Source organism: Actinoplanes sp. NPDC049316 (assembly GCF_040677315.1).
GTDB lineage: Bacteria > Actinomycetota > Actinomycetes > Mycobacteriales > Micromonosporaceae > Actinoplanes.
The window spans coordinates 57,672-113,925 of the sequence record NZ_JBFAQM010000026.1 but is presented as its reverse complement, the minus strand read 5'-3'; the positions used below and the strand labels follow the sequence as shown (position 1 = coordinate 113,925).

At 71.7% G+C, this 56,254-nt stretch carries 57 protein-coding genes (2 of these 57 only partly in view); 39 read left to right on the top strand and 18 right to left on the bottom strand.

Annotation, left to right across the window (positions count from 1 at the left end; genetic code table 11):
• The 3 genes from AB0K03_RS30905 to AB0K03_RS30895 all read right to left on the bottom strand — a co-directional run.
• A protein-coding gene (locus AB0K03_RS30905) for an alkaline phosphatase D family protein (RefSeq protein WP_364692010.1) crosses the window boundary here: on the bottom strand, positions 1-610 show its 5' end (the start). It extends 1,067 nt beyond the left edge of the window; 610 of the gene's 1,677 nt are visible here — the first part of the coding sequence; its start codon is at positions 608-610; the stop codon falls past the left edge of the window.
• A 313-nt stretch (positions 611-923) separates the two neighbouring features.
• Positions 924-1,181 carry a hypothetical protein gene (locus AB0K03_RS30900; RefSeq protein WP_364692007.1) on the bottom strand — a complete coding sequence of 86 codons (258 nt, stop codon included), beginning with the start codon at positions 1,179-1,181 and terminating at the stop codon, positions 924-926.
• Positions 1,182-1,214: 33 nt separating this feature from the next.
• Positions 1,215-2,141 carry an NAD(P)/FAD-dependent oxidoreductase gene (locus AB0K03_RS30895; protein WP_364692004.1) on the bottom strand — a complete coding sequence of 309 codons (927 nt, stop codon included), beginning with the start codon at positions 2,139-2,141 and terminating at the stop codon, positions 1,215-1,217.
• Positions 2,142-2,217: 76 nt separating this feature from the next.
• On the opposite strand from AB0K03_RS30895, the gene AB0K03_RS30890 reads away from it, so the two are divergent.
• The 8 genes from AB0K03_RS30890 (at position 2,218) to AB0K03_RS30855 (ending at position 12,972) form a co-directional block, all read left to right on the top strand.
• Positions 2,218-2,826, top strand: coding sequence for an XRE family transcriptional regulator (locus AB0K03_RS30890; RefSeq protein ID WP_364692001.1), 609 nt, complete (start codon positions 2,218-2,220; stop codon positions 2,824-2,826).
• Positions 2,827-2,905: 79 nt separating this feature from the next.
• The gene (gene ftsY, locus AB0K03_RS30885; RefSeq protein WP_364691998.1) at positions 2,906-4,081 is read left to right on the top strand and encodes a signal recognition particle-docking protein FtsY; all 1,176 of its coding nucleotides are present in this window, start codon (positions 2,906-2,908) and stop codon (positions 4,079-4,081) included.
• Positions 4,082-4,132: 51 nt separating this feature from the next.
• Positions 4,133-4,930, top strand: coding sequence for an aminoglycoside phosphotransferase family protein (locus tag AB0K03_RS30880; protein ID WP_364691995.1), 798 nt, complete (start codon positions 4,133-4,135; stop codon positions 4,928-4,930).
• A 247-nt stretch (positions 4,931-5,177) separates the two neighbouring features.
• On the top strand, positions 5,178-6,533 hold the full coding sequence (locus AB0K03_RS30875; RefSeq protein ID WP_364691992.1) for an ammonium transporter: 1,356 nt from the start codon (positions 5,178-5,180) through the stop codon (positions 6,531-6,533).
• 25 nt (positions 6,534-6,558) lie between these two features.
• Positions 6,559-6,897: a P-II family nitrogen regulator gene (locus AB0K03_RS30870; protein ID WP_170148593.1), complete on the top strand. Its 339-nt coding sequence runs from the start codon at positions 6,559-6,561 to the stop codon at positions 6,895-6,897.
• 22 nt (positions 6,898-6,919) lie between these two features.
• Positions 6,920-9,175: a [protein-PII] uridylyltransferase gene (locus tag AB0K03_RS30865; protein ID WP_364691989.1), complete on the top strand. Its 2,256-nt coding sequence runs from the start codon at positions 6,920-6,922 to the stop codon at positions 9,173-9,175.
• A 77-nt stretch (positions 9,176-9,252) separates the two neighbouring features.
• On the top strand, positions 9,253-11,766 hold the full coding sequence (locus AB0K03_RS30860) for a glycosyltransferase (protein ID WP_364691986.1): 2,514 nt from the start codon (positions 9,253-9,255) through the stop codon (positions 11,764-11,766).
• Positions 11,767-11,934: 168 nt separating this feature from the next.
• Positions 11,935-12,972, top strand: coding sequence for a class I SAM-dependent methyltransferase (locus AB0K03_RS30855; RefSeq protein ID WP_364691983.1), 1,038 nt, complete (start codon positions 11,935-11,937; stop codon positions 12,970-12,972).
• A 70-nt stretch (positions 12,973-13,042) separates the two neighbouring features.
• Here the strand turns inward: AB0K03_RS30855 and AB0K03_RS30850 are convergent, their stop codons facing one another.
• From AB0K03_RS30850 to AB0K03_RS30835, 4 genes are all read right to left on the bottom strand, one after another.
• On the bottom strand, positions 13,043-13,534 hold the full coding sequence (locus AB0K03_RS30850; RefSeq protein ID WP_364691980.1) for a CAP domain-containing protein: 492 nt from the start codon (positions 13,532-13,534) through the stop codon (positions 13,043-13,045).
• 235 nt (positions 13,535-13,769) lie between these two features.
• The gene (locus AB0K03_RS30845) at positions 13,770-15,851 is read right to left on the bottom strand and encodes an acyltransferase family protein (RefSeq protein WP_364692065.1); all 2,082 of its coding nucleotides are present in this window, start codon (positions 15,849-15,851) and stop codon (positions 13,770-13,772) included.
• 5 nt (positions 15,852-15,856) lie between these two features.
• A complete protein-coding gene (locus AB0K03_RS30840; protein ID WP_364691977.1) occupies positions 15,857-17,104 on the bottom strand; it encodes a nucleotide sugar dehydrogenase in 1,248 nt (415 codons plus the stop codon).
• Positions 17,105-17,130: 26 nt separating this feature from the next.
• Positions 17,131-18,942, bottom strand: a complete 1,812-nt coding sequence (locus tag AB0K03_RS30835; RefSeq protein ID WP_364691974.1) for a stealth family protein — start codon at positions 18,940-18,942, stop codon at positions 17,131-17,133.
• Between the two features lie 272 nt (positions 18,943-19,214).
• Here AB0K03_RS30835 and AB0K03_RS30830 point away from each other — a divergent pair, with 272 nt between their 5' ends.
• The 4 genes from AB0K03_RS30830 to AB0K03_RS30815 all read left to right on the top strand — a co-directional run bounded on the left by AB0K03_RS30830 (position 19,215) and on the right by AB0K03_RS30815 (position 22,705).
• Positions 19,215-19,454 carry a hypothetical protein gene (locus AB0K03_RS30830; protein WP_364691972.1) on the top strand — a complete coding sequence of 80 codons (240 nt, stop codon included), beginning with the start codon at positions 19,215-19,217 and terminating at the stop codon, positions 19,452-19,454.
• A 64-nt stretch (positions 19,455-19,518) separates the two neighbouring features.
• Positions 19,519-21,078 (top strand): signal recognition particle protein, encoded by a 1,560-nt coding sequence (gene ffh, locus AB0K03_RS30825; protein WP_364691970.1) that lies wholly within the window; start codon positions 19,519-19,521, stop codon positions 21,076-21,078.
• Positions 21,079-21,139: 61 nt separating this feature from the next.
• Entirely contained in the window at positions 21,140-21,604 is a 465-nt protein-coding gene (locus AB0K03_RS30820; protein ID WP_364691967.1) for a Uma2 family endonuclease, read from the top strand.
• A 24-nt stretch (positions 21,605-21,628) separates the two neighbouring features.
• Complete coding sequence (locus tag AB0K03_RS30815) at positions 21,629-22,705, top strand: amidohydrolase family protein (RefSeq protein ID WP_364691964.1); 1,077 nt, start codon at positions 21,629-21,631, stop codon at positions 22,703-22,705.
• On the opposite strand, the gene AB0K03_RS30810 is transcribed toward AB0K03_RS30815, so the two are convergent.
• On the bottom strand, positions 22,702-22,845 hold the full coding sequence (locus tag AB0K03_RS30810) for a hypothetical protein (protein ID WP_364691961.1): 144 nt from the start codon (positions 22,843-22,845) through the stop codon (positions 22,702-22,704). The genes AB0K03_RS30815 and AB0K03_RS30810 overlap by 4 nt on opposite strands.
• A gap of 35 nt (positions 22,846-22,880) precedes the next feature.
• Positions 22,881-23,375 (bottom strand): SigE family RNA polymerase sigma factor, encoded by a 495-nt coding sequence (locus AB0K03_RS30805; RefSeq protein ID WP_364691958.1) that lies wholly within the window; start codon positions 23,373-23,375, stop codon positions 22,881-22,883.
• Positions 23,376-23,450: 75 nt separating this feature from the next.
• On the opposite strand from AB0K03_RS30805, the gene proS reads away from it, so the two are divergent.
• From proS to AB0K03_RS30735, 14 genes are all read left to right on the top strand, one after another.
• Entirely contained in the window at positions 23,451-24,857 is a 1,407-nt protein-coding gene (gene proS / locus AB0K03_RS30800; RefSeq protein WP_364691956.1) for a proline--tRNA ligase, read from the top strand.
• Positions 24,854-25,507: a DUF402 domain-containing protein gene (locus tag AB0K03_RS30795; protein ID WP_364692062.1), complete on the top strand. Its 654-nt coding sequence runs from the start codon at positions 24,854-24,856 to the stop codon at positions 25,505-25,507. The genes proS and AB0K03_RS30795 overlap by 4 nt, the downstream gene beginning before the upstream one ends.
• Before the next feature lie 43 nt (positions 25,508-25,550).
• Positions 25,551-26,165, top strand: coding sequence for a hypothetical protein (locus AB0K03_RS30790; protein WP_364691953.1), 615 nt, complete (start codon positions 25,551-25,553; stop codon positions 26,163-26,165).
• 178 nt (positions 26,166-26,343) lie between these two features.
• Positions 26,344-26,859 (top strand): 30S ribosomal protein S16, encoded by a 516-nt coding sequence (gene rpsP, locus AB0K03_RS30785; protein WP_364691950.1) that lies wholly within the window; start codon positions 26,344-26,346, stop codon positions 26,857-26,859.
• Complete coding sequence (locus AB0K03_RS30780; RefSeq protein WP_014447131.1) at positions 26,837-27,094, top strand: RNA-binding protein; 258 nt, start codon at positions 26,837-26,839, stop codon at positions 27,092-27,094. The genes rpsP and AB0K03_RS30780 overlap by 23 nt, the downstream gene beginning before the upstream one ends.
• Positions 27,095-27,112: 18 nt before the next feature.
• On the top strand, positions 27,113-27,673 hold the full coding sequence (gene rimM / locus AB0K03_RS30775; RefSeq protein ID WP_364692059.1) for a ribosome maturation factor RimM: 561 nt from the start codon (positions 27,113-27,115) through the stop codon (positions 27,671-27,673).
• Positions 27,674-27,687: 14 nt separating this feature from the next.
• Positions 27,688-28,452, top strand: a complete 765-nt coding sequence (gene trmD / locus AB0K03_RS30770; protein ID WP_364691948.1) for a tRNA (guanosine(37)-N1)-methyltransferase TrmD — start codon at positions 27,688-27,690, stop codon at positions 28,450-28,452.
• A gap of 139 nt (positions 28,453-28,591) precedes the next feature.
• Positions 28,592-28,951: a 50S ribosomal protein L19 gene (rplS, locus tag AB0K03_RS30765; RefSeq protein ID WP_364691946.1), complete on the top strand. Its 360-nt coding sequence runs from the start codon at positions 28,592-28,594 to the stop codon at positions 28,949-28,951.
• Between the two features lie 226 nt (positions 28,952-29,177).
• Positions 29,178-30,062: a signal peptidase I gene (gene lepB / locus AB0K03_RS30760; RefSeq protein ID WP_364691943.1), complete on the top strand. Its 885-nt coding sequence runs from the start codon at positions 29,178-29,180 to the stop codon at positions 30,060-30,062.
• Positions 30,059-30,709 (top strand): signal peptidase I, encoded by a 651-nt coding sequence (gene lepB / locus AB0K03_RS30755; protein ID WP_364691940.1) that lies wholly within the window; start codon positions 30,059-30,061, stop codon positions 30,707-30,709. Before lepB (AB0K03_RS30760) ends, lepB (AB0K03_RS30755) begins: the two co-directional genes overlap by 4 nt.
• A gap of 115 nt (positions 30,710-30,824) precedes the next feature.
• On the top strand, positions 30,825-31,298 hold the full coding sequence (locus AB0K03_RS30750) for an NUDIX domain-containing protein (RefSeq protein WP_364691937.1): 474 nt from the start codon (positions 30,825-30,827) through the stop codon (positions 31,296-31,298).
• Positions 31,298-32,296: a ribonuclease HII gene (locus AB0K03_RS30745; protein ID WP_364691935.1), complete on the top strand. Its 999-nt coding sequence runs from the start codon at positions 31,298-31,300 to the stop codon at positions 32,294-32,296. The genes AB0K03_RS30750 and AB0K03_RS30745 overlap by 1 nt, the downstream gene beginning before the upstream one ends.
• A complete protein-coding gene (locus tag AB0K03_RS30740; RefSeq protein WP_364691932.1) occupies positions 32,293-32,616 on the top strand; it encodes a DUF2469 domain-containing protein in 324 nt (107 codons plus the stop codon). The genes AB0K03_RS30745 and AB0K03_RS30740 overlap by 4 nt, the downstream gene beginning before the upstream one ends.
• 141 nt (positions 32,617-32,757) lie before the next feature.
• Positions 32,758-33,204 carry a M23 family metallopeptidase gene (locus AB0K03_RS30735; RefSeq protein WP_364691929.1) on the top strand — a complete coding sequence of 149 codons (447 nt, stop codon included), beginning with the start codon at positions 32,758-32,760 and terminating at the stop codon, positions 33,202-33,204.
• Positions 33,205-33,275: 71 nt separating this feature from the next.
• Here the strand turns inward: AB0K03_RS30735 and AB0K03_RS30730 are convergent, their stop codons facing one another.
• Both AB0K03_RS30730 and AB0K03_RS30725 read right to left on the bottom strand, forming a co-directional pair.
• The gene (locus AB0K03_RS30730) at positions 33,276-34,460 is read right to left on the bottom strand and encodes an aminotransferase class V-fold PLP-dependent enzyme (RefSeq protein WP_364691926.1); all 1,185 of its coding nucleotides are present in this window, start codon (positions 34,458-34,460) and stop codon (positions 33,276-33,278) included.
• Positions 34,461-34,670: 210 nt separating this feature from the next.
• Positions 34,671-35,588 carry a tyrosine recombinase XerC gene (locus tag AB0K03_RS30725; RefSeq protein WP_364691924.1) on the bottom strand — a complete coding sequence of 306 codons (918 nt, stop codon included), beginning with the start codon at positions 35,586-35,588 and terminating at the stop codon, positions 34,671-34,673.
• Positions 35,589-35,790: 202 nt separating this feature from the next.
• Between AB0K03_RS30725 and AB0K03_RS30720 the strand changes: the two genes are divergently transcribed.
• Both AB0K03_RS30720 and AB0K03_RS30715 read left to right on the top strand, forming a co-directional pair.
• Positions 35,791-36,381: a DUF6636 domain-containing protein gene (locus AB0K03_RS30720; RefSeq protein ID WP_364691921.1), complete on the top strand. Its 591-nt coding sequence runs from the start codon at positions 35,791-35,793 to the stop codon at positions 36,379-36,381.
• Positions 36,382-36,430: 49 nt separating this feature from the next.
• The gene (locus AB0K03_RS30715) at positions 36,431-36,886 is read left to right on the top strand and encodes a pyridoxamine 5'-phosphate oxidase family protein (RefSeq protein ID WP_364691918.1); all 456 of its coding nucleotides are present in this window, start codon (positions 36,431-36,433) and stop codon (positions 36,884-36,886) included.
• 496 nt (positions 36,887-37,382) lie between these two features.
• Here the strand turns inward: AB0K03_RS30715 and AB0K03_RS30710 are convergent, their stop codons facing one another.
• Positions 37,383-37,787, bottom strand: a complete 405-nt coding sequence (locus AB0K03_RS30710) for a winged helix-turn-helix domain-containing protein (protein WP_364691915.1) — start codon at positions 37,785-37,787, stop codon at positions 37,383-37,385.
• Between the two features lie 782 nt (positions 37,788-38,569).
• Positions 38,570-38,875, bottom strand: coding sequence for a hypothetical protein (locus AB0K03_RS30705; RefSeq protein WP_364691912.1), 306 nt, complete (start codon positions 38,873-38,875; stop codon positions 38,570-38,572).
• 1,899 nt (positions 38,876-40,774) lie between these two features.
• Here AB0K03_RS30705 and AB0K03_RS30700 point away from each other — a divergent pair.
• Positions 40,775-40,960, top strand: coding sequence for a DNA-binding protein (locus tag AB0K03_RS30700; protein WP_364692056.1), 186 nt, complete (start codon positions 40,775-40,777; stop codon positions 40,958-40,960).
• Between the two features lie 146 nt (positions 40,961-41,106).
• On the opposite strand, the gene AB0K03_RS30695 is transcribed toward AB0K03_RS30700, so the two are convergent.
• Genes AB0K03_RS30695 through AB0K03_RS30685 form a run of 3 tightly spaced genes read right to left on the bottom strand, consistent with a single transcriptional unit; the run spans position 41,107 to position 44,197 of the window.
• Positions 41,107-42,321, bottom strand: a complete 1,215-nt coding sequence (locus tag AB0K03_RS30695) for a DNA-processing protein DprA (protein ID WP_364691909.1) — start codon at positions 42,319-42,321, stop codon at positions 41,107-41,109.
• Complete coding sequence (locus AB0K03_RS30690; protein WP_364691906.1) at positions 42,299-43,837, bottom strand: YifB family Mg chelatase-like AAA ATPase; 1,539 nt, start codon at positions 43,835-43,837, stop codon at positions 42,299-42,301. The genes AB0K03_RS30695 and AB0K03_RS30690 overlap by 23 nt, the downstream gene beginning before the upstream one ends.
• Complete coding sequence (locus tag AB0K03_RS30685) at positions 43,838-44,197, bottom strand: YraN family protein (RefSeq protein ID WP_364691903.1); 360 nt, start codon at positions 44,195-44,197, stop codon at positions 43,838-43,840.
• Between the two features lie 145 nt (positions 44,198-44,342).
• Between AB0K03_RS30685 and AB0K03_RS30680 the strand changes: the two genes are divergently transcribed.
• The 8 genes from AB0K03_RS30680 (at position 44,343) to AB0K03_RS30645 (ending at position 52,507) form a co-directional block, all read left to right on the top strand.
• Positions 44,343-45,134 carry a hypothetical protein gene (locus AB0K03_RS30680; protein WP_364691900.1) on the top strand — a complete coding sequence of 264 codons (792 nt, stop codon included), beginning with the start codon at positions 44,343-44,345 and terminating at the stop codon, positions 45,132-45,134.
• Between the two features lie 537 nt (positions 45,135-45,671).
• Positions 45,672-46,526 (top strand): 30S ribosomal protein S2, encoded by an 855-nt coding sequence (gene rpsB, locus AB0K03_RS30675; RefSeq protein WP_364691897.1) that lies wholly within the window; start codon positions 45,672-45,674, stop codon positions 46,524-46,526.
• Between the two features lie 80 nt (positions 46,527-46,606).
• Entirely contained in the window at positions 46,607-47,437 is an 831-nt protein-coding gene (gene tsf / locus AB0K03_RS30670; protein WP_364691894.1) for a translation elongation factor Ts, read from the top strand.
• Positions 47,438-47,548: 111 nt separating this feature from the next.
• The gene (gene pyrH, locus AB0K03_RS30665; protein ID WP_364692053.1) at positions 47,549-48,304 is read left to right on the top strand and encodes a UMP kinase; all 756 of its coding nucleotides are present in this window, start codon (positions 47,549-47,551) and stop codon (positions 48,302-48,304) included.
• A gap of 56 nt (positions 48,305-48,360) precedes the next feature.
• On the top strand, positions 48,361-48,918 hold the full coding sequence (gene frr, locus AB0K03_RS30660; protein ID WP_364691891.1) for a ribosome recycling factor: 558 nt from the start codon (positions 48,361-48,363) through the stop codon (positions 48,916-48,918).
• Positions 48,918-50,177 carry a phosphatidate cytidylyltransferase gene (locus AB0K03_RS30655; protein WP_364691888.1) on the top strand — a complete coding sequence of 420 codons (1,260 nt, stop codon included), beginning with the start codon at positions 48,918-48,920 and terminating at the stop codon, positions 50,175-50,177. The genes frr and AB0K03_RS30655 overlap by 1 nt, the downstream gene beginning before the upstream one ends.
• A gap of 34 nt (positions 50,178-50,211) precedes the next feature.
• Positions 50,212-51,390 (top strand): 23S rRNA (adenine(2503)-C(2))-methyltransferase RlmN, encoded by a 1,179-nt coding sequence (rlmN, locus tag AB0K03_RS30650; protein ID WP_364691885.1) that lies wholly within the window; start codon positions 50,212-50,214, stop codon positions 51,388-51,390.
• 40 nt (positions 51,391-51,430) lie between these two features.
• Positions 51,431-52,507 carry a DivIVA domain-containing protein gene (locus AB0K03_RS30645; RefSeq protein ID WP_364691883.1) on the top strand — a complete coding sequence of 359 codons (1,077 nt, stop codon included), beginning with the start codon at positions 51,431-51,433 and terminating at the stop codon, positions 52,505-52,507.
• Positions 52,508-52,666: 159 nt separating this feature from the next.
• On the opposite strand, the gene AB0K03_RS30640 is transcribed toward AB0K03_RS30645, so the two are convergent.
• The gene (locus tag AB0K03_RS30640; RefSeq protein WP_364691880.1) at positions 52,667-52,894 is read right to left on the bottom strand and encodes a DUF2631 domain-containing protein; all 228 of its coding nucleotides are present in this window, start codon (positions 52,892-52,894) and stop codon (positions 52,667-52,669) included.
• A gap of 129 nt (positions 52,895-53,023) precedes the next feature.
• Here AB0K03_RS30640 and AB0K03_RS30635 point away from each other — a divergent pair, with 129 nt between their 5' ends.
• Complete coding sequence (locus AB0K03_RS30635; protein WP_364691877.1) at positions 53,024-54,574, top strand: Rieske 2Fe-2S domain-containing protein; 1,551 nt, start codon at positions 53,024-53,026, stop codon at positions 54,572-54,574.
• 239 nt (positions 54,575-54,813) lie between these two features.
• On the top strand, positions 54,814-55,593 hold the full coding sequence (locus AB0K03_RS30630; protein ID WP_364691874.1) for an inositol monophosphatase family protein: 780 nt from the start codon (positions 54,814-54,816) through the stop codon (positions 55,591-55,593).
• Positions 55,594-55,669: 76 nt separating this feature from the next.
• Here AB0K03_RS30630 and AB0K03_RS30625 read toward each other — a convergent pair whose 3' ends face one another.
• Positions 55,670-56,254 carry the end of an NAD(P)/FAD-dependent oxidoreductase gene (locus AB0K03_RS30625; protein WP_364691871.1) on the bottom strand. It continues 1,047 nt past the right edge of the window, so only the last 585 of its 1,632 coding nucleotides appear in the window; its start codon lies off the right edge, out of view — the gene reads right to left on this strand; it ends in the stop codon at positions 55,670-55,672.

The window sequence follows — 56,254 nt, the reverse complement described above, 5'->3', positions numbered from 1 at the left end:
GCCATCTGATCTCGGGGTCGCGCCACGACTCGAGGTAGAGCTTCGTGTACTCGTCGAAGGAGACGACCTCGCGCGCCGGGCCCTCGTGGCCCGCCTCGCGGCGGCGGCGCAGGAAGCGCCGCACCTTCGCCGACGTCTTGTCGGCGTAGACCTGATCGCCCAGGAGCACGATCAGGTCCGGGCGCCGGTCCGGGTCGTGCGGGTCGGCCATCAACCGCCGGGCGTACGCGTCCAGCGCGTCGGGCGGCAGGCGGCGGCCGGTGGCGTGCGGGGTGGCCTCGCGGCACGAGCCGAAGATCATGCTGACCGGGGCGGCGTCGCCGGCCGGGCGGGTCACGATCACGCTGGGCGGGTACGGCGAGTCGGCCTGCGGCCACACCTGCCGGTCGTCGAGGCGCACGCTGTACTCGGACGCGGCGCCGCGGGGCAGACCCTCGACCACCACGATCGCGTAGTGGTGCCCGTACGCGCAAAAGGTGGACGCGGAGCCGGAACCCCCGCCGGCGGCCTCGACCCGCACCCGGGCGGGGCTGGTCGTCTCGACCCAGATCGTTGCCTTGTCGCCCACGACGCGCCGCAGCACCGGGCCGATGAGCAGGTGTGCGCTCACCGCGGCGCCGTGGGGATAAGCATGTTTCCATCCTCCCCAGCCGTTCGGCTTTCCGCCAGGGCGCTATCTGGTACCGGCAGGTGACGCCGCGTGGCCGAACGGATGACCCGACGGCAGATCGTGGCCCGCTTCGGACCGGTTGAAGCCCTTGACGATGAGGTAGACGCCGAACGAGAGCTCCCAGATGAACTCCGGGATCGTGGCGAGGCCCTGCAGGGCTGACCCGCGGTCACCTCACCGACGACCGCGTCGGCCGTCCCCTGCCGGCGCATGAGCAGGAAGGCGCAGCTCTCCTTCGTGAAGTGGATGCGGTTCAGCGGTTGGCGATGGAGGCCAGGAGCCGGACGCGAAGCCGGTGCAGCTGCGGCATGAGCCCGTAGATGACGATGGGTACGGCGATGGTGGCGAGCACGAGGGTGCGCAACACGGGCGTGAGGGTGCTGAGCCAGTCGCCGAGGACGAGGTTCAGAACCGTCAGGGTCGGGAAGACCGCGAGCCAGATCATCACGGCGAGTTGATGCTTGGTGGGAGGGCCTGCCAGGGCCGGCTGGGCGGGGTCGGGGCGAGTCATGGTCTGTCTCCTTCGGTTGCGGTGCGTGGCGAGTCAGGAAGTGCGGCCGTACGAGTCGACGGCGATGCGGACGTCCTCGTCGACGAGATCGGCGTTGAGCGCGATGGCGGCCGCGGAGCCGGCGCCCGCGGCGGTGATGACCTGGGCGCGAGGGTCGACGACGTTGCCGGCCGCCCAGACGCCGGGGACGCTGGTGCGGCCCGTCGGGTCGGTGGTGACCCATCCGTGCTCGTCGGTGTCGCAGCCGAGACCGGTCAGCAGCCGGCTGTTCGGAACGAACCTCGGTGGGACGAACAGCGCGTCGCGCGGCACGACACATCCGTCGCCCAGCTGCACGCCGCGCAGCCGGTCGTCGTCGACGACGAGGTGCTTGACGGTGCCTTCGACGATGCCGATGGCACGGGCGGTGAGCTGGGTGCGCTCGGCCGCGGTCAGAGTGCCGGGCGGGGTGAAGTAGACGAGGTCGTGGGTCCACTCGCGCACGATCTGGGCGTACCGGACGGCCCCGGGGCCGCCGCCGAGCACGCCGAGCCGGCGGTCGCGAACCTCGTGGCCGTGGCAGTACGGGCAGTGCAGAACGTCGCGGGCCCAGCGCTCCCGCAGGCCCGGGATGTCGGGCAGCTCGTCGCGCAGCCCGGTCGTGACCAGCAGGCGCCGCGCCGAGACGCGCTGCCCCTCCGCCAGCCGTACGCGGAAGCCGGTGCTGCCGGCTGCCAGGCCGCGGACCGTGCTGTCGACGATCTCACCGCCGTAGTGCCGGACCTCCTTGCGGCCCGCCGCCAGCAGCTCGCCCGGCGGGAGGCCGTCGCGCGACAGGTAGCCGTGCATGTGGTTGGCGGCTGCGTTGCGCGGGGCGCCGGCGTCCAGCACCAGCACCTTGCGGCGGGCCCGGGAGAGGACCAGCGCTGCAGACAGGCCGGCGGCGCCTGCGCCGATGATTGCTACGTCGTACTGGCTCATGGGGAAGAGCCTGCTAGCGTCACGATTGCCGGCCAACGAACGTTGCCGTTACCGGGAATTGCGAGCGTGATCAGCCGTGGACGTCCCTCCGACCGGCGCTGCGGATCCTCCCGGTGTCGCGGCAGCGCTCGAGCACGTCGCGGAGCGGTTGAAACGTGTACGTACGCAGCGGCGGATGACCCTCACCGGGGTGGCGGCGGCGACCGGCATCTCCAAGAGCACCCTGTCGCGCCTGGAGAACGGGCAGCGGCGTCCCACCCTGGAACTGCTGCTCGCCCTGTCGCAGACGTACCGGGTGCCGCTGGACGACCTCGTGGGTGCTCCCGAGGTCGGCGACCCGCGGGTACGCCTCAAGCCCGGCCGGGTGAAAGGCCGTACGGTGATCCCGTTGACCCGGCAGCCCGACGGCATGCAGGCGTGGAAGATCGTCATCCCGGTCAGCAAGGTGGTCCCGGAGCCCCGCGCTCATGACGGGTACGAGTGGATCTACGTCCTGTCCGGCCGGATGCGGCTCGTCTTGGGTGATCAGGACTGGATTCTGAGCGCCGGCGAGGTGGCCGAGTTCGACACCCTGGTGCCGCATTGGTTCGGCAGCACCGGCCGGGAGCCCGCTGAGATCCTGAGCATCTTCGGCCGCCCCGGCGAACGGATGAGCGTGCGGACCAGGGGAGAGCCGGCCGGGTGAGAGCGCCCGCACCGGGCGTGGCGGGGGACACGGGCGGGTGGCACCACGCCCGCCGGGCACATCTGTCAGGATTTCGTACATGGAATACGTGGTCGCCTCCCTGATCCTGCTGGCGGTGCTGATCGTCGGGGCCGTGGGCCTCGTCGTGCCGCGCCTGCGCCGGCGTGAGCTCCCGCCGCGGGGGGAGAGCGGGGCGGGCACCACCACGCTCGAGCGGCCGCCCGCCGTGCCCTCCACCGACACGCTGCCGCCGCTCATCGAGCGCCCCGCCGAGCCCTCGGTCGTCGAGGAGCCGGTGGTCGAGGCGCCGGTTCTCGAGAAGCCGGAGCCCACGGCGGGCCGGCTGGTGCGGCTGCGGGCGCGGCTCAGCCGGTCGCAGAACATCTTCGGCAGGAGCCTGCTCAGCGTGCTCTCGCGCGACCACCTCGACGAGGACGCGTGGGAGGAGATCGAGGACAGCCTGATCACCGCCGACGTCGGCGTCGAGGCCACCCAGGTCATCGTCGAGCGGCTGCGCGAGCGGGTGCGGGTGCTGGGCACGCGTACGGTCGCCGAGGTGCGTCAGCAGCTGGCCGAGGAGCTGACCGCCGCGCTCGAGCCGGAGATGGACCGCAGCCTGCGTACGGCGCCGCACGACGGGCGGCCCGCGGTCGTGCTCGTCGTCGGCGTCAACGGTGCGGGCAAGACCACCACCTGCGGCAAGATCGGGCGGGTGCTGATCGCGGACGGGCGTACGGTGCTGTTCGGCGCCGCCGACACCTTCCGGGCCGCCGCCGCCGAGCAGCTGGCGACGTGGGGTGAGCGGGTCGGCGCGGAGACCGTGCGCGGTCCCGAGGGCGGTGACCCGGCGAGTGTGGCGTTCGACGCCGTGAAGCGGGGCATCGACACCGGCATCGACACGGTGCTCGTGGACACCGCCGGCCGGTTGCAGAACAAGGTCGGCCTGATGGACGAGCTGGGCAAGGTCAAGCGGGTCGTGGAGAAGCACGGGCCGGTCGACGAGACGCTGCTCATCCTGGACGCCACCACCGGCCAGAACGGTCTGGAGCAGGCGCGGGTGTTCACCGAGGTGGTGGACGTCACCGGCGTCGTGCTGACCAAGCTGGACGGCACGGCGAAGGGCGGCATCGTCATCGCCGTGCAGCGCAAGCTGGGCATTCCCGTGAAGCTCGTGGGTCTCGGCGAGGGACCCGACGATCTCGCGCCGTTCGAGCCCGCCGCCTTCGTCGAGGCGTTGCTTGGCGCCGACGCGTAGTCTCGGGGACGGCAGGCCTGTGCATCAGCGCATTTCTCGGGGAGGTCGTGGGTGACGCAAGAGCCCGTCCGCGAGATCCCCCTGCACGGCGGCAACGTCAGCACGGTCTCGCGGGTCGGCGACACCGTGCGCCGCAACGCCGGCCCATGGACGCCGGCCGTGCATTCGCTGCTCAACCACCTGCAGCGGGTCGGCTTCACCGGGTCGCCGCATGCCCTCGGCATGGACGAGCGCGGCCGGGAGGTGCTGTCGTACCTCGACGGCGAGTGCGGTGAGTATCCGCTCGCGCCGCACTGGACGACCGAGGAGGCGCTGGTCACGGTCGCCACGATGCTGCGGATGTTCCACGACGCGCAGTACGGCTTCCAGCCCCCGCCGAACGCGGTGTGGCGCAGCTTCGGCCCGCCGCCGCCGGACACCGAGGTAATCTGCCACCACGACGCCGCCCCGCACAACGTGGTGTGGCGTCCCGACGGCACCCTCGCGCTCATCGACTTCGACCTGGCCTCGCCGGGGGCGCGCATCTACGACGTGGCGTACGCGGCGTGGACGTGGGTGCCGCTGTTCAGCGACCGCGACTCGTACACGCTGGGGTGGAAGCGCCCCAACCGGCCGCGGCGGCTGCGGCTGTTCGCGGACGCGTACGGTCTGATCCCGCGCGACCGGCACCGCCTGGTCCGGACCATCCGCAAGCGCATCGTGGACCACGTCGAGGGCATCCGGCGGATGGCCGCCGCGGGCGATCCCGCGTTCGTGCGGATCGTGCACAAGGGCCACCTGCGCCGGCCGATGCGCGACCTGCGGCTGCTGGACTACGAGCGCCACACCCTCGAGTACGCGCTCAGGTAACACTCCTCTCGGGCCTTCTGCCCCTGTTCACCCGGATTTCGCCGTGGGGCTGTGAGAGTTTCTTCACACGTACGAAACAACCGGTCACGCGCCGGAAACCGCGCGTAGACCGTGCGCGAAACAGCCGACCGGAAGGCTTCCCGCCACACCGGTCCTACGGCGCGACGCTGCCCGGAAGGCCGACTCGTCCCGCACCCGGCACTGCCGCGGCGCGGGCATGGAGGACACCTAACCGAGAGGAGGCAGCGTGGAGATCAACACCGGCAATACCGCCTGGTTGCTCCTGTCGTCTGCGCTCGTTCTGCTCATGACACCGGGTCTGGCGCTGTTCTACGGTGGCCTCAACCGGTCCAAAGGCACGCTCAACATGATGATGATGAGCTTCTCGTGCATCGGGCTCATCTCCGTTCTGTGGGTTCTCTACGGATTCACCCTCGCATTCGGCAGCAACAGCTCCGACGGGGTCAACAAGTTCCTCGGCAGCTTCACCCAGTACTGGGGGACCGGCACCAGCTGGATCCCCGAGATGTGGGGTGAGACCGGCATCCCCACGTACGTCTTCATGGTCTTCCAGATGATGTTCGCCGTCATCACGGTCGCCCTGATCAGCGGTTCGCTCTCCGACCGGCTCAAGTTCGGCGGCTGGGTCCTCTTCGCCCTCGGCTGGTTCACCCTGGTCTACGTGCCGGTCGCGCACTGGGTCTGGGGCGGCGGCTGGATCGGCGCCGACCTCGGCGCGCTGGACTTCGCCGGTGGCACGGCCGTGCACATCAACGCCGGCGCCGCGGCGCTCGGTGTGGCGCTCGTCCTCGGCAAGCGCATCGGCTGGCCGCGGGAGAACATGCGCCCGCACAACGTCCCGTTCGTCGCGCTGGGCGCCGGCCTGCTGTGGTTCGGCTGGTTCGGCTTCAACGCCGGCTCGGAGCTCACGGTGGACGGCACCACGGCCGTGGCGTTCGTGAACACCCAGGTCGCGACCGCCGCCGCGCTCGTGGGCTGGTGCGTCGTCGAGTGGCTGCGTGACGGCAAGCCGACGCTGGTCGGCGCCTCGTCCGGTGCGGTCGCCGGCCTGGTGGCCATCACCCCCGCCTGCGGCTTCATCGCGCCGCTGCCGGCCGTCCTGCTCGGCCTCGTCGCCGGCGTGCTGTGCGCCCTGGCCGTGGGCCTGAAGTACCGGTTCGGCTACGACGACTCGCTCGACGTGGTCGGCGTCCACTTCGTCGGCGGCTGGATCGGCTCGCTGGGCATCGGCTTCTTCGCCACCACCCAGGTCAACGCGCTCGCCGAGCGGGAGAGCCTGTTCTACGGCGGCGGGCTGGACCAGCTGTGGCGCCAGTTCGTGGGCAGCGCGGCCGTCACGGTGTACTCGTTCCTGATCGCCGCGGCGCTGGCGCTGATCCTCAAGGCCGCGAAGGCTCTGCGGGTCGACGCCGACGCCGAGGTGGGCGGTATCGACATCTCCGACCACGGCGAGACGGCGTACGACCTCACCCCGGCCGGCGGCTCCGGCGGCGGCAGCGCGTTCGCGATGGCCGGCCTGACCAACTCCAAGTCCATCGACGCTGACGGCAAGGCCGACGTCAGCCAGAAGGTCGCCGGTTAAGTTCTCTGACATGGAGGGACTGAGCATGAAGCTGGTGACCGCGGTCATCAAGCCGTACCAGCTCGACGCGGTGAAGGAGGCCTTGCACGCCCTGGGCGTCGCCGGCCTCACCGTGAGCGAGGTGCAGGGCTACGGACGGCAGAAGGGCCACACGGAGGTGTACCGGGGCGCCGAGTACACGGTGGAGTTCCTGCCCAAGATCAAAGTGGAGGTCGTCACGGACGAGATCGACGTCGAGAAGGTCGTCGACGCGGTCGTCACCTCGGCCCGGACCGGCAAGATCGGCGACGGCAAGGTGTGGGTCACGTCGGTCGACGACGTGGTCCGGGTCCGTACCGGCGAGCGCGGGCTCGACGCGCTCTGATCTTCGGACCCGAGTGAACTACATGGTGAGTGAGCCGTCGGCGGCACCGCGTGTGCCTTCCGGCGGCTCACCCGCCGATCAGCGGACGCACATCGGCGCTGCCGCCCGGGCCGGCCGGGCGGCAGCGCTCGACGCGTGGCTGGCCCGGATGTTCCCCAGTCATCTGCCCGGGGTGAGCCTGATCGCCGTGGGCGGGCTGGGCCGGCGGGACTGCGCGCCGTACAGCGACCTTGATCTGGTGCTGCTGCACAACGGCACGGCCGGTATCGACCGGATCGCCTCTGCGCTCTGGTATCCGATCTGGGACGCCCGGCTGGGCCTCGACCACTCGGTGCGGACGCTGCCCGAGGCGCTGTCGGTGGCCCACGACGACGTGAAGGTGGCGCTGGGGCTGCTCGACGCCCGGCACATCGCCGGCGACGCCGCCCTGTCGGCCGAGCTGATCGCCGCGACCGGGGACCAGTGGCGGCGCACCGCCGTACGTCTTCTCCCGCAGTTGAAGGAGATCACCGCGACGCGGTGGGCGACCCACGGCGAGCTCGCGTTCCTGCTGGAGGGCGATCTCAAGGAGGCCGCCGGCGGGCTGCGCGACATGACGATCCTGCGCGGCATCGGCCGGGCCGGGGTTGCCGACACGTTGCGCCCGGCAGTGCGCGCGGCCGACCTGCGCCTGCTGGACACGCGCGACGCCCTGCACCTGGCCGTGGGGCGCCGGGTCGACCGGCTCGTCGCGCAGGAGCGCGGCGCGGTAGCGGAGCTGCTGGAGCTCGACGACGGTGACACATTGCTGCGCCGGGTGGCCGGGGACGCGCGCACGATCGCGCACGCGCTCGACGACGCCTGGCGGGCCGCCGACCGGCTGCGTAGCGGGCGCCGGCGGGGCGTGGCCCCGGGCCGGCCGGTCCGCCGCCCGGTGGCGCGGGACGTGGTCGAGCAGGACGGCGAGCTGGTGCTGGCCCGGACGGCGATCGGGCCCGTCCCGGATCCCACCCTGTCGCTGCGGGTGGCCGCGGCGGCAGCGACCGTACGGCTGCCCATCGCGCGGGCCACCTGTGAATGGCTCGCCGCCTTCTGCCCGCCGCTGCCGACCCCGTGGCCGCCCGCCGCGCGGGCCGCCCTGGTCTCGCTGCTGGGTTCCGGCCCGGGTCTGCTGCCGGCGTGGGAGACGTGTGACCGGTACGGGCTGATCGACGCCTGGCTGCCGGAGTGGGCCCGGATGCGCAGCCTCCCGCAGCATCACCCGGTGCACCGGTTCACGCTGGACCGGCACCTGGTGCAGGCGGCGTACGAGGCCAGCGCGTACGCCCGCGACGTGGAGCGCCCCGACCTGCTGCTGATCGGCGCGTTCCTGCACGACGTGGGCAAGGGGCTGCCCGGCGACCACAGCACCGTGGGCGCCCCCATCGCCGCCGGCATCGCGACCCGGGTCGGCCTGCCGCCCGCCGACGTGGCGACCGTGGAGAAGCTCGTCCGGCTGCACCTGCTGCTGCCCGACGTCGCGACCCGGCGCGACCTGAGCGACCCGGTGACGATCTCCACGGTGGCCGAGGCGGTCGGGGACACCGCGACGCTGGACCTGCTGCACGCGCTGGCCCGTGCCGACTCGCACGCCACCGGCCCGGCCGCCTGGTCGGACTGGAAGGGCCGGCTGATCGCCGAGCTGGTCCGCAGGGTGCACACCGCGCTGGACACGGGCGCGCTGCCGGCGCCCCCCGAGCCCGATCCCGAGTTGCTCGAGGGCGATCTGCCCGCCGTCCATCTGGACGGCGACCGGGTCGCGGTGGCCGCCGCGGACCGCCGCGGCCTGCTCGGCAGCGTGGCCGCCTGCCTGGCCCTGCACCGCCTCGACGTGGTCGCCGCGGACGCGTCCTCGGTGGGCGGACGCGCCATCGTGGAGTTCACGACCCAGCCCCGGTACGGCTCCCCGGCCGACCCGGTGGCGCTCGCCGCGGACCTGCGCCGGGTGGCGGTCGGGGATGTGTCGGTGACGCAGCGGCTGCGCGCTCGGGCCAAGTCCGACCGTGGCGGCGCTGCCCCGCGCGTCGTCTGGCTGCGCGAGGCCGCCACCGACGCGGTCGTGCTGGAGTTGCGCGCCCCCGACTCCTCGGGACTGCTGTTCCGGGTCGCGGCGGCGCTCGACGAGGCCGGCGCAGAGGTGCGCGCCGCGCGGATCTCCACGCTGGGCGGTGACGTGGTGGACGCGTTCTACCTCGTCGGCGCCTGGGCCGACGAGGCGGAACGGACCCGAGTCGAGGCCGCGGTTCTGGCCGTGGTCTGAAAACGTCGTCACCTCAGGCGCGTCGACGGCGTTGCCCTCTATGTCATTGAGGGCGTAACGAAGAGGTCTGTTGCCGCATGGGGGATCCAGCCGGTCTGCTCGACGACTACCTGAGGGTCGCCCGGTACCACGTACAGCGGGCCGTGCCGCCCGTGGCGATCCGGCTGCGCTCGATCGAGATGCGGCAGCTGCTGGCGTACACGGCGCTGCGCGACACCGGGACCACGTACGACCAGCTGCTGACGGCCGCACGCAGCGGCGACGTGGCGTGGCTGCGACGGATCCGCGCCCAGGTGCGCCCGTCCGTGATCGCCGGGCTGGCCCAGACGATCGCGTTGCAGGACATGCTTCCCGGCGACCGCGACGACGCCTTGGCGCTGTACGAGCTGGTCCGCACCGCGCTCGGCGCGAGGGCCGTACCCGGCGCTCATCAGGGCCTGCACGCCCAGCTGACCCTCACGTGGCGGGGCGCTGCGGCGGCGCGCGAGTTGCTGGCGGCGTACCCGGACATCAGCGCGGCCATCCGCACGGACCTGACCATCGACGTCGCGAATCCGTTCGCCGGCGACGCCGGCCTGCCCGTGGCGCCGTGGCTCGCCGCGTTCCAGCGGCTGTTGCCGAAGCCCTTCCCGGCGCTGGAACCCGCGAACGGGCTGCCGCCGTTCGACCGGTTGACGGCCGCCGCCGGGGCCGTGCCCGTCGAGGAGCCGCAGCGGGTCTCGGTGATCGTCACCGCGTTCCACCCCGACGAGGGGCTGATCACCGCGGTCCGGTCGATCCTGGCCCAGTCCTGGCGCAACGTCGAAGTGATCATCGTGGACGACGCCTCGCCGCCGGAGTACGACGAAGTGCTGCAGCGAGCCGTCGCGCTCGGCCCGCGCGTGCGGCTGGTGAAGCAGCCGTACAACCAGGGTACGTACGCCGGCCGCAACGCCGGGCTCGACGCCGCCGAGGGCGAGTTCGTAGCGTTCCAGGACTCCGACGACTGGTCCCACCCGCGCCGCCTGGAGCTGCAGGTGCGCCCGATGCTGGCAGAGGCCCGCTTCGTCGCCACCACCAGCGACGGCCTGGCGGTCACCGAGCAGCTCGTGCTCACCCGCCCGGCGGTACGGCGGGGCCGCTTCAACCCGTCGTCGCTGATGTTCCGGCGCCAGGCGGTGATGGAACGCCTCGGCTACTTCGACAAGGTTCGCAAAGCGGCGGACTCCGAGTACATCGGCCGGATGCGCGCGGTCTTCGGCGAACGGGCGGTGCACCACATCGAGTCCGAGCCACTCGCGCTGATCCGGCTGTCCCAGGGCTCGCTGTCGCGGTCGGAGATCCGGGCGTACTGGATGCATCCGGCGCGGGTCGCGTACTCCTCGGCGTACCAGCTGTGGCACAGCCGCATCGCGGCGCGGGCGGCGAAGCCGTACCTGCCGCGGGAGGGCGGCGAGCGGCCGTTCGCCGCACCCGACCACCTCCGGTACGCCCGCGGCGAGGCCCCGCCCCGGCCCGAGTTCGACGTGGTGATGGCCGGCGACTGGCGATTCCTGCAGGGCCCGCAGGTGTCCGCCATCGAGGAGATGCAGGCGCTCGCCGACCGGGGGCTGCGTGTCGCCGTGCTGCACCTCGAATCGGTACGGCCGTTCGCGCGGCGCCGGCACGCGCTCTGCGGCCCGATCCAAAAGATGATCAATACCGGGCGGATCGGTCAGGTGCTGCCCGGCGACGTCAACGAGGCCGCGCTGCTGATCGTGCGGCACGCCGCGGTCCTGCAGTTCGCGCCCGGCGACGAGTGCCTGCTGCGCCCCCGCCAGGTGCTCGTCGTCGCCGACCAGGCCCCGGTACGCCGCGACGGCCTCGACCATCGCTACGAGCCGCCGGTGGTGACGCGTACCGCCGAGCGGATGTTCGAGGCGCCGGTGCTGTGGTGCCCGCAGGATCCCGAGGTACGGGCGGCGCTGCGCGCGTACGAGCCGGGGATCGAGCCGGCGCCGTGGGACATGCCGACGGTCGTGGGCACCGAGAAGTGGGCGGCGGTCCGCGACGGCGCCACCCGGGACCGGCCCGTGGTCGGCACCGATCTCTGCGACCAGGGGGTGTGGCCGCGCGACGCCCGGGAATCGCTGTCCGTGTACGACGACCTGACCCGGGTGGACGTGCGGCTGCGGTTGCCGGACTGGCCGCGTACGGAGGTCGGGCTGGGCGGGCCCCGCGCACATCTGGTCTACGAGGCCGGGGACCTGAACCTGCGGACGTTCCTGCACCAGCTCGACTTCTACCTGCACTTCCCGCACCCGGAGGCGGTGGAGACCTTCTCCCGGCCGGCCCTGGAGGCGGCCGCGCAGGGCTGCGTCGTGGTGACCCCGGAACGGCACGCGGCCGTCTTCGGCGACGCGGCCGTCTACTGTGCACCCGCCGAGGTGGCCGGGCTCGTCAAGCGCTACACCGCGGACCGGGTGCTCTTCGCCGAGCAGAGCCGCCGCGCCCGGGCCGTCGTGGCCAAGGCCCACCATGCCCAGGCGTACGTGGACCGCATCGCCGGCCTGGTGCACGCGCCGCGCACGGTCGCGCCTATCCAGAGGCTGCCCGAACCTCAGCCGGCATGACCGACCGCACCGAGCCTCGCCCGGCCGGCGGCCGGCGACGGCCGTGACGGCGAGGGCCAGGAGGGCATGCCCTTCAGGCACGGCGTAGTGCGGACAGGGCGTAACGGGCGGCAGCCGCCGCCGTTAGGGAACGTGTCGAAGACGGCGAACAACGGAGGTTCTGCGCAGATGAGTGGCCTGACCAGCGTCGGCGGCCGGCTGGCGGTCCGGCTGCGGAGCCTGACCCGCCCGCAGGCGGTTGTCCTCATGGTGGTGCTGGCGGTCGTCGCCGGCATCTGGGCCGCGGCCGGCACCGGGCATCAGGGCCTCGCCACATCGCTCGTCGCCGTGCTGCTGCTGGGCGTGCTGCTCGGCATCCTGCACCTGTCGCGGTGGATGGGCGGGCTGTACCGGGCCAACCAGGCCGCGAACCGCGACCTGCGCGTGGTCGTCGAGCAGATGCAGCGCCGCGTCGTCGGCGCCGTGGAGAAGGAACGGCTCGCCGCCGGTGACCGGCACCAGGAGCTGACCCGCAGCCTCACCCGCGGGCTGCGGCAGAACGGCCACGGCACGGACCTGCTGCTGCGGGCGCAGAGCCGGGAGATCGAGGCCATGTTCCAGCTGTTCGGCGAGTTCACGCCGCGCGCGCCGATGCCCTCGTCGGGTGACTTCGCGCTCAACCCGACGGAGCTGCTCGAGCTGCTGCACATCGTGCGGCTGCGCCGCCCGCAGCTGGTGGTCGAGCTGGGCAGCGGCACCTCGACGGTGTGGCTGGCGTACGCGCTGGAGAAGTCCGGCGGCCGGCTGGTGTCGCTCGACCACGACGCCGAGTACGCCGCGCGTACCCGTGATCAGCTGGCGGCGCACGGCCTCACCGGCGTGGCCGAGGTGCGCACCGCGCCGCTGAGCGACCTGGTCGTGGACGGCAAGAACTACCGCTGGTACGACGTGGAGAAGCTCGCCGACCTGCGCGGCATCGACCTGCTGCTGATCGACGGCCCGCCGGCGGCCACCGGGCCGGACGCGCGGTACCCGGCGATGCACGCGCTGGCGAGCCGGCTCGCGTCGGTGGCCACGGTGGTGCTCGACGACGCGAACCGCCCCGACGAGCAGGACGCCGTACGCCGCTGGACCGAGACCGTCACCGGCCTCACCGCCGAGCCGCAGCGGCTGGGGCGGCACGCCGTGATGTCGTACTCGCGCAGCGGGGCTGCCGTACCCGCCTGACACACGAAAGACGACCGGCCGGCATGCGGGGGCATGCCGGCCGGTCGCCTTTTTCGGGGGAGGGAAAGGCTTAGCGGGAGCCGAAGTCCTGGGTGTAGTAGGGGGTGCCGTTGGCGGAGTAGACGACGCCGACGGCGAACGTCTTGGCGCCGCAGTCGAGCAGGTTGCGGCGGTGACCCGGCGAACGCATCCACGCGTTGACGACCTCGGCGGCGCTGCGGTAGCCCCACGCGATGTTCTCGCTGCGCGCGGCGGTGTAGCCGGCGGCCCGGGCCCGGGTGATGAACGTGGACCGGCGGGAGCCGGTGTGGCTGAACACGCCCGTGGTGGCCATGTACTTGCTGTGGCCGCGGGCGGCCCAGAGCAGATCGGCGTTCACCCGCAACGCCCGGCAGCCGGCCTTCACGCGCTGCTGGTTCGACAACTTGACGACCTGCGTCTGCAGCGTGGAGGTGGAGACCACGGCGGCGTCGGCCGGAGCCGCGACGGTGATCAGGCCGGCGACGGCCGCGGCGGGGATCAGCGCGAGGGTGGCGAGGCGACGGACCAGGGTCTTCGGCACGGGACAGCCTTTCGGAGAACTCCGCCCCGGCGCTTGTTCGCCAGGTACGCCATTCCCTTCGGAAGTCCTGCGGGGTGCGCTGATGCCCTTTCAGGTGCCTTGGAGTGAGGGGTGAGTTGCTGCCCGGGTGCCTGCCGCGCTCCGGTCACGACAGTGGTCGCCGTACGGTTGCCGTACGGGTGCGAAGAGGCCCGGCGGATGACCGCCGGGCCTCTTCACGCGGGGTTCCCGAGCGTCAGGACGACGCCAGCGCCGCTCCGAACTGCGGGGCCAGGAGCCGGCTGTACGCGGTGGTGACGTGGTGCTGGTCCCGGTAGACCAGGATGTCGCCGACGATCGGCGGGCACGTCGTCGCGGTGCAGAACCACGGCACCGGGTCGATGACCGTCGCGCCCTCCGCCCGGGCCGCCGCGGCGATGAGCTTGCGCCGGGCCGGCTCGGCCAGCGCGCCCTCCCGGCTGCGCCCGCACTCCGCCGGGTGGTCCAGGTGCGCCGACAGGCATTCCGGCGTGGGCCCGTTCTGCCACGGGGTGTCGCTGATGAAGTAGACGTCCGTGCCGGGCGCCGACAGCGCGCGGATCGACCGCTTCCACGCGGCGACCCAGGCGTCGTCCTGCGAGCCGGTCACGCCGAGCAGCTCGTTGTTCGGGTACGTCGAGCCGAGCACCACCTTCGCCGGGTGCAGGGAACGGACGTAGTCCCACGCGTCGTGGCGCCACTGCACGCACTCGGTGAACTGCCGCTTGAGCTGCGGCAGGTAGATCATGCCGTCCGCCGCCGTGCACGCGCTCTTGGTCACCACGACCAGCTTCCAGTGCCGCTGCAGCGAGGCCGCCTCGAGCGCCGGGAACCAGTGTCCCGCGTGGGAGTCGCCGAACAGCACGACCGTGGTGGGGGAGTTCAGGTCGCCGTACGCGCAGGGTTTCTTGACCGTCGCGTCGTCGAAGGCGCCGGAGCAGCCCTCGCTGTAATAGCGCGGCTTGTCCTTCATCGCCTTGTCGAGCGGCGGCGTGAGGTTGGCGGGCACCGCGGGGGCGTCCACGCTCGCGGCGATCTCGGCCGAGAGGTCGACGGGGTCGAACGTCTTCGGATCCAGCGCGGTGGCCCGGTAGTCGCTCGCGCCGCCCAGCTGCGTCGCCGCGGCGGTGATGGCGAAACAGAGCCCGGCCGCCAGCAGCGAGAGCCCCAGACCCACCCCGATGCCACGCCACGGCCGGTTGCGCAGCGCGGCGAGGTGGCGTACGGGGTTCTCCACCAGCGCGTACGTCAGCGCCGCCAGCACCAGGGCGCCGAGCGCCGCCAGGACGTTCTCCCACGTGGCGAGCGGGCGGCCCACCGCGTACGGCGCGATCAGCAGCACCGGCCAGTGCCAGAGGTACCAGGAGTACGACAGCCGCCCGACGGCCTGCAGCGCCGGCAGCCCCAGCACCCCGGCGGGACGGTCGGTGCCACCGGCGATGACCGCGGCGGCCCCGAGCACCGGCAGCAGGGCCGCGTACCCGGGAAACGGCGTCTCGGCGGTGTAGAGCACGGCCGAGACGGCGATGGCGACGAGCCCGGCCGGGACGAACGAGCGCGGCAGTTTCACCGCGCTGACGGCGAGCAGCGCGCCGACGCCCAGCTCCCAGGCGCGGGTGTGCGCCCCGAAGTACGCCCACCCGGCGTTCTGCTGGGTCTGCCACAGCGACAGGGCCAGCGAGCCCACGGTCAGGACGGACAGCACAGTGCCGAGCCGGCGCGCGCGGCCGCTGCGGACGAACAGCAGGATCAGCAGCGGCCACACGAGGTAGAACTGCTCCTCGACCGCCAGCGACCAGAAGTGCTGCAACGGCGACGGTTCCGCGTCGGCGTTGAGGTAGTCGGTGCCGACTGCCGCGAGCCGGTAGTTCATCGCGTACATCGTGGTGTGCAGCGCGTCGGAGAGGATCGCGCTCAGCCGCAGCGGCGGTAGCCACAACGCGGCCGCAGCCACCGTCGCCACCACCACGACCGTCGAGGCGGGCAGCAGACGCAGCGCCCGGCGGGCGTAGAACCGCGGGATGGACACCGTGCCGCTGCCGCGCGCCTCGCGCAGCAGCAGTCCGGTGATGAGGAAGCCGGAGATGACGAAGAAGACGTCGACGCCGACGTAGCCGCCCGAGATCAACGGCAGACCACAGTGGTACGCGACCACGAGGAGCACCGCGACCGCGCGCAGCCCCTCGATGTCGCGGCGGTGCCGGGGTGCTCCGGCCGGCGGGGCCGCCGGCCGGGCGCGTGCCGCGTGCTTGCCGGCGCGGTGCTGAGGAGGCGGAGGCGCGGTGGGCGCGATGCTCATCTCGGTCACAGCCGGTGCGCCTCCCGGCTGGTGGTGACGCCGCGGGTGTCGAAGAAGCGCTTGGCGATGCCCGCGAGGTGGTCGGCGTCGTACTCGCGGTGGTGCTGCACCAGGATCACCAGGTCGGCGGCCGCGGCGGCGCCCTCCAGGTCGTCGGTGCGCGGCACGCTCCACTCGGTGACGTACGGGTCGTGGAAGGTCAGCACGGCGCCCAGCGACGCGAGGTGGCGGGCCAGCGGCGTGGCCGGCGACTCGCGCTGGTCGGCGATGTTCGGCTTGTACGTGACCCCGAGCAGCAGGATCTTCGCGCCGTGCACGGCCACCCCGTCGGCGTTGAGCAGGTTCTGCGCGCGGCGGGCCACGTACGCCGGCATCGTGGCGTTGATCTCCTGGGCCAGCTCCACGAAGCGGAACGGGTAGCCGAGCTTGCTGCGCACGTTGTGGCTCAGGTAGTTCGGGTCGATCGGGATGCAGTGGCCACCCACCCCGGGACCGGGGAAGAAGGCCTGGAAGCCGAACGGCTTGGTGGACGCGGCGTGGATGACGTCCCACAGGTCGATGCCCAGCTCGTGGCAGAACCGGGCCATCTCGTTGACCAGCGCGATGTTCACGTGCCGGTACGTGTTCTCCAGCAGCTTCGCGGTCTCGGCCTCACGGGTGCCGCGCGTGCGCACGACGGTCTGGATGAACCGGCCGTAGAACGCCTCCACCCGGTCGGTGCACGCCGAGGTGTAGCCGCCGACGACCTTCGGGGTGTTGTGCGCGCCGAACCGCTCGTTGCCCGGGTCGATGCGCTCCGGGGAGAACGCCACGTGGAAGTCGACGCCGGCGGTCAGCCCGGACAGCTTCTCCAGCAGGGGGCGCACGACGTCGTCGGTCGTACCCGGGTAGGTCGTGGACTCCAGCACGACCAGCATGCCCGGCCGCAGGTTGCGGCCGACCGCCTCGGTCGCGCCGATGACGGCGCGCAGGTCCGGGCCGTCGCCCTCGGACAGCGGCGTCGGCACGCAGATGACCGCGGTGTCCGCCTCGGCGATGCGGGTCTCGTCGGTGGTGGTGCGGAACCCGCCGGCCACCATCTCGGCCACGTCGGCGTCGGACAGGTCGTCCACGTGCGAGCGGCCGGCGCCGAGCGCCTCGACCACGCCCGCGTTGACGTCGAAGCCGAGCACGGACATGCCGGCCCGGGTGGCCTGCTGCGCCAGCGGCAGCCCCACGTACCCGAGGCCGAGGATGACGACGTCGAAGCTCACGAGAGAGTTCTCCTTTGCAGGGCCCGTCAGGCGACGGGCGAATTGGTGGCGGCCGGGCCACCGGCCGGCTGAGCCGGCACGGCGACCTCCGGCGCCCGCTCGGATGCGAGGGCCGGGCCGCGGTCGACCTGGGTCAGGACCGCGGCCGGCGCGCGGCGCGGGCCGGTCAGCTCGTACGGCGACACGAACGGCAGGTACGCCGGCAGGAACTCGTTGAGCAGCGCCGCCTGCTCGGCCGCGACCGCCGGGTCGGAGTCGGTGTCGTTGAGGCAGAACGCGTCGAGGTCGCGGTGGCGCAGCAGGCCGGCGAGCTTGAACGGGGTCGCCGGGTTGGCCAGGTCGGCGTACGAGTACGCGATCGTCCCCGGCGCCGCCCGCCCGGTCAGGTACGCGTAGTACTGCTGCAACGACGACAGCAGCGCGATGTCGTCGGGGTGGCGGAACTGGTGCGAGGCGGTCGCGTCGACGTACTCGCCGAAGCGCTGCTCGATCTCCGCGATGACGCTGCGCCGCGACGGGTGCGGGGTGTGCATCATCTTGCGGGTCAGCACCCGGCCGAACGCCTCGCGGATGAGCTCCCGGTTGTTCTTGCCGGCCGAGTCCGCCGGCGGGTCGTCGGGGCGCCGCGGCGCGGAGTCGACCTGCGCGTTCGACGGGAAGAAGCGGGTCAGCCCGCCCGGGGTGAAGAAGAGGTCGGGTGCGACCGGCCGGCCCAGGAACACGTCGTCGTTGAGGTAGAGGAAGTGCTCGCTCAGCCCGGGGATGCGATGCAGCCGCGACTCGATCGCCTGCGAGTTGAAGGTCGGCAGCCGGCCGGTGTCGCCGAAGATCTCCCGGTGGCTGACCACCGTGATCCCCGGGTACGCGGCGTCCAGCCAGTCCGGCACCTGGTCGTCGGTGACCAGGTACACGTGGTTCACCCAGGGCGCGAAGCAGTGCAGGGCGCGCAGGGAGTAACGCAGCTCGTCCCGCGAGGTGTAGCGGGCGTCGTTGCAGGCGAGCCGGCTGGCCTCGTCCAGCCACCCGTTCTCCCCGAGGGCGGCGGCCTTGCGGGCCTGCCACTGCGGGTCGCCGCCGTCGACCCAGGTGTACACCACGTCGATCGGGAAGCCGATCCGGTCCGGGCTGGGCAGCGTGAAGATCTCCCGGGTCCGGTACGGGGTCCGGTCGGCGGGCGAGCTGAACGGGCCGAACGCCGGTTCCGGGGCGTCCACCACCGGCTCGTCCAGGGGAATGACGTCGGCGATCGGGTTGTGCCGCGGCCCGGCGAGCACGCCGTCGCGTTCGACCCAGAACTCGATCTCGCACCCCAGGTCGGCGCCGAGCACCAGGCTGCCCTCGGGGTCGGTGACCGGCCAGTACGCCTTGACCACGTCGGCGGCGGCCGGCTTCTTCGCCCGGCGCGGCTTCACGACGTCGAGCAGGCCGTCGGTGGTCGCGGTCAGCTCCCCGAGCAGCCGGACCACGGCGGGCCGGTCGGCGGCGCGTACGGCCACCGCGGTGGTGCGCAACGCCCGGGTGGGGATGCGGAACCAGTCGATGCGGGCCTCGTCCAGCGCGGCGACGACCCGGTCGAGGTTCTGCCGTCGTACGCCCACCGGGCTGGCCGCCGGGTCGCGCTGAGCCGTCACGCGCCCGCGGGCCGTCCGTACGCGCATGGTCGGCGCGTCGCCGCCGCCGTGGGTGAGCTTCGGGGGCGGCGACAGCGGCACGAGCCGCCGTGCCACACCGAGTCGTCGTTCCTCGGCGACCCGGGGCAGCAGCCGGAACTGCACGGAGCGCAGGACTCGGGACCGCACCCCCCAGGGCGCCAGTCGCAGGATCCGCCGTAGGGGCACGAGCTCGTCCTTCCGCCGGATGTCGTTCGGGGCCGAATTCGTCAGCCGCCCGGTTCCTGTGCCTCAACGGCGGGATCTGCCGGTTGGTTGCGGTCGATGTCGGCTTTCCGGACATCTGTGCTATGCCGAGTAACGCCTGATATCAGCGGTATACCGCGGATCTTGGGTGTGGCGCGGGTGAACGGCCGGGACCCACCCCTACGGGGCCGCCCTGATGCGCTCGCTTGCGCGCCGGGCGCATGGTGGACAACGGGCAACCGGAGGAGGACGACATGGGCAAGGCAGTGGCATACCTCGTCGCGATGGTCGCGGGCGTCATCGTCGTGGGCTGGGTCGCGGTGGCGCTCCTGCACGCGCTGGTGGGCGCGCTCTCGTACCTGATCGTGGGGGCGATCGTGGTCGGCGGCGGCGTCTACCTGTACGGCAAGGCGAAGAAGGGACTCGCCCCGGGCACCCGGACGCAGCGGCGGATCGAGGCGGCGGCGAAGACGTACCGGATGCGCAACCGGTGAGCGTTCCGGCGGGCGGCTAGGCTTGCTGGCATCTCCTCCCCACCGACCAACGGGAAGTTGTGCCGTGTTTGACACCTTGAGCGACCGCCTCTCCGGGATCTTCACCAAGCTCCGGGGCAAGGGGCGGCTCACCGACGCCGACATCGACGCCACCGCGCGCGAGATCCGTCTCGCGCTGCTCGAGGCGGACGTCGCGCTGCCGGTGGTCAAGGCGTTCATCGCCAGCCTCAAGGAACGCGCCCGCGGGGCGGAGGTCTCGCAGGCGCTCAACCCCGCCCAGCAGATCATCAAGATCGTTCACGAGGAGCTCATCGGCATCCTCGGCGGCGAGGGCCGGCGGCTGCAGTTCGCCAAGCAGCCGCCGACCGTGATCATGCTGGCCGGCCTGCAGGGTTCCGGTAAGACCACGCTCGCCGGCAAGCTCTCGCGCTGGCTCAAGGGCCAGGGCCACCAGCCGCTGCTGGTCGCGGCCGACCTGCAGCGGCCCAACGCGGTCAACCAGCTCCAGGTCCTCGGCGGCCGGGCCGGCGTCGACGTGTACGCCCCCGAGCCCGGCAACGGCGTCGGCGACCCCGTCCAGGTCGCCAAGGACTCGATCGAGCACGCCCGGCGCGCGGCCAAGGACATCGTCATCGTCGACACCGCCGGCCGCCTCGGCATCGACGCCGAGATGATGCAGCAGGCCCGCGACATCCGCGACGCGGTCGACCCCGACGAGGTCATCTTCGTCATCGACGCGATGGTCGGCCAGGACGCGGTCAGCACGGCCGAGGCCTTCCGCGACGGGGTCGGCATCACCGGCGTCGTCCTGTCGAAGCTCGACGGCGACGCCCGCGGCGGCGCGGCCCTGTCGGTGCGCCACGTCACCGGCGAGCCGATCCTCTTCGCGTCCACGGGCGAGAAGCTCGAGGACTTCGACGTCTTCCACCCCGACCGGATGGCCAGCCGCATCCTCGGCATGGGCGACGTGCTGACCCTCATCGAGCAGGCCGAGCAGGCCTTCGACGAGGATCAGAAGGAGAAGATGACCTCCAAGCTGCTCGGTGGCGAGCAGTTCACCCTGGAGGACTTCCTCGACCAGCTCATCGCGGTGCGCAGGATGGGCCCGATCGCCAACATCCTCGGCATGATGCCGGGCATGGGCCAGATGAAGGACCAGCTGGCCGAGCTCGACGACAAGCACTTCGACCGGGTCACCGCGATCATCCGCTCGATGACCCCCGGCGAGCGCACCAACCCGAAGATCATCAACGGCTCCCGCCGCGCCCGCATCGCCAACGGCTCCGGCGTCACGGTCATGGACGTCAACCAGCTGCTCAACCGCTTCGCCGACGCGCAGAAGATGATGAAGCAGATGGGCGGCATGATGGGCCTGCCCGGCGCCGGCCGGCGCAAGGCCACCAAGAGCCCGAAGAACAAGCGCAAGGGCACCAAGGGCGGCAACCGGCCCCGCGTGGGCGGCGCCGGCATGCCGGCGGGCTTCCCGGGCGGCATGCCGCAGCTCCCGCCGGGCATGGACCCGAACGCCCTGGCGGGCGGGCAGGGCCTGCCGCCGGGCTTCAAGCTGCCGAAGCTCGACTTCAACAAGCTCTCCAACCCCAAGCGCGACGACGACAAGCGCTGATAGTCAGGAGACAACTGGACTCTTGACTAGTATGGTCACGGCATCGTGATGGGAGGATGCCGTGACCACAGCTCTGCACCGCTCGGTGGCCGTCGAGGTGTGCAACGCACTCGCGCGGAACTGTCCGGACGACCTGCTCGTCAGCCTGGACGTCACCATCTCCGCCGGCCCTCGTCGGCACGTCCCCGCGGTCGCGGTGCTCAAGGCCGAGGCCGCCACCGCCTCGCCGGTGCCCGCGCTCGATGTGGTGCTCGTCGCGGAGCTCGCCTCGTCATCGTTTCGCGTCGCGCAGGTCTACGAGCGGGCTCAGCTCTACGCCGCGGCCGCCGTGCCGACGTTCTGGATCGTCGATCCGATGCGCAAGCATGTGACCTTCACCGAGTTCCTGCTCGGCGACGACGGTGATTACCGCTGCGGCATCGAGACCGATGGCACGCTGCGCTTCGATCGGCCGTGGGAGGTGACTCTCGACCTGCGCGCCTGGACCGAGCGCCGCGACCAAGTCCGTGCCCGCGAGCGGGAGTAGCGCGTGATCGGGTAGGACTGACGCATGGCTTTGCATGTGCGGGGCGTCGTTCTGCCCGAGGGTGAGGTCCGGGACCTGTGGCTGGTCGGCGATCGGGTGACGTACGAGCCCGTCGCCGGGGCCGAGACCGTCGCCGCCGAGGGGTGGATCGTGCCCGGTCTCGTGGACGCGCACTGTCACCTCGGCATCCGGTACGGGGCCACGCCGATCGAGAGCGTCGACGAGGCCCGCGAGCTGGCCGCCGAGGACCGGGACGCCGGGGTGCTGGCGTTGCGTGACGCCGGGTCGCCGTACCCGTATCCGCAGCTGGACGACGAGCCGGAGATCCCGCGTCTGGTCCGGGCCGGCCGGCACGTCGCGCCGACCCGGCGGTATCTGCGGGACATCGGCGTCGAGGTGGACGCCGATGACGTGGTCGACACGGTGACCGCGCAGGCGAAGGCCGGGACCGGGTGGGTCAAGATCGTGGGGGACTGGATCGACCGGTCCGTTGGTGACCTGGCGCCGTCGTGGGACGCCGCGACGATGGCCGCGGCCGTGGAGGCCGCGCACGCCGCCGGGGCGCGGGCCGCCGTGCACACTTTCTCCGAGGAGGCGGTCGCGCAGATGGTGCGCGCCGGCGTCGACTCGGTGGAGCACGGCACCGGGTTGTCGGTCGACCTGATCGACGAGATGGCCCGGCGAGGGACCGCGCTGGTCCCGACGATGATCAATATCAGGACCTTCGGCGGCATCGCCGATCAGGCCCGGCCCAAGTTCCCCGGGTACGCCGACCACATGATCGCCCTGCGGGACCGGTTCCCGTCGGTGGTGGCCGCCGCGCACGAGGCCGGCGTCCCGATCTACGTGGGCACCGACGCGGGCGGGGGCATCCGGCACGGCCTCGCGGCCGAGGAGATGCTGCTGCTGCACGAGGCCGGCATCCCCGCCGAGGACGTCCTCGCCGCGGCCTCGTGGCGGGCCCGCGAGTGGCTGGGCTTCCCCGGGCTGGTCGAGGGCGGGCTCGCCGACTTGGTCGTGTACGCCGAGGACCCGCGCGCCGACCTGCGCGTGGTCCGTGAGCCGGAGCGGATCATCCTGAAGGGCCGCGTGGTCCGCTAACCCGGCAGCGCCCAGAGCCGCAGGCCGGTCGTGGTGGCGCAGGCCAGCCGGTCGGCGGTCCGCGCACACGACGCCGGGTTGACCGGGACGGTCCCCAGGGGCCGGACCCGGCCGTCGGTGGCGGAGACCGAGGTGAGCACACCGCCGGGCGGGAGCGTGATCAGCCGGTCCGCGGTCAGCCAACCGGCCGGGGTCGTGTCCCGCCAGATCCGGCGGCCAGCCCCGCCCGCCCCCGTGACAGCCACGACTTCACCGTCCCCACCGACGCCCCGGTCTCTGCGGCGATGTCCGCCACCGAACGATCGAGCAGGTAGTGCAGCGCGAGCGCGCGCCGGTGCGCCGTCGGCAGCGTTCGCATGGCGCGTACGAGCAGGACGGTGTCCTCCGACGGCGGGGCGACGGGAACGGGCGCGGCCGCCGGGTGGGAGCGCCGTACGCCCAGACGCCGCCACCGATCCGTCGACAGCCGGTTCACCACGAGCCGCAGCCATGCCTCCGGGTCCTCGTACGCCGCCAGCCGCCGCCACCGCTGCCACGCCCGCGCGTACGCCTCCTGCACGAGGTCCTGTGCCTCACCCGGGTCGCCGGTGAGGCCGTACGCGTACCGCAGCAGGCGCCGCGACGTGTCCCGGTAGAACGCGTCGAACGCGTCCGCCCGTTCTCGACTCATGAACACCGCCTCTCATCCACAGACACGGGATGCCCGCCCGGGTGGTTGCGGGAGGCGCGGCTAGGATGCTGCCTCATGGCTCGCGTGCTCACTCCCCGTGCGGAGGACTTCCCCCGCTGGTACCAGGACCTCATCGCCAAGGCGCAGATGGCCGACAACGGCCCGGTGCGCGGCACGATGGTCATCCGACCGGCGGCGTACGCGATCTGGGAGCGCATGCAGGCCGAGATGGACGCCCGGATCAAGGAAGCCGAGGCGCAGAACGCGTACTTCCCGCTGTTCATCCCGGAGAGCTACCTGAGCCGTGAGGCGCAGCACGTCGAGGGCTTCTCGCCGGAGCTCGCGGTGGTCACCCACGCCGGCGGCAAGGAGCTGGCCGAGCCGATCGTGGTGCGCCCCACCAGCGAGACGATCTTCGGCGAGTTCATGGCCAAGTGGATCGACTCGTACCGCGACCTTCCGCTGCTGCTGAACCAGTGGGCCAACGTCGTGCGCTGGGAGCTGCGGCCGCGCACGTTCCTGCGCACCACCGAATTCCTCTGGCAGGAGGGGCACACCGCGCACGCCACCGAGCAGGACGCCCGCGACTACGCGCGCCGGATCCTGCACTCGGTCTACGAGGACTTCATGGTCAACCTGCTCGCCATCCCCGTGGTCCCGGGCCGCAAGACCAAGGGCGAGCGCTTCGCCGGCGCCACCAACACCATGACCCTCGAGGCCATGATGGGCGACGGCAAGGCCCTGCAGATGGGCACCTCGCACGAGCTCGGGCAGAACTTCGCCAAGGCGTTCGACATCACGTACACGTCGCAGGCCGGCACGGTCGAGCACGCCTGGACCACCTCGTGGGGCAGCACCACCCGCATGATCGGCGGGCTGATCATGGTGCACGGCGACGACAGCGGGCTGCGGCTGCCGCCCCGGCTGGCGCCGGTGCAGGCCCAGGTCATGGTGGTCAAGGCCGGTGAGGGCGTCACCGAGGCGGCGGCCAAGCTGCGTGACGAGCTCAAGGCCGCGGGCGTACGGGTGAAGCTCGACGACCGCGCCGACGTGCCGTTCGGGCGCCGGGCGGTCGACGCCGAGCTGCAGGGCATCCCGGTGCGCATCGAGGTGGGTCCCCGCGACCTGGCCGCCGGCAACGCGGTGGTGGCCCGGCGCGTCGACGGCACGAAGACCCCCGTCGCGCTCGGCGAGGTCGTGAGCCTGGTGACCCGCGCGCTCGAGGAGGACCAGCAGCGGCTGTTCGACGCCGCGCTGGCGCACCGCGAGGAGCGCACGGTCGACGTCAAGACGCTGGGCGACGCCATCGAGGCCGCGCAGACCGGCTGGGCCCGGGTGCCGTGGTCCGCGGTCGGCACCGACGGCGAGGCCGAGGCGAACGGCAAGGCGGTCACCGTCCGCTGCCTCATCCGCCCCGACGGCTCCGTGCCGGAGTCGGACGAAGAGCCGGACGTCGTCGCGATCATGGCGCGCGCGTACTGATGTTCGCCCCGGGCCGCACGGTCCTCTATCGCAACATCGACGGGCCGCGGTTGGCGTCCGTACGCCCCTGCCGGGTGATCTCCGACGACGAGCGCGGGCTACTGCTCTGGCTGGCCCGCGGCTCGGCCGTGGTCGTCGAGGAGGCGACCGACGGCCGCGGCATCCGCGACATGCCGTTCGCCGAGTGGATCGGGCTCGACTACCGCGTGGTCCCGGCCACCTGGCAGGGCCCCGGCCTGCTCAAGTTCATCCCGCCGGACGCCGACCACTCGGTCTGGTTCTTCCGCGACGCCGGCGGCCGCTTCAGCAACTGGTACGTCAACCTGGAGGAGCGCGCCCTGCGCTGGGACGACGGCCACGTCGCCGGCGTGGACGTCATCGACCAGGACCTCGACATCGTGGTACGCCCGGACCGCACCTGGGAGTGGAAGGACGAGGACGAGTTCACCGAGCGCCTCGCCTTCCCGGAGCACTACTGGGTCCGCGACGAGGCCGCCGTACGCGCCGAGGGCCGGCGGGTGGTCAAACGGATCGAGGCGGGGGAGTTCCCCTTCGACGGCACCTGGACCGACTTCCAGCCGGACCCGTCGTGGCCGGTCCCCGCGGCGGTGCCGCCGGGCTGGGACCGCCCACCGATTCCTCGCCCCTGACAACGGGGCAGCGGCGCGCCGCCGGGATCCGTACGCTGCCCCGGTGACTTGGGACCCGATGCCCCGGCCGCCGCGCCGCACCGCCTCCTGGCTCGCCCTCCTGCCGTTGGTGGCCGGCGGTGCGTACGCGTACCACGCCGGCCGCGGCCTCGCCGACGCCCGCTATCCCGCGCTCGCCGCCGACGTCTGCCCCGCGGTGGACGTCCAGCCGGTCCTGGCGGTGCTGAAGGGCCCGATCGAGCCGCCCACGTCAGCGGACCCAGCCCTGGGCGACCGGTCCGGCGAGGGCACGGATCACCGGTGCCGCTTCTCCGTCACCCGGGCGGACGGCGTCACGCCACGCGCCGAGGGAGTGGTCACGATCACGCATTACCCCTACGCGCCCGTCGCGCAGGTCTACCACGCCGTGCACCGCGACAACGCCGGCGGCTCGATCTACGAGAAGGGTGACGTGCACGACCTCGCCGGCGTCGGCGAGGAGGCGTTCACTCTTCAGCAGAGCGGCGACTTCCCGAGCTACCGGATCGGTGCTCGCGACTCCAACCTGCTCATCGACGTGGAGCTGGTCGTCTCCCCGGACGAGCCCGAGATGCCCGCGGACGTGGCGTTCCGGACGCTGTCGGAGGCGCTCAGCAGCTCGCTGCGGCGGTTGCGCTGAGCGCTTCCGGCCCGATTGGGAGCGAGCGCCGGTCGTCTGGCAGAATGGCTTGCTGGTATCCGGCACGCGTGAGGCGCCCTCTAACCCTGATCGCGTCGCCAGTCCACGAGACATCGGTCCCGCATCCCCACGTGGGTTCCGTCGGCTCACCCACGTAATCATCAGGAGCGAAACAACCGTGGCCGTAAAGATCCGGCTCCTGCGGATGGGCAAGATCCGCAACCCGCAGTACCGCATCGTCGTCGCGGACTCGCGCACCAAGCGCGACGGCCGTGCCATCGAGTACGTGGGCATCTACCAGCCCAAGCATGACCCGTCGGTCATCGAGGTCAAGAGCGAGCGCGTGCAGTACTGGCTCTCGGTCGGCGCGCAGCCGAGCGAGGCCGTGCAGCGCATCCTCGAGAAGACCGGCGACTGGCAGCAGTTCAAGGGCCTGCCGGCCCCGCCGCCGCTGCTCGTCGCGCCGGAGAAGGCCAACCGCCAGGCCGCGTACGAGGCCGAGGCCAAGGCCGCCGCCGGTGTCGCCGACACCCCGGCCAAGCCGGCCAAGAAGGCCGCCAAGGTCGCCGCCGCGCCCGAGGCCGCCGAGGCCAAGCCGGCCCAGACCAAGGCCGCCGACCCGGCCGAGCCCAACCGCGAGGCCGTCGCCGAGACCGCAGAGGACCCGGCCGGTGCCGGCGCCGACGCGAGCTGACGGGGCGCTCCGGCCCGCGCTGGAGCACCTCGTCAAGGGCATCGTCGACAACCCGGACGACGTCCGGGTGCGACTGGTCGACTCGCGCCGCGGCAAGCGGCTCGAGGTCCGCGTGCACCCCGAGGACCTGGGAACGGTCATCGGGCGTGGCGGGCGGACGGCCAAGGCGCTGCGTCAGGTCATCGGGTCGATCGGTGGGCGCGGCATCCGCGTCGACATCGTCGACGCGTACTGAGGCGTACGTCGCACGATGTTGCTGGTAGTCGGTCAGATCGGTAAGCCCCATGGCATCCGTGGGGAGGTTCTGGTGACCGTCCGGACCGATGAACCAGAGGCGAGATTCTTCGCCGGGGCGGTGTTCGCCACCGAGGTCCCACGGGACCGCAGGGTGAGCACCGGCCCGGCGCCCGCCGCCGGCGTCCCCTACCGGGTGCCGGACAAGCTGACCCTGGAGTCGCTGCGCTGGCACCAGGGCCGGGTCATCGCCCAGTTCGAGGGCGTGCACGACCGTAACGTCGCCGAGGCGCTTCGCGGAGTGTTCCTGCAGGTCGACAGCGCTGATGTCCCGCCTCCGGACGATCCGGACGAGTTCCACGACCACCAGCTCGTCGGGCTGTCCGTGGTCGGCCTCGACGGCGCCGAGCTGGGCACGGTCGACCGCATCGACCACGCGCCCGCCTCCGACCTGATCGTGCTGAAGAAGGCCGCGGGCGGCACCGCGCTCATCCCGTTCGTCAGCTCGATCGTGCCGACCGTCGATCTGGCCGCCGGCCGCGTCGTCGTCGACCTGCCCGAGGGCCTGCTCGACCTGTAGGTAGGGTTCCCGCCGTGCGCGTCGACGTCATCTCCATCTTCCCGGAATACTTCTCGCCGCTGGACCTGTCGCTGATCGGCAAGGCGCGTGGCTCCGGGGTCCTCGACCTGTCCGTGCACGATCTGCGGACGTGGACCTCGGACGTGCATCGCACCGTCGACGACACCCCGTACGGTGGCGGCCCCGGCATGGTCATGCGCCCCGAGCCGTGGGGCCAGGCGCTCGACGCGGTCGCCTCGGAGTCCGCGACGCTCGTCGTGCCGTCCCCGGTCGGCAAGCCGTTCACCCAGGCGGACGCCGCCGCCCTCGCTGCGCTGCCTCATGTGATCTTCGCGTGCGGCCGCTACGAGGGCATCGACCAGCGGGTCATCGACGACGCCGCGACCCGGATGCCGGTCCGCGAGATCTCCCTCGGCGACTACGTCCTGTTCGGCGGCGAGGTGGCGGTCATCGTCATCCTGGAGGCGGTCACGCGCCTGCTGCCCGGGGTGCTGGGCAACGCCGAGTCGCTGACCGAGGAGTCGCACGCCGCCGGCTTGCTGGAGGCGCCGGTCTACACCAAGCCCGCGTCCTGGCGGGGGATGGACGTGCCGGAGGTGCTGCGGTCCGGGGACCACGGCCGGATCGCGCGGTGGCGCCGGTCGCAGTCGTTGCTGCGTACGGCCTCCCGGCGGCCCGACCTGTTCGAGGTCTACCCCGTGGAGAAGCTCGACAAGAAGGACCGGGCGGCGCTCGACGAGGCCGGATTTCGGATCCCGGGGCCGGGTGTGGCAAAGTAGGGAGGTTGCCGTTCGTCGCCACGCCGTGGTGGACGGACGAGGATCTTCCGGTCGTCCCGCGGGATCGTCGTGGAAGATCAGAATCACCCATTCGCGCATCGAACTCCCGGTGCGCATTGAGTAGCACAAGGATGCAGCGATGAACACGCTGGACGCTCTCGACGCCCAGTCGCAGCGCACCGACATTCCCGACTTCCGCGCCGGCGACACGCTCAAGGTCCACGCCCGGGTCGTGGAGGGCAACCGCTCCCGCGTCCAGGTCTTCCAGGGCGTCGTGATCAGCCGCCAGGGCGGCGGCCTGCGGGAGACCTTCAAGGTCCGCAAGATCAGCTTCGGCGTCGGCGTGGAGCGCACCTACCCGATCAACAGCCCGGCGATCGACCGCATCGAGGTCGTGACCCGCGGTGACGTGCGCCGCGCGAAGCTGTACTACCTCCGCGAGCTCCGCGGCAAGAAGGCCAAGATCAAGGAGCTCCGCGAGAAGCAGACCGTCAGCTGAACCCCGTGCCGGTCCGAGCCGTATTCACTCGGACTGACGTTTGCTGCGCGGGCGAACTACGCTTGCGCCAGTGACGGATGGGATCAGCGCCGGCACGGCGATCGCCGCGCTGGTAGGCCATTCGCACTACCGCCCGACAGCGCCCGGAGAGGGCCCGGCCGGGCGGTAGTGCTGTATCCGGGGCGGGTCGCCCGGACGGCGGCGGGAGAGACGTAGCGTGGAACCGATGCAGGGGTACCGGGGCTCCTCCTCCGGGCGGCGCCGCGGACGGGTGATCCGGCGCAAGGAGATGCCGCTGTGGCAGGAGCTTCCGCTGCTGCTGGTGGTGGCGTTCTGCCTGGCCGTGCTCATCCGCACCTTCCTGGTCCAGGCGTTCTTCATCCCCTCCGGCTCGATGGAGAACACGCTGCTCGTCGGCGACCGGGTGCTGGTCAACAAGGTCGTCTACGACATGCGCGACCCCATCCGCGGCGAGATCGTGGTGTTCCGCGGCACCGACAACTGGGCGCCCGAGCAGCCCAGTCAGCCCATCAGCAACACCTTCGGCGCGAAGCTCGGGCGGACGATCGGCGACCTCGTCGGTGTCAGCCGCCCGGGTGAACGCGACTTCATCAAGCGGGTCATCGGGCTCCCCGGCGACAAGGTGGCCTGCTGCGACGACAAGGGCCGCATCACCGTCAACGGCGAGCCGATCGACGAGCCGTACGTCGAGGAGAATTCCCCCCTCGACCAGCCGCCGAACCCGCGACAGTGCAGCAGCCGGCGCTTCGCCGAGGTGACGGTGCCCGAAGGTGAGATGTTTGTCATGGGCGACCACCGGCTCGTCTCCCAGGACGCGCGGTGTCAGGGGCCGGTGCCGATCGACAACGTGATCGGGCGGGCGTTCGTCGTCGTCTGGCCCACCAGCCGCTTCACCAGCCTCACTGTTCCCGACAACTGGAAGGCGTACGCCGCCGCGCACCCGGTGGGGGCCGGTCCGCTGGGCGCCGAACCGGCCCGCGGGCCCGATCCGGTTACCACGGCGGCAATGCTGCCGTTCCTCGTAAGTGTCGGCGTATCCGCGCGTTCCGGACTGTGGTTACGGCCGCGGCGACGTAGGCTCCGTTCGTGATTGACGAGCAGACCGGCGAGAAGCGCCGTGGGTCCTTCTGGCGCGAGCTGCCCATCCTGCTGGGCGTGGCGATCCTCGTCGCCTTCCTGGTGCGCGCCTTCGTCCTGCAGACGTTCTACATCCCGTCGCCGTCGATGGAGCACACGCTCAACATCTGGGACCGGGTGCTGGTCAACAAGCTCGTGTACGACTTCCGTGAGCCCCGCCGCGGCGAGATCATCGTCTTCAAGGCGCCCACCGACTGGCAGAGCGGCACCGAGGGCGAGGACTTCATCAAGCGCATCATCGGCGTCGGCGGCGACCACCTGGTCTGCTGCGACGCCCAGCAGCGCCTGATGGTCAACGGTCACTCGCTCGACGAGCCGTACATCTACAAGGACGAGCAGGGCAACCAGGACCCGGCCGCGGACGAGCCGTTCGACATCACCGTGCCGGCCGGCCGGCTCTGGGTGATGGGCGACCACCGCTCCGCCTCCGGCGACTCCCTGGAGCACTGGGAACAGAGCGAGAACATCCAAGAGGCCACGATCAAGGCCGACTCGGTGGTCGGTCGCGCCTTCACCATCTTCTGGCCGGTCAGCCGCGCCACCTGGTTGCCGGTGCCCGACCAGTTCGACGCCATCCCGGACGCGGCGCCCGCCAAGTAGCCCTGCTCGCGGCCGTCGGCGTTCGCGGCCGGCGTCGCTCTTCGCCTGCGCCGCTCTCCGCCGGCGGGCCCGGACCCGGGCCCAAGATCGACGTCCGGCGCAATAGGCTGGGCGGGTGACGTACATCGACCGGCGCGCCGCACGGGTGCTTCTGATCGACGCCGCCGGGCGCACGCTGCTGCTGCACGGCGGTGACCCGGCCCAGCCCGGGCGGCACTGGTGGCTCGTCCCCGGCGGCGGCCTCGACGAGGGCGAGACGCCCGCTCAGGGGGCCGCGCGGGAGCTGTTCGAGGAGACCGGGCTGCGCGTCGACCCCGCCGACCTCGGCGAGCCCGTGCACAGCGAGGTGACCGAGTTCAGCTTCAACGCCCGGCTGTACCGGCAGGAGCAGGAATACTTCGCCTACTGGCCGCCGGAATGGGTCATCGACGACGCCGGTCACGACGCCGAGGAGCGCCGCAGCATCATCGGGCACCGCTGGTGGTCCGTAGCCGAGATCGAGGCCTCGGACGAGGAGATCTACCCGGTCGGGCTCGCCGATCTGCTGCGGCGGTGCTCGGCTGCGGGCGTACCGTCGGGAGGTCTCTGATGCTCGCCCCGCCGCGTACCGTCGTCCGCCGCGAAGGCGGCCTCTACGCCCTCGAGCGGGCGCTGCAGCGCCGCGGGTTCCGGAACGTGGCCGGCGCCGACGAGGCCGGCCGCGGCGCCTGCGCCGGGCCGCTCGTGGCCGGCGCGGTCATCCTGCCGGAGGGCAAACGCGGCGAGATCGACGAGCTCGCCGACTCCAAGCTGCTCACCCCGGCGGCCCGCGAACGCGTCTACGACGAGGTGGTCAAGCGCGCCCTGACCTGGTCGGTCGTGATCGTCCCGCCCGCCGAGGTCGACGCCCGCGGCCTGCACGTGTGCAACCTGGCCGCGATGCGCCGCGCGCTGGCCTCGCTGACGACCACCCCGGACTACGTGCTCACCGACGGCTTCCCGGTCGACGGCCTCGGCGCCCCCGGCCTCGCGGTCTGGAAGGGCGACCGGGTCGCGGCGTGCGTCGCGGCGGCGAGCGTGCTGGCCAAGGTGACCAGGGACCGGCTGATGGTCGAGCTGGACGGACAGTTCCCGGACTACGGGTTCGCGGTGCACAAGGGGTACATCACCGACGAGCACAGCGCCGCGTTGAGCGCGCACGGGCCGTGCGTGGAGCACCGGTTCTCATACGTGAACGTGGCGGCGGCTTCCGGGCGGGTCAACCGGCCGCCGCGGGCCCGGCGTCCGGCCGCGGCTGCGCCCTCGCTTTTCGACGCACCGTTCGACGGGACGGGCCCGGTTTCCTTCGACGGCTCGGGTGGCGCTTTGCTCGAGGGCTCGGAGGGCGTTTCGCTTGAGGGCTCGGAGGGCGTTTCGCTTGAGGGCTCGGAGGGCGTTTCGCTTGAGGGCTCGGAAGGCGTTTCGCGTCGCGGCTCGGGTGGGGGTTCCGCCGAGCCGCTGATGCTGCGGGCGGCGCTGGAGGGTACCGTCGGCGTGGCGTCGGGCGAGCAGCCTCGGCCGCCGGTGCCGGTGGGGGAAGATGAGGCCATGGAGGGCGAGAAGCGATGAGCGCAGAGGATCTCGAGAAGTACGAGACCGACATGGAGCTGCAGCTCTACCGGGAGTACCGCGACATCGTCCGCCAGTTCTCGTACGTGGTGGAGACGGAACGCCGCTTCTACCTGGCCAACCAGGTGGATCTGCACGTGCGCAACTCGGACGGCGAGGTCTACTTCGAGGTGGAGATGCACGACGCCTGGGTCTGGGACATGTACCGGCCCGCCCGGTTCGTGAAGAACGTCCGCGTGATGACCTTCAAGGACGTCAACGTCGAGGAGCTCGAGAAGCCCGACATCTCGCTGCCGGACGACGCCGGCTTCGGCGGCTGAGAGCTGTCCGGCTTCGGCAGCTTAGGGCTGTCCGGCTTCGGCAGCTTAGGGCTGTCCGGCTCCGGCGGCTGAGGGCTGTCCGGCTCCGGCGGCTGAGGGCTGTCCACAGCCCTTCCGCGGCGCCCGCCCGGATCCGGCACGATGCCGGGCATGGCTCTGCTGCTGTCGCTCCTGCTCTCCCTCGCCGCCACGTGGCCGGTCGCCGGCCCCCACGTGACCCGCCGCTTCGACCCTCCGCCGCAACCGTGGCAGGCCGGTCACCGCGGCGTCGACCTCGAGGCCCCGCCGGGCACCCCGGTCCGGGCGGCGGCCGCGGGCACGATCGTCTTCATCGGCCGCATCGCCGGGCGCGGAGTCGTGAGCATCGCCCATCCGGGTGGCTTGCGCACGACGTACGAACCGGTGTCCGCCGCGCCGCTCCACATCGGCGACCCGGTCCCGGCGGGGGAACAGATCGGCACGCTGAGCCCGGGCCACCTCGGCTGCCCGTCGCAAGCCTGCCTGCATTGGGGCCTGCGGCGCGGTGCTGACTATCTGGATCCGCTGACGCTGCTCGGTGCCGGACGGGTGCGTCTGCTTCCGCTGTGATCCCGAGGCGGGCAGTCCTCGGCCGGGCCCGGCCTCAGGTCTCGATGTCCGGCGGCCGGTCAGGCGCTCGCCTACTCGCTCGCGAGCAGTGCCGGCAGGCGTTCCGCGAGACGGTCGTATTCCTCGGGCCGGTTGTAGACCTGAGCGCTCAGCCGCAGCCACCCTCGGCCACCCCACGCGTTCACCGCCACCTCGGTCGCCAGCTTCTCCGCGATGCGCTGACGCAGCATGGTCGCCTCCGGCTGCGTCGTCGCGGTGCCGGCCGGCAGCGGCAGGATCCGCATCGAGGCCTCCGCCGCGCCGGGGTGCGGCAGGTCGGTGGGCGCGAGGCCGAGGGCCTCGCCGACAACCCGCTGACCGTACGCCGCCAGCGCCGCATTGTGCCGGTGCACGCCCTCCACGCCGAGCGTGCGCATCGTGAACAGCCCGGTGGGAGCGGCGAGCCACGGGGTGTAGTCCAGCGTGCCCTGGAATTCCAGCGACAGCGGGAAACCCGCGTCCTGCTCCCACGACACCGCCAGCGGTTCCATGCGGCGACGCCAGGCGGGCGCCACGACCAGCAGCGCCGTGCCGCGCGGCGCGTACGCCCACTTGTGCAGGTTGCCCACCCAGAAGTCGGCGCCGATGCGATCCACCTCGACCGGCAGCATGCCCGGCACGTGTGCGGCGTCGACGAGCACGGGGATCTCGTGCTCGCGTGCGGCAGCCGCGATCTCCGCCACGGGCAGCACCTTCGCGGTGGGCGACGTCATCTGGTCGACCATGACCAGCTTCGTCTTCCCCGGCCGCAACGCGCCCCGGACCCGCGACACGATCTCGGCGTCCCCGGCGTCCAGGGGCAGCGCCACGGTCCGCGCGGTGGCGCCGTCCCGCCGGCACTGCCGCCGCGTGGCCAGCGCGTTCGAGCCGTACCCGTGATCGGTGAGCAGCACCTCGTCACCCGGCTGCAGCCGCACCGACTGCAGCACCAGCGAAACGCCCGCGGTGGTGTTCGGCACGAGCGCGCTGCCGTCCGGGTCCGCGCCGAGGAACTGCGCCAGATGACGTCGGGTGTGGACCAACCGCTCGATGATCCCCGGCGCCGCGAAGAACGACATCGGATTCCGCTCGACCTCGTCGCGCAGCCGCTGCTGAGCCCGCTGGACACCGATCGGCACGGCCCCGAACGAGCCGTGGTTGAGATAAGCGGTGCCGGGATCGATCGAGAAGAGGAGCCGCGCTCCCGGAATGGGCGGGGGCGGATCTCCGGCGCTCACGCTGCGATCGTACGCGACGGAGGCGTCCGGCCTCGCGAAACTTTCTCTTTTCCCAGGCGGGGCTGCGCTTGCCTCGGCGCGACGTCTTTCCCGGGTGGCGCGGCGGTCTTTCCCGGGCGGGGCTGCGGTTGCCTCGGCGCGACGTCTTCCCCGGGCGGGGCTGCGGCCTGCGTCGGCGCTTCGTCGGCCTTGGCTTTCGGTCGCTGCCGTTCAGGCGCGCGGGTGGGCTTGCTCGAACGCTGCGCGCAGCCGTTCCGTCGACACGTGCGTGTAGATCTGCGTGCTCGACAGCGACGAATGACCCAGCAGGTCCTGCACCGCCCGCAGGTCCGCGCCGCCGTCCAGCAGGTGGGTGGCCGCCGAGTGGCGCAGGTCGTGCGGGCTGGTGTGCGGCAGGCCCGCGGCCAGGGCGGCGGCGCGCACGATGCGGCGTACGACGGTCTGCTGCAGCCGGCCGCCGCGTGCGCCGAGGAACAACGCGTCACCGCTGGTGGCGTGCGCCAGCTTCGGGCGGCCGTGCGCGAGCCAGTCGTCGAGGGCGCGCTGGGCCGGCACGCCGTACGGGACCGCGCGCTCCTTGGCGCCCTTGCCGAACACGCGGACCACCCGTCGCCCCTCGTCGACGTCGGCCATGTCGAGGCCGCAGAGCTCGCTCACCCGTACGCCGGTCGCATAGAGCAGCTCCAGGACCGCTCTGTCGCGTACGCCGTGCGGGTCGGCGGCGGCGACGACCAGCTCGGCCGCCTGCTCGGCGCGCAACACCGACGGCAGATCGCGATGTCCTTTCGGGCTTGCGAGCTGCGCGCCCACATCGGCGGCCGCCAGGCCCTGCCGGTGCGCCCAGGCGGTGAAGATCCGCGCGGCCGCGGCCCGCCGGGCCTGCGACGTGCGCGCGGCGCCGGCGGCCATCCGCTCGGCCAGCCATCCGCGCAGCACGGTGATGTCGAGGTCGCCGGGAGCGCCGCACCCGGCCCGCACGGCATGGTCGAGCAGCGACACCACGTCACCGACGTACGCCCGGACGGTGTGAGCCGACCGGTTCTCCACGCGAGCCAGGTGCAGCCCGAACTCGTCCACCGCCTCCCGCATGGCCGGCGGCAACGCCTCATGGGTCGCGCGGGTGCTCATCGGTGCCTCGCGCGCTTCTGCAGCGCCGTGCCACCGGCGCAGCTGCTCTCCCCGGGCCGCGGACGGTCCTCCGGGGCTGCGTGCGAGGTCATCGGCGTTGCTCCACGTGCCTATGATTCCCCATCAGGCCGGTTCCTTCGCCTCCGCGTGCGCCGGCGTCGGGTGGTGTCCGGCCCGGATGAAAAGGTGACGGGGGATTGACATGGCTTCGACCGCGGGCCGCGCGGCATCGCGCCCACTGCCGGCGGGCCGCGCGCCCGGCTTCCGGCGGGCCGCCCTGGGTGCTTCGGTCGCGCTGATCGCCGCCTTGGTCGCCTGCTCAAGCCCATCGGGTACGCGCAACGAAGGCGCCACGCCGACCGCGGCCTCCAACGACGGCCTGGGTGACGCGCCGGCACCGACCGGCCCGTCCCGCCCCGCTCCTGCCACGACAACAGCGGCGCCGACCGTGGTCACCGAGGCGGCGTTCGCCTCCCCGTCGGGGAACATCGGCTGCTACCTGACCGCGGAGGCGGCCCGGTGCGACATAGCCGAGAAGTCCTGGTCGCCGCCGCCGGCCCCGGCCTCGTGCACCCTCGACTGGGGTTTCGGCGTCACGGTCGGCAGAGCCGGAGAAGCGACCTTCACCTGCGCCGGCGACACGGTCCTCGGCGCGAAGGACGAACTCGAGTACGGTCGCTCGCTCAAAGCGGGCCCGATCCGGTGCGACAGCGAAAGTACGGGCATGCGCTGCGAGAACACCACCACCGGGCACGGGTTCCGGCTTGCGAAGGAAAAGTACGACCTGTTCTGAGACTCGCCGGCCTGCGGTCTTGTCGTACCCCTCTTCTAGGGTCGGACCCATGGCCAGCTGGCACGAGATCGAGAAGGACCACCCGGAGTTCGCCGCCAAGGTGAAGGCCCGCTTCGAGGCGGGCACCAACAAGACCATCGCCACCCTCCGCCGCGACGGCTCACCCCGCATCAGCGGCACCGAGCTGGCATTCGCCGACGGCGAGACGACCTTCGGCTCGATGGGCGCGTCGATGAAACTCCTCGACATCCGCCGAGACCCCCGCATCGCGATCCACAGCCCCACCCTCGAGCCTCCCGCCGACCACCCGGAACAGTGGCCCGGCGACGCCAAGCTCGCGGGCACTGCCGTCGAGATCCCGGCCAAGGAGGAGCATCCCGGAGCGGGCTTCTTCCGCGTCGACATCAGGGAGGTGTCACTGACGTACGTGGGCGACCCGGCCGACCACCTGGTCATCGAATCGTGGGATGCGGCGCACGGCTACCGCCGCCGGACGCGCGAGTAGGGGCGGGGTTCGCGATGCCAGTTGCTTGATCTCGGCCGGCGTTCCTGCTCGGTTTCCTGGGCGGAGATCGGCCCGAGCGCGGGGTCGGGGCTGGGCCGAAGCTCAGGCCGCGCGTGGGGTCGGGCCGGGGCTGAGGCCGCGCGTGGGGTCGGGCCGGGGCTGAGGCCGAGCGTGGGGTTGGGCCGGGGCCCAGGCCGAGCGTGGGGTTGGGCCGGGGCCCAGGCCGAGCGTGGGGTTGGGCCGGGGCCCAGGCCGAGCGTGGGGTTGGGCCGAGCGCGGCTGTCTCGCGCCGCCCCAACGCGAGGGTTCTACTCGCGTTCGCAGGTCGCGTTGCCCCTTTGTGGCACTGCCTCGTGCCGGCTTCAACGCGGGAGCCTGGCTCACGTTCGCTGCTCGCGTCACCCGGCTGTGGTACTCCCTCGCGCCTGGTTCAATCGCGGGTCGCTGGCGTCGACGGCCGCGCGGCTGGCGGGAGTCCGGGCCGCGGGGTGGTCGGTCAGGGGCGGGTGAGCTGCACCCGGTCCGCCGGGTAGACGGTGGTCTGGCCGTCGGCGGCGGTGACCACCAGCACCGGCACCTCTTCGCCCAGACGGTGGGTGCGACGTTCCGCGTCGGTGGGCATGCGGGCGCTCACCTTCTCTCCCCGGCCGAGGGTCACGATTTCGGTGGGCTCGGGTACGCGGACGAACGTGCCACGGGGGCGGTCCACCGTGACGAGGCCTTCGGTGCGGAGCTGACCGATGGCCTGCCGGACCGTGGTGCGGCTGATGCCGTACTCCTGTGCCAGGCGCAGTTCGCTCGGCAGCGGCTCACCCGGGCCCAGCTCGCCGGACTCGATCTGGTTCCGCAACAGATCGGCGAGCTGGCGGAAGACCGCGCGGTCGGCCGAGGGATCGATCATGGCTGACACCGTACGTGGTCACGATGCTCCATAGCATTGTACGTACGACGGGATGTCGGTACTATCTTTGCGCCACGCTGAGAAGGCCGAGCTTGATCGCGTGGTGCAAGGCGGCGGCGGTCGGCGGTTCTCAAGGTCCCGGCCGCCGTCTGCCCATCACCGAATCGTCGTCCGGGAGCGCCGGTGTCGCACAGGGATGACCCGCGGCTTGCAGAACCAGTCGGCGGGCGTGCGGCGGGGCCGTGCCGGGCCGGTGATCTGTCGCGGGCGTTCGGGCGTCGTCCTGCCCCGTTTCGGGAGGACGGGCAGTTGCCCGCGGACCCACCCGCCGGTGCTGATCCCCTGCTCTGGCGCCTGGCATGCGGCCTTCGCCGCGACCATCGCCTCGGACCGGCCGGCCTGTGCGCAACCTGTGGTGGCTGCTGGCCCTGCGTCGCCCGTCAGCTTGCGGACCAGGGTCTTGCTGCCGCGTTCCGTACGGCCTGAGCATCGGGCCACAGCTGGCTGGTCGAGCATCGCGGGTTCCTGGCTCCTCTGCATCCGTCGGGGCTCAGACTCTGTGGACACGTGAGGTCGGCGAGTCGGCTGACCTGCTGGGCTTGCACGAACGCATCACTGCCGGAGGCAGGCCCGTTGCCGGGGGAGCGCTACACGTGACGTGCTCGAGATGCGTGTCGTACGGCGAACGCGCTCCGGAAGGAACGCCTGACTTGCTGACGCTGCTACCGACTTCTCGGAATGCGATCGCTGGTTGGTGTTGCGGTGCCTCGCTGTTTCCGCGGTCAGGGCGGATCCCCGGCCGGCTTGTGATCCGGTACGTAGCGTCCGGACCGAACCCATCCGAGGAATCGGTCCCAGAGATCGGGCGGCGGCAGCCCGCCGTGCGCGCTGTAATCCTCGATCGCCTGCGACAGGTACGCGGACATGTAGATCGTCAGGCTCGACGGGAACCGCTTGAACTCGACCAGCAGCTCCTCTTTGGCCTGAGCGCACGGCCACGGTTGTGCGCAGGCGACGCAATCCCATCGCGGACCGACGCCGACATGAGTGATGGCCGGCCACGGCATGTCCTCGGACGGCTTCACCACGGGCGGCCCCACCGCGCAGCCACTTCGGGCCCGGTGAGCCACTGCCACCGTGAGGACCTTGTTCGCTGAAAGGGCTGTGCATCCCGCGCGGCCGGGGACGAGTGCTCGTAGACGCCGAGGTGCATCCGTCGAGCGAGTCGTCCCGCACTTTCTCGTACGCGCATGGTTGACGCGGCGCGATGTCGCCTGAATGGCTTTCTGTTCTGCCGAGCTGGGACTTTGGATGATCCAGCGTCGCTCGAACTCCCAGAGGCGGACGACGGCAAAGCGGAGCAAGCGCCGTTGCAGTGCCGGGATGGCGGCGCGGTTGAGCGGGCCGTGTTGCGGTGCCGGCTGGGAGGGGTGGACAGTGGCAGAGCTGGGTAGGTCGCCCTCCTTGAGGGTGGCAGGGCGGGAAACCTGTTGAGTGGGGCCGTCTCGTGGCCGTCTTCCCTGCGCGGGATCGCCGTGCACCCGATTGTGTTCCGCCAGGCCGGATTCTCGTACTCCGGAAAGAGGGCCGGGTTGGCCGCGTTCATCGTCATGCCAATCCCCGGTCTGCCCGGAAGGCCTGTGCCGGCGTCAAGCCGCCGGCCCGTCCGATCTGCGCGAACGGCATCGTCGGCGCATTCCACAGCGGTGGCACTTTCGGCCCGTCGGCCAGCCCGCTCGGTGGATCGGTGGCTCGCGATGCGCTGCGCACCCCGCACCGGCTGCCCGCCGCCACCGACACGGCAGGCGGGGTGCTGCCCCGGAGATCGTCCCGCGGCTGACTCGTGCACGAACGCATGGCGTGGGATCGAGGACTCTCGGGCGGGTCTGTGGCGTAGGAGCCTGCCGGCTCGGGCGGCGGAACGGCGATTGGTCCGTACGCCTCAGCCCATACGGCAGTCAGCGGACGTTGTTCGGCCCGTACAGCAGTCAGCGGACCCTTCTCGGCCCGTACAGCAGTCAGCGGACCCTTCTCGGCCGGCACAGCAGTCAGCGGACCCTTCTCGGCCGGCACAGCAGTCAGCGGACGCGCAAGCGCGTCCGCTGAGGTCAGATCATCGAAGGAGTGGCGAGTCCGGGCGCTTTCCGCGGGCGGGGTGCCATGGGTGTGGATGCGGTGCAGGAGTGGAATGGTGCCGTGGCGGGGACGGTGTGCCGGTGGGGTGGTAGGCGAGGCCCGTTGCGGTGCCGGGGTGGAGAGGCCGTGCGGGTGGCGTCTCCACTCGCCGGGAAGGTCGTCGTACGGAGCTTCGTTCGCCGGGGAGAGGGTCGGTGGCGCCATGTGGGGAAACTGCGTAGGCGGCCACGCCGCCGCTGGAGGAATTCCCGGCCGGTCGGCGCGGCCAGACGACGATGCGAGGTCTTCCCGTGCGGCGTTGAGAGAAGAGTTGGTGCGGTCCGGCGGCGTGGCGTAGGCCTGAGAAGCCCCGGCGGGACGGGCGGGGAGGGCGGGCGGTGCCTCGCGGGACCCACCCGGACGTTGTCGCTGGCGGGGGAGCTTTACCGTGGGTTCGCTGTCGCCGGGTCCGTATCCGGTAGGGTGCCGCCGCGTGCTGATGCCGGCGTCTTCGGCCGTTGGCGGACTAGTCAGGCGAGACGACGTCGCCGCGCCGGCGGAACCGGCGGTTGCTCGTGCCAGGATGGCAGCCGGGCGGCGGACGGCCCCGTTCGCCGACGAGCCGGCCGAGCAGGTCGTCGCCGGGGGTGCCGCGGGGCACGGGGCCGGGTGCCCGCAGGCGCAACGGCGCCACAGGCTGCGCCACAGGCGTTTGTGGACGGGTGGATGAAGAGCCTGCTGAGGGCTCCTCTGACGCGGGATAGTCATGCGACAACCCTAGTTGACGGGTAACTAGCTGTCTTTCGCCAAGTTGACCTATGACTAATAGTCATGCGCCTACGGTCGATCATGTGGCTAAGTCGATCCGACTCATGGGCGCGCATGAGATCCGCCTGCGTCTGGGCGGGGTGAGCCGCCAGCGCGCGTACCAGATCACCAGCAGAGCCGATTTCCCCGCGCCGGTAGCGGACCTCAAGCAGGGCAAGGTCTGGCTGGCCGAGGATGTCGAGGCGTGGATGAAGGTCCACCGCCGCGACATCGACGATGCGGAGGCATGACCTGACCAACGCGAAGGAACCACCGCGCGGATAGAGCATCGCGTGGACGGCGCGGAGAAGCCACAGGGTCTCCGCGCGAACGCGGCGTGCCGCGGTGCGAAGGACCACCACGCGCAGAGACCCGGGGAAGCGCACCACACGCGACCTCATGCGCCGACGGCCTTCCTGCCGCTCGGGGCCAGCGCGATCCCGTTGTCCCGCCGTACCACCAGACCTTTCATCTCCAGCAGCGACAGCCGGCGCAGGACAGTGCGCACTCCCAGCCCCGCCTTGATGGCCAACTGTTCCGGCCCCAACGCGCCGCGCCGCGGTACTGCCTCGAGCAGCAGCGCCGATTCCTCGTCCAGGTCGTCGCGGAGGTGGTCGCGGCCGCGAGCCGGCTCAGCCAGGTATTCACCGATCTTCCCGACCTCGTCGAGTACGTGGGCCACGCTCGTCACCAGTCGTGTCTGCGGATATCGGCGCAGCAACTCGTGGCACCCGACCGACATCGCCGACGTGATCGGGCCCGGTACGACCATGGCGTGGCGGTTGAGGGACACCACGCGGCTCATCGTCTGCACCGCACCGCTGCGCGCGGCCGCCTCGACAACCACCGTGCCCGCCGTGGCGGCCGCGATGACGCGGTTGCGGATCAGGAAACGGTGGCGCAGCGGCTCGGCGCCGGGCAGCCATTCGCTCATCAACAGGCCGCTGTCCGCTATCTGCTCGAACATGGCGGCATTGCCCATCGGGTACGGCCGGTCGACACCGCAGGCCAGTACGGCGACCGTACAGCCGCCCGCCGCGAGCGCCGCCCGATGAGCTGCGGCATCGATGCCGAACGCGCCGCCGGACACCACGGTCCACTCCCGTTCGGCGAGCCCGTACCCGAGGTCGCCCGTGACATGCATGCCGTACTGCGTCGCGGCTCGGGCGCCGACGATGGCGACGGAACGCTCGAACGCGTCGTTGAGCGGCCGGCTGCCGCGTACCCATAGACAGAGCGGCGGGCGTACGTCGCGATTGATCCTTCCGGCGACGTCGAGCTCCAGAGTGGCCAGCGATTCGACCCCGACGGGCCACTCGCCGTCGGAGGGCACGACCACCCGCGCCCCGAGCCGGCGGGCCCGCCCCATGGCGATCTCCGCGATCCGGCGGGGATCGCCCAGCCCGGACCGCGTCAGGACCGCCGTACGCAAAGCAGCTTCTGGAATGTCCCCGGCGAGCAGTCGCGAAAGCGTGGCCTCCGCACCATGCGCCTGCACAAGATGCCAGACGATGCGGTTGCCGGGCTCGGCGAGCCACGTGAGCGCCACGCGCGCCAGCCGATCGGCCTCGTCGTCGACGTGCCTGCGGTCAACGTCCGGCTTGCCGGTCAATGGCTTCTCCCATCCTGAGTTGAGCGGCCTCGTCCACGTCGGAGCCGGAGGGCCGGTCGCGGCCGTCCAGGTCGGCGATCGACCAGGCGAGGCGCAAGATCCGGTCGAATCCCCGCGCCGACAGGGACCCGCGTTCCAGGCCGGCGCGCAATGCCTTGGTGTCTTTGGGCGGGAGGCGCCACGGGGGTCTGCGTAGCTGCGGGCCGGGAACCTCGGCGTTGAGTCGCCAACCGTGGGCCGCCCAGCGGGCGGCTGCGGCATCGCGGGCCCTTCTGACGCGAGCGGCCACCTCGGCGGAGGGCTCAGCCGGCGTCTCGCTTGTCATGAGCTGAGCGACGCCGAGCGGCTGCAACCGGATCTGAATGTCGATCCGGTCCATGAGCGGGCCCGACAGCTTGCCGAGGTATCGGCGCCGTGCGATCGCTGAGCATTGGCAATGCTGATCTCCCGCAGGATTCGCGCATGGGCACGGATTCGCTGCGATGACCATCTGCACCTGGGCGGGATATTCGGTGGTACCGCGGGACCGGGCGAGGATCACCCGGCCGCTCTCGAGCGGCTGCCGCAGTGCTTGCAGGGTCAGATATGCGAACTCCGGCGCTTCGTCCAGGAAGAGGACGCCACGGTGAGCCAGCGAGATCGCACCCGGCATGGCCAGGCCCGACCCGCCGCCCACGAGCGCGGCGAGGCTGGCGCTGTGGTGTGGTGCCTGAAACGGTGGCCGCCGGACCAGTTCGGCGTCCGCGGCGAGCACGCCGGCGATCGACTGCAGCGCCGTGACCTCCAGGGCGGACGCGTCGTCCAGCGGTGGAAGGATCGAGGGCAATCGTTCGGCCAGCATCGTCTTGCCGGCGCCGGGCGGTCCGATCATGGCGAGGTGGTGGCCGCCCGCGGCTGCGACCTCCAGGCCGTGCCGGCCGAGATCCTGGCCGGCGATGTCAGCGAGATCGGGTCCGCTCGGCGGTGGCGTGTCCCGAACGGGCGGCCGGTCGAGCAGCGGCCCCTGGCCCTTGATGAACGCGACGAGGCGGTGCAGCGAGTCCACCGCGCCCACCGTCACGCCGGGCACGACGGCGGCCTCCCGCGCGTTCCCGACCGGGACGATCACCCGCGTGATTCCCGCGTCGGCAGCCGCGGCGACCATGGGCAGTACGCCGCGGACCGGGCGTACGGCTCCGTCCAGGCCCAGCTCGCCGAGAACGACGACACCTTCCATCGGCGCCAGGGGCAGCTCGCCCGCTCCGGCCAGCAGGGCGCAGGCGATCGCCAGGTCGAACGCGCTCCCGTGCTTCGGCAGCATGGCCGGTAACAGGTTGACCGTGATGCGTCTGTTGGGCCATACCTGCCCGGAGTTCACCATCGCAGCACGCACCCGATCACGCGCTTCGTGCAGCGCGGTGTCGGGCAGGCCGGTCAGGACCACGGCGGGGAGGCCCGGTGACAGGTCGGCCTCGACCTCGACGAGATGGCCGGCGACGCCCACCAGGCCGACGCAGAGGACTCTGGCGTAGCTCATTCAGAACGCCGCGCGCAGGTGCTCGACCCGGGCCGGTCCCTTCGGATGGGCCACGACCGCCACCACGTCGAAGCGGACCTCTCTCGGGCGCAGGGTCGTCTCCGTGAGCCAGCGGGCGGCGAGCCGGCGCAGGCGCTGGACCTTCGTGGGGTTGATCGCTTCGGCCGGGGTGCCGTACGTGTCGCCGCGGCGGGTTTTCACCTCGCAGAAGACGATGTCGTCGCCGTCGCGGAGGATGAGGTCGATCTCGCCGTCGGCGCAGCGCCAGTTGCGGTCCAGGACCACCAGGCCTTGATCTTGCAGGTGGCGTTCCGCGACGCGTTCCCCGTACGCGCCGACCGCCTGTCTCTCGTTCGTCATGGCGGACACCTTGGCGCAGGTGGGGCCGTGGTGGCCGGCTGCCTGTGGACAGAACGCTACTGTGGATAACCTCTGAGTCACCGTTGTCACGTGATAGGGGCTCAGCGGTGGCACGACGCCTCCGCGTCCCCTACGGTGCGGAGTCGTGGAAGCACATCGCCGGTACGCCGAAGAGCCGGAGCCCAGCTGGTACACGGGGCAGCAGGGCTCGGCCGGGCCGGGGTCGTACGCGGCCCCGGCGCCCGGGTCGAACCCCTACGACTCCGGGGTGCACGAGCGCCCCAGCGGCGCGTTCCGGCTGCCCGAGCAGCGGCCCGCCGATCCGTACGCGAGCCCGTCGGCCTACGCGCCGGCGGATCCATCGACGACCTCCGGCAGCTACGCGACCTCGGCGGCCGACTCGGGGTCGATGCGGATTCCCGTACGCGGGCCCGAATACCCGACCATCCGGCCGACCGGCAGTCCCACCTCCACGGCTGATCCTGCACCCGCGTCGCCCGCCGTCTCCACCGTGACGACGACCACCACGTACGGTGCCGGCGCGCCGCCCAATGCGACCACCGCGCCGTCCGCTCCGGGGGGTGCTGCCTACAACGAGCCGACCAGCATGGTCCCCTTGGCAGGCGGATCACGGCCGGAGCGGGTCTACAACTCGCGCCGTCCGGTCACCGCTGTGATCTTCGCGGCGGTCACCGCTGTGCTGCTCGTTCCCACGCTGCTTCTGCTCGTCCACGTGACCTTCGTGAGCGACCCGGTGGCGCGCGGCGTCGTGCCCGCCGTACTCCTGACTCTTGGTCTTCCGCTCACCGGCGCCGGGATGTACTCCCTCGCCGGGGCCGGTCGCGTCGCCGCCCGTGAGGCGTGGCTGCGTCCGCCGCTGGCGTACCTTCCCATCGGTCTGGTCCTGCTCCTGGCCGCCGGCCTGGCCGTGGCCTGACCGCCGGCCTGGCCGTGGCCTGACCGCCGGCCTGGCCGTGGCCTGACCGCCCGGCCTGCGCCCACCGCAGGCCGGGCCCTGCCGGGCGAGGAGAGGCCGACCCCGCCCGGCGAGGAGAGGTCGGCCTTGCCGGGCGAGGAGGGATCGGCCCCTGCCGGGCGACGAGAGAGGCCGGCGGTGAGTGGCCGGCGGGCGAGAGGCCTGCGGGTGAGAGGGCGCCGGCGAGAGCCGGTCCGGCGAATCGGTCAAACCGGACGCCGATTGCCGTCCCGGGCGGAAACCGGGCCGGCACCCCGCCCGGAAGCGGGCCGTCCGGCGCACGGCGTATGCTAGTCGGCGGCGACCGTCTCGTGCGGTCGACCTCGCGCGCCCTCTGCCACGTGCCGTGCTCGATCAGTGTGGTTTTCGATCATGAGCCGTCAGCGACGGCCCTCCCTGGTCCCGATCTTGTCGGGCCCACCCTGGGCCGGCGACCGGGCGCCAGGACGCCCACCGCCGGTGAGCGTGACAACCAGGGAAAACAGGGAGCAACCCACCATGGCCGTCGTGACCATGCGCCAGCTGCTGGAGAGCGGTGTCCACTTCGGGCACCAGACCCGGCGCTGGAACCCGAAGATGAAGCGCTTCATCTTCACCGAGCGCAACGGTATCTACATCATCGACCTGCGCCAGACCCTCGACTACATCGAGAAGGCCTACGCGTACGTGCGCGACACCGTCGCCGAGGGTGGCCACATCCTCTTCGTCGGCACCAAGAAGCAGGCCCAGGAGGCGATCGCCGAGCAGGCGACCCGCGTCGGCCAGCCGTACGTCAACCACCGCTGGCTGGGCGGCATGCTCACCAACTTCCAGACGGTGTACAAGCGCCTGCAGCGCATGAAGGAGCTCGAGGCTCTGGGTGACCTGAGCGGCACCGCCGCCGGTTACACCAAGAAGGAGACCCTCCAGCTGTTCCGTGAGAAGACCAAGCTCACCAAGACCCTCGGCGGTCTGCGGGACATGACGAAGGTGCCGTCGGCGATCTGGGTCGTCGACACCAAGAAGGAGCACATCGCCGTCGACGAGGCCCGCAAGCTGGGCATCCCGGTCATCGCGGTGCTCGACACCAACTGCGACCCGGACGAGGTCGACTTCCCGATCCCGGGCAACGACGACGCGATCCGTTCCGCCGAGCTGCTGACCAAGGTCGTCGCCGCCGCCGTCGCCGAGGGCCTCATCGCCCGCTCCGGCCGTAACCGGGGCGACGCCGACGCGAAGCCCGAGGCGACCGTCGCCGCCGGCGAGCCGCTGCCCGAGTGGGAGCGGGACCTGTACGAGGGTGCCGAGAAGAAGGCCGCGGACGCGGAGCCGGCGCCTGCCGCCGCCGAGCCCGTCGCGACCGCCGCGGAGTAAGTCCTTCGCCGACGCCGGCCGCCTCAGGTGGCCGGCGTCGCCCGACAGCCAGCGAGACTTCAGAGGATCAGAGAAGAGCCATGGCCAACTACACCGCCGCGGACGTGAAGAAGCTCCGCGACCTCACCGGCGCCGGCATGATGGACTGCAAGAAGGCGCTCGACGAGTCGGACGGTGACTTCGACAAGGCCGTCGAGTTCCTGCGCATCAAGGGCGCCAAGGACGTCGGCAAGCGCGCCGGCCGTACCGCCGCGAACGGCATCGTCAGCCACTCCGGCAAGGCGCTGCTCGAGCTCAACTGCGAGACCGACTTCGTCGCCAAGACCCCCGACTTCGTCGCGCTGGGTCAGCAGCTGGTCGAGCACGGCTCCAAGACCAAGGCCGCGGACGCCGCCGCGCTGCTCGGTTCGAAGCTCGAGGACGGCCGCGCCGTCGCCGACGTGATCCAGGACTTCTCCGCCAAGATCGGCGAGAAGATCGTGGTGAACCGCTTCGCCGAGTTGGACGGCAACGTCGCGGTCTACCTGCACCGCAAGGCCCAGGACCTGCCGCCGCAGGTGGGCGTCCTGGTGCAGTACGCCGGCAAGGACGACGAGGCCGGCATCGACGACGCCCGTGCCGTCGGCATGCAGATCGCCGCGATGCGTCCGAAGTTCCTCACCCGCGACGAGGTTCCCGCCGAGACGGTCGAGAACGAGCGCCGCATCGCCGAGGAGACCGCGCGCGAGGAGGGCAAGCCGGAGCAGGCGCTGCCCAAGATCGTCGAGGGCCGGGTGAACTCCTTCTTCAAGGACTTCGTCCTGCTCGAGCAGCCGTCGGTCACCGACAACAAGAAGACGGTCAAGCAGGTCGCGGCCGAGGCCGGCATCGAGGTCACGCGCTTCGTCCGGTTCGAGGTCGGCCAGGAGTAATCCAGGCGCCAGCGCACTGCGCGGGAGGCCGGGACGCGACATGAGCGCCCGGCCTCCCCGTCACATAAGGTCTCCTGTTAGCGAAGGAAGGGCGGGGTCGGCATGACGATGGTGACCGAGCAGACTGTCGCGGTGGGCGAGGTCCCGGCGCCGCGACCCGATCGGCCCCGGCGGGTCGTCCTCAAGCTCTCCGGCGAGGTCTTCGGCGGCGGCGCGGTCGGCGTCGACCCCGACGTCGTGCAGGGCATCGCCCGGCAGATCGCCACCGTGACCCGTCGCGGCGTACAGGTCGCGGTCGTGGTGGGCGGCGGCAACTTCTTCCGCGGCGCCGAGCTGCAGAAACGCGGCATGGACCGCAACCGCGCCGACTACATGGGCATGCTCGGCACGGTCATGAACTGTCTGGCCCTGCAGGACTTCCTCGAGAAGGAGGGCATCGAGACGCGGGTGCAGACCGCGATCACGATGGCCCAGGTCGCCGAGCCGTACATCCCGCTGCGCGCGATCCGGCACCTCGAGAAGGGCCGCGTGGTGATCTTCGGCGCGGGCGCCGGGATGCCGTACTTCTCCACCGACACGGTCACCGCGCAGCGCGCCCTGGAGATCCACGCGGATCTCGTGCTGATGAGCAAGAACGGCGTGGACGGCGTCTACACCGCGGACCCGCGGACCGACCCCGACGCTCGCAAGATCGACCACATCACCTTCGCCGGCGTGCTGCAGCAGGGCCTGCGCGTCGCCGACCAGGCGGCCTTCAGCCTCTGCGAGGAGAACGGCCTGCCGATGCTCGTCTTCGGGGCCCAGGGTGACGACACGATCGTCCGAGCCGTCAGCGGCGACAAGATCGGTACCTTGATCACCGCCTGATCCCGCGCCACAACCACCATCGGACGCATGACGAGAAGCAAGGAGGCGACGGAGCGGTGATCGATGAGATCCTCTTCGAGGCCGAAGAGAAGATGGAGAGCGCGGTCGAGCACGCCAAGGAGGAGTTCGCCGCGATCCGTACGGGCCGTGCCACGCCGGCGATGTTCTCCAAGATCGTCGTCGACTACTACGGCGCGCCCACCCCGGTGACGCAGATGGCCTCCGTCGGTGTCCCCGAGCCGCGCATGGTGATCGTCAAGCCGTACGACCAGTCGCAGCTCGGCGCGATCGAGCGGGCGATCCGCGACTCGGACCTCGGCGTCAACCCCAACAACGAGGGCACCCAGCTGCGCATCCACCTTCCGCAGATGACGGAGGAGCGGCGCCGCGAGATGATCAAGGTCGCGCGGCACAAGGCCGAGGAGGGCCGCGTGGCGATCCGCAACGTGCGCCGCAAGGCCAAGGAGCAGCTCGACCGCCTCGTCAAGGACGGCGACGCCGGCGAGGACGACGGCCGGCGTGCCGAGAAGGAGCTCGACGACGTGACGCACAAGTATGTCGCCGTCGTCGACGAGCTCGTCAAGCACAAGGAAGCCGAGCTTCTCGAGGTCTGATGTCGTACCTCGAGCCCCGCGGCGGGCATCCCGGCAGCCGGGCGTCTGATCCCTCCGACGCCCCGCCGCCGTACGCCGGGAACCGCCCGCCCGCCGAGGGGCTCACCCCGCCCGCGGCCGGCCGCGGCGCCCCACCGCCGCGAAGCGTGCCGCAGCGGAGCCTGCCGCAGGCCGCGGGACACGAGGGGCCACAGACCGGCCCGATCCGGGGCGGCCACCAGCCCGACCCCACCTGGGCGCATCAGCCGACCGCGCCCACCCCGGTGACCGGGTCGCTGCCGGACCGCGCGGAGCCGCCGTTCCCGGCCGAGCCGGCCTGGGCCGCGCCCACCGCCGCCACCTCGACCTCACAGGCGGAGTGGGAGTTGACCACAGCCGAGACGATCCACCGCGGCCCCGGTAAGCGGCGTGCGGGGCGTGACGGGAGGCCGGTGCCGCAGAAGCAGTCCGGGCGGGCGGGACGTAACCTGCCCGCCGCCATCGCCGTCGGGGCGAGCCTGGTGCTGGTCGTGCTCGCCTCGATGCTGGTCTGGAAGCCGGCGTTCCTCGGCGTGATCGCGCTCGCCTCGGGTGTGGGCATCTGGGAGATGGTCCGCGCCCTCAAGGTCACCGGAGCCCGGCCGCCGCTGATTCCGCTGGTCGGCGGTGGCCTGCTGATGACCGGGCTGGCCTGGTACGAGGGGCCCGACGCGCTCGAGATCGGCCTGCTCGCGACCCTGCTCGCCGCCCTGGTCTGGCGCTTCAGTGAGCACAAGGTGGGATTCCGGCGGGACATGGCCGCGGCCGCGCTCATCGCGGTGTACGTGCCGTTCCTGCTCAGCTTCGGCGTGCTGCTGGTGAAGCCCGACGACGGCCCCGGCCGCGTGCTGTGCGCGCTGCTCGCCGTCGTCCTGTCCGACACCGGCGGGTACGCGGCCGGCGTCTTCTTCGGCAAGCACCCGATGGCGCCCACGATCAGCCCGAAGAAGTCCTGGGAGGGCTTCGCCGGCTCGGTCACCGCCGCGGCGGTCGGCGGCGCACTGCTCGTGTACTTCCTGCTGGACGTACCGTTCTACTGGGGTCTGCTCTTCGGAGCTGTCATCTCCGTCGCCGCGGTCGTCGGCGACCTGGCCGAGTCCATGCTCAAGCGCGACATCGGCATCAAGGACATGAGCAACCTCCTGCCCGGCCACGGCGGGCTCATGGACCGGCTCGACTCGATCCTGTTCGCGGTGCCGGCCGCCTATCTGCTGCTGTCGCTGATCGCGCCGCCGGGGTAGGTGTGCGTGCGCGACGTGGGAGACTGGATACGCCATGACAATTCTTCCGGTCATCCCGACCAGCCCTGACACCCCCGACGCGGTGGCCACGCGGCGTCGCCCCACCATGCCCCCGCGGCACCTGGCCGACCTGGACCTGGCCGGTCGTCGTGCCGCCGTGGCCGACCTGGGCGAGCCCGCCTTCCGCGCCAAGCAGCTCTCCACGCACTACTTCGGCCGGCTCGTGCGCGACCCGGAGGCGATGACCGACCTGCCGGCCGCCGCCCGCGCCCGCCTCGCCGCGGACCTGCTGCCCACCCTGCTCACCCCGCAGCGGGAGCTGGCCTGCGACGACGGCGCCACCCGCAAGACGCTGTGGCGGCTGCACGACGGCGCGCTGGTGGAGAGCGTCCTGATGGGCTACCCCGACCGGATCACCGCCTGCGTCTCCAGCCAGGCCGGTTGCGGCATGGCCTGCCCGTTCTGCGCCACCGGCCAGGCCGGGCTGACCCGCAACCTGTCCGTCGCCGAGATCGTCGACCAGGTGGTCTACCTGGCCGGGGTCGCCGCGTCCGGTGCGGTCACCGGATCCCCGCCGCGGCTGTCCCGGGTCGTCTTCATGGGCATGGGCGAGCCGCTGGCCAACTACCCCCGGGTGATCCAGGCCGTACGCCGCCTCACCGCGCCGGCGCCGGAGGGCCTCGGCCTGTCACAACGGCACATCACCGTCTCCACCGTGGGCCTGGTGCCCGCAATGCGCCGGTTGATCGCCGAAGAGCTGTCAGTGACCCTTGCGTTGTCCCTGCACGCCCCCGATGATGATCTGCGCGATGAGCTAGTGCCTGTCAACCAGCGTTGGAAGGTGGCCGAGGTGCTCGATGCCGCGTTCGACTACGCGGCGCAGACCGGTCGTCGGATCTCCATCGAATACGCCCTGATCAGGGACGTAAACGATCAGCCCTGGCGTGCCGACCTGCTTGGCAGGCTCCTGCACGGCAAGCTGGCGCATGTGAACCTGATCCCGCTCAACCCGACGCCGGGCAGCAAGTGGGACGCCAGCCCCAAGCCGGTCGAGCGCGAGTTCGTCCGCCGGCTGCGGGAGGCGGGCGTCGCCACCACGGTCCGGGACACCCGGGGCCGGGAGATCGACGGTGCGTGCGGCCAGCTGGCCGCAAGCGAGCTGACGGTGGTGGACGCTGGGGGCGCCGCCGCCCACGCGGAGGTGGCACGATGACTGGGCTCAGATCCCAGCGGACGCGAATTTGGGAGACGTTGTGACGAGTCAGGGGCAGCGTTTCCGCCGTCGCGCACTGCGCCGCGGCTACAAGGTGGACGAGGTGGACGCCTTCCTCGACCGGGTGGAGGCCACCCTCGCCGGCGAGCAGGTCGGCGCGCCTGTCGGCGCCCAGGAGGTGCACGACGTCGTCTTCCGCGTGCGCTTCGGCGGGTACGACGAGTGGCAGGTCGACCTGCACCTCGACCGGGTCGAGCGGCAGCTGGCCGAGTTCGAGGAGCGCGGCGGTGGCGGGGCCGGCCGCGCCGAGGCCCGCATGCAGCCCGAGCCGATGCGCGGGGGCATGCCGCCCGAGCGCATGGGCGACCGGATGAGCCAGGCGCTGGGCCGCGGCGCCCCGCCCACCGAACGTCTCCCCGCCCCGGTCCGCGACGACCGCCAGTACGCCCGCGACGACCAGTACGCCCGCGACGACCAGTACGCGCGTGACGACCAGTACGGCGCCCACGACCCGTACCTGCACGAGGAGCGGATGCAGCCGCAGCAGATGCCGCAGCGGCAGCAGATGCCGGGCCCCGACCCGTACGGGCGCTACGACGAGCCGGGCTACGGCCAGCAGCCGCCGCAGCGCCCCCAGGGCCCGCAGGGCTACGACACCGGCGGCTACGAGCAGTTCGAGCCGGGCCGGCACGGCAAGGCCGACATGACCGCGGAGATCCGCATGCCCGAGCGGGACCGGGGCGGCTTCGGCGGCCCGGCCCCCATGAGCGCGCCCCCGATGAGCGGCCCCCCGATGAGCGGCCCGCCGATGGGTGGCCCGCCCATGGGTGGCCCCCCGCAGATGGGCGGCGGCCAGGGCGGCAGCCCGGAGCTCTACCGGGTGGACCAGCTGCGCCGCACGTTCCAGCCGCGCCGCTTCGGCAGCGGGTACGACCCGGTGCAGGTGGACCGTCTCTTCGAGAGCATCCTGCAGGCGATGACCGGGCGCGGCCCGATGCCGGTGCCCGAGAACGAACTCGACACGCTGCAGTTCGGGCTGGTTCCCGGCGGCTACTTCGAGGCCGAGGTCGACGCGGCGCTGCGCGAGGTCAAGGACATCCTGCTCCGCGGCCGCTGACCCCGAAGCAACGCGGCCCGGGAGCAACGCGGCCCGGGAGCAACGCGGCCCGGGAGCAACGCCGCCCGGGAGCCGCGGCCCCGAAGCAACGCAGCTTGCAGCAACGCGAAACGGCCCGCTTCCCGGTGAGGGAGGCGGGCCGTTCGGCGAAGCGGGAGGCTACTGGTTGTTCGCCTTCAGGCCGTTGCGGCGCAGCACCGCATCGGCGAGAACGACCCCCACCAGCAGCACGGCCAGACCGATCAGCCAGACGTTCTCGGTGTTGCCCTCGTGGTTGCCCCACAAGTAGAGCAGCAGGATCCCGGCCGATCCGATGGCGCCCCGGCGGGCCCACTTGCGGTTGCCCGGCTTGAGCTGGTCAGGCGCGTAAACCGGCTCTTCTGCCACGACTCGGTCCTCCTGCTGCACGGGTACGAACGTCAAGGTCAGTGTCGCACGGCGGCTCCGCGCGCGGCTCACCAACCCGTACCCGGTACCTTCGATGCCGTCGGAAACGTCGGACGAGGGAGCGAGACGGTGCGGATCACGGGCACTGGGCATGCCAGCATGCGGATCGACACGGGCGCGGGCAGCATCCTGTGCGACCCCTGGGTCAACCCGGCGTACTTCGCGTCGTGGTTCCCGTTCCCGGACAACTCCCTGCTGGACTGGGAGACGCTGGGCGACTGCGACTACCTGTACGTCTCCCACCTGCACCGGGACCACTTCGACGCCGAGCACCTCAAGCACTTCGTGTCCAAGAAGGCGACGGTGCTCCTCCCCGAGTATCCGACCAGCCAGCTCGAGGACGAGCTGCGCGACCTGGGCTTCACGAGCTTCCTCAAGACCAAGAGCAACGAGGTGCACGAGCTCGACGGCGGCCTCAAGGTCATGATCCAGGCGCTGATCAGCCCCACCGACGGCCCGATCGGCGACTCCTCGCTCTGGGTGGAGTACGACGGCGTCCGGCTGCTCAACCAGAACGACGCCCGCCCCACCGACCTTTCCGTCTTCGCCGAGCTGGGCCACGTGCACGCGCACATGCTGCAGTTCTCCGGCGCCATCTGGTATCCGATGGTCTACGAGCTGCCCACCGCCGCGAAGACCGCGTTCGGCAAGCAGAAGCGCGAACGGCAGTTCGACCGGACCTGGCGCTACATCGACGACCTCAAGGCCGACCACGTCTTCCCGATCGCCGGCCCGCCGTGCTTCCTCGACGACGAGCTGTGGCAGTTCAACGACATCTTCGGCGACGAGGGCAACATCTTCCCCGACCAGTCGGTGTTCCAGTCGGAGTACGCGAAGGTCGGCGGCACCAACGGCGTGATCCTGCTGCCGGGCAGCGTCTCCGACATCACCGCCGCGGGCGACATCACGACGACCCACCCCACCGACGTCGACGAGTTCTTCGCCAACAAGAAGGCCCACCTCGAGGAGATGCGCGAGCGCAAGGCGCCGATCATCGCCGCCGAGAAGGCCTCCTGGCGGCACCCGGAGATCGACGTGCTGGGTGAGCTGAAGAAGCGCATCGAGCCGCTGCTCGAGGAGTCGATCTACCTGGCGAAGGGCGTCGGCGGCCCGGTCCGCTTCGACCTGGTCAGCTATGACGGCGAGGCGGTCGAGTCGATCGTCGTCGACTTCCCCGGCAAGCAGGTCCGGCCGTACGCCGACGAGAAGGTCCGCTACCGCTTCCGCACCCAGCGCGAGCTGATCGAGCACCTCATCTTCATCGACGAGGGCGACTGGGTGAACTCCCTGTTCCTCTCCTGCCGCTTCACCGCCGCACGCATCGGCCAGTACAACGAGTTCGTCTACGCGTTCTTCAAGTGCCTCAGCGAGGAGCGCCTCCAGTACGCCGAAGGCTGGTACGACGAGCACGAGAAGACGGTCGAGGCCGAGGACACCCAGCTCGGTGACTGGACGGTCCAGCGCCGTTGCCCCCACCTGAAGGCGGACCTCAGCCGCTTCGGCATCGTGGACGGCAACGTGCTCACCTGCCAGCTGCACGGATGGAAGTTCGACCTGCCGAGCGGGCGGTGCCTCACCAGCGTCGGCCACAAGATCCGCGCGGAGAAGACAGCTTCCTGATCAAGATCAAAATCAAAATCAAGAGCTTCATGTCGTAGCTCGGTGGGTGGTGCAGACCGCAACTCCCGTCGAGGCCGGGGCCGGGGCCCAGCATGCGCTGGCCCTGGCCCCTTCATTCTGGGTGAGTGGCAGCCGGCCCCGGCGCGGGAGGCGCCGCCGCCGGGCGTCGAGAGCGACGAGAAGCTGGAGCTGCTCTCCGTCGTCGGCGCCCGGACCGTGACCCGGTAACCTTCGTCGCGATGGACGACCGTGACCTTCCCGCCGCCCGTGACCTCGCCGTCGACCTGGCTGTCCGCGCCGGCCGCTTGCAGCTGGAGCGGCGCGACACCCTGCGGATGGGCGCCCCCAAGGCGCACGTCAACGACGTCGTCTCCGACGTCGACATCGCCAGCGAGCGCCTCATCGTCGACGGGATCGTCGCGGCCTGGCCCGGCGACGCCGTCCAGGCCGAGGAGGGGCACGGCCGGACCGGCTCGAGCGGTTGGTCGTGGATCGTCGACCCGCTCGACGGCACCCGCAACTACGTGAGCCGCACCGGTCCGTGGTCCGTCTGCATCGCGCTGTACCACGACGACCGGGCCCGGGCGGCGGTCGTGCACGACCCGGCGGCCGGTGAGACGTTCAGCGCCGTCGACGGGGGCGGCGCCCTGCTCAACGGCGAGCCGATCACCGCGCCGGGTGGGCGGCAGCTGCACGAGGCGCTCGTCGGTGTGAGTTTCCAGCCGAATCCGGCGACCAAGGAGCGCGCCGGCCGGGTGATCCGGGAGCTGCTCCCGAAGTCGGGCGACATCCGCCGGGTCCCGGCGGCGCTGAACCTGGTGTACCAGGCCGCCGGCCGGCTCGACGGCGGTCTGGCGCTGGACACGAACCTGTGGGACATCGCCGCAGGCGCCCTGATCGCCCGGGAGGCCGGTGTCGTGCTCGGTGGGCACGGCCCGGACTTCTCCACCGAGCTGACGATCGGCGCGGCGCCGTCGCTGTGGCCCGCGCTGTCCGAGCTGGTCCGGGCAGTCGCCTGAGGCCGGCCCGACCCGGCTGAGCGGTATGGCGAGGCAGCCCACGCCGCCGCGCCAGGGCCGGCCCGCCGTGGCGGTGCTAGCGGCCGAGGCCGAGGTCGGCGAGGATGCGCCGGGCGGCGTTGTGGCCCGCCGCGCCGATGACGCTGCCCGCCGGGTGGGCGCCGGCCGAGCCCGCGTACAGACCGTCCAGGCCCGTCGCGTACGGCATGCGCTCGTCGAAAGCGACCGTGTTGTCGACGTGGTGGATGTGGCCGCCGGTGATGCCGAAGTGCCGTTCGATGCCCGGCGGGGTCAGCGGCATCATGTCCGCGACCAGGCCCGAGGTGCCGGGGGCGTACCGGTCGACGATCTCCAGCAGCCGGGTGACGTAGCCGGGAAGCGCCTCGTCCCAGGTCGTGCCGTCGAGGTGATACGGCACGGACTGCACGAACAGGGCCGACGAGTGGTGGCCGGCCTCGTCCTGCAGCGACGGGTCGACCGTGGTGTGCAGGTACCACTCGATGGTCGGCTCGGCGGGCAGGCGCCCGGCCTGGACGTCCGCCCACATGCCGCGCAGCGCCGCCATCGGCGAGTCGGACTCGTCTCTGCTCCGGTTCTCCGCCGCGGGCAGGCTCAGCCCGGCGAGGCTCGAGGAGCCCGGCAGGAGGTGGATGGTGGAGCC

Excerpts from the sequence above, each read along its gene's own strand:
- AB0K03_RS30655 (WP_364691888.1), top strand. The coding sequence starts at position 48,918 with ATGTCGTACCTCGAGCCCCGCGGCGGGCATCCCGGCAGCCGGGCGTCT.
- AB0K03_RS30735 (WP_364691929.1), top strand. The coding sequence starts at position 32,758 with ATGCCGGGCATGGCTCTGCTGCTGTCGCTCCTGCTCTCCCTCGCCGCC.
- AB0K03_RS30900 (WP_364692007.1), bottom strand. The coding sequence starts at position 1,181 with ATGACTCGCCCCGACCCCGCCCAGCCGGCCCTGGCAGGCCCTCCCACC.
- AB0K03_RS30830 (WP_364691972.1), top strand. The coding sequence starts at position 19,215 with ATGGGCAAGGCAGTGGCATACCTCGTCGCGATGGTCGCGGGCGTCATC.
- AB0K03_RS30870 (WP_170148593.1), top strand. The coding sequence starts at position 6,559 with ATGAAGCTGGTGACCGCGGTCATCAAGCCGTACCAGCTCGACGCGGTG.
- AB0K03_RS30720 (WP_364691921.1), top strand. The coding sequence starts at position 35,791 with ATGGCTTCGACCGCGGGCCGCGCGGCATCGCGCCCACTGCCGGCGGGC.
- AB0K03_RS30630 (WP_364691874.1), top strand. The coding sequence starts at position 54,814 with ATGGACGACCGTGACCTTCCCGCCGCCCGTGACCTCGCCGTCGACCTG.
- AB0K03_RS30745 (WP_364691935.1), top strand. The coding sequence starts at position 31,298 with ATGCTCGCCCCGCCGCGTACCGTCGTCCGCCGCGAAGGCGGCCTCTAC.
- AB0K03_RS30710 (WP_364691915.1), bottom strand. The coding sequence starts at position 37,787 with ATGATCGATCCCTCGGCCGACCGCGCGGTCTTCCGCCAGCTCGCCGAT.
- AB0K03_RS30815 (WP_364691964.1), top strand. The coding sequence starts at position 21,629 with ATGGCTTTGCATGTGCGGGGCGTCGTTCTGCCCGAGGGTGAGGTCCGG.
- rpsB (WP_364691897.1), top strand. The coding sequence starts at position 45,672 with ATGGCCGTCGTGACCATGCGCCAGCTGCTGGAGAGCGGTGTCCACTTC.
- AB0K03_RS30860 (WP_364691986.1), top strand. The coding sequence starts at position 9,253 with ATGGGGGATCCAGCCGGTCTGCTCGACGACTACCTGAGGGTCGCCCGG.
- AB0K03_RS30895 (WP_364692004.1), bottom strand. The coding sequence starts at position 2,141 with ATGAGCCAGTACGACGTAGCAATCATCGGCGCAGGCGCCGCCGGCCTG.
- AB0K03_RS30805 (WP_364691958.1), bottom strand. The coding sequence starts at position 23,375 with ATGAGTCGAGAACGGGCGGACGCGTTCGACGCGTTCTACCGGGACACG.
- ftsY (WP_364691998.1), top strand. The coding sequence starts at position 2,906 with ATGGAATACGTGGTCGCCTCCCTGATCCTGCTGGCGGTGCTGATCGTC.
- proS (WP_364691956.1), top strand. The coding sequence starts at position 23,451 with ATGGCTCGCGTGCTCACTCCCCGTGCGGAGGACTTCCCCCGCTGGTAC.
- rlmN (WP_364691885.1), top strand. The coding sequence starts at position 50,212 with ATGACAATTCTTCCGGTCATCCCGACCAGCCCTGACACCCCCGACGCG.
- AB0K03_RS30690 (WP_364691906.1), bottom strand. The coding sequence starts at position 43,837 with ATGAGCTACGCCAGAGTCCTCTGCGTCGGCCTGGTGGGCGTCGCCGGC.
- tsf (WP_364691894.1), top strand. The coding sequence starts at position 46,607 with ATGGCCAACTACACCGCCGCGGACGTGAAGAAGCTCCGCGACCTCACC.
- AB0K03_RS30865 (WP_364691989.1), top strand. The coding sequence starts at position 6,920 with ATGGTGAGTGAGCCGTCGGCGGCACCGCGTGTGCCTTCCGGCGGCTCA.
- AB0K03_RS30845 (WP_364692065.1), bottom strand. The coding sequence starts at position 15,851 with ATGAGCATCGCGCCCACCGCGCCTCCGCCTCCTCAGCACCGCGCCGGC.
- AB0K03_RS30685 (WP_364691903.1), bottom strand. The coding sequence starts at position 44,197 with ATGACGAACGAGAGACAGGCGGTCGGCGCGTACGGGGAACGCGTCGCG.
- lepB (WP_364691943.1), top strand. The coding sequence starts at position 29,178 with ATGCAGGGGTACCGGGGCTCCTCCTCCGGGCGGCGCCGCGGACGGGTG.
- AB0K03_RS30715 (WP_364691918.1), top strand. The coding sequence starts at position 36,431 with ATGGCCAGCTGGCACGAGATCGAGAAGGACCACCCGGAGTTCGCCGCC.
- AB0K03_RS30700 (WP_364692056.1), top strand. The coding sequence starts at position 40,775 with ATGGGCGCGCATGAGATCCGCCTGCGTCTGGGCGGGGTGAGCCGCCAG.
- AB0K03_RS30725 (WP_364691924.1), bottom strand. The coding sequence starts at position 35,588 with ATGAGCACCCGCGCGACCCATGAGGCGTTGCCGCCGGCCATGCGGGAG.
- AB0K03_RS30855 (WP_364691983.1), top strand. The coding sequence starts at position 11,935 with ATGAGTGGCCTGACCAGCGTCGGCGGCCGGCTGGCGGTCCGGCTGCGG.
- AB0K03_RS30740 (WP_364691932.1), top strand. The coding sequence starts at position 32,293 with ATGAGCGCAGAGGATCTCGAGAAGTACGAGACCGACATGGAGCTGCAG.
- rplS (WP_364691946.1), top strand. The coding sequence starts at position 28,592 with ATGAACACGCTGGACGCTCTCGACGCCCAGTCGCAGCGCACCGACATT.